The following is a 49896-nucleotide window of genomic DNA, read 5'->3' as shown; positions in this document are numbered from 1 at the left end:
GGGCTTGGGGCGGGACATCACACACCTCCCGATCGGCACGAACTCGCACCAGTGCACCCAGAATAATGCAAACACCCTATTTTGTTAGGGGCTCTTAGCCAGGTCACCGGGGCCCCGGGTCGCGCCGATCAAGGCGACCAGAGCCAGTAGGAGGGGAAGGAGAGCAGGTCCAGGGCGTGGAGGGGGGAACCGCGGCGGCCGCGCTCGCCGGATCGGCGGTCCAGGGAACGGCCCGCGGGCCGATCCGGTCCACCAAGGAGCCGGTGAGCGTCTTGACCGCCGCGTAGGGGCCATCTCGAAGAAGGCGACCAGCCCGGTCCGGGTGGCGCTGCCCGCCGTCGCCGCACGGTGTCCTCTGTTCCGGAGGTGCCGGTGAGTGGCCCGGCTCACATGGCGTAGCGGGCGTGGCACCGACACCATGGTCTTCGTCACCCGGCAGGCTGAAGGGATCAAGAATGTTCCGCAAGGTGCTGGTAGCCAACCGTGGTGAGATCGCGATTCGGGCATTTCGCGCGGGCTACGAGCTGGGCGCCCGAACCGTCGCGGTCTTTCCGCATGAGGACCGCAACTCGCTGCACCGGCTCAAGGCGGACGAGGCGTACGAGATCGGGCGGCCGGGGCATCCGGTGCGCGCCTACCTCTCCGTCGAGGAGATCATCGGCGCGGCGCGCCGAGCGGGAGCCGACGCCGTCTACCCGGGGTACGGATTCCTGTCCGAGAATCCCGAGCTGGCCCTCGCCTGCGAGAACGCGGGCATCACGTTCGTCGGACCGGACGCCCGGATCCTGGAACTCACCGGGAACAAGGCCCGCGCGGTGGCCGCGGCCCGTGAGGCGGGCGTGCCGGTGCTCGGGTCCTCGGAGCCCTCCACCGACGTGGAGGAACTCGTCCGTGCCGCCGACGACATCGGCTTCCCCGTGTTCGTCAAGGCGGTCGCCGGTGGCGGCGGACGCGGAATGCGCCGCGTGGAGGGCCCCGCCCAGCTGCGGGAGGCCGTCGAGGCCGCCTCCCGGGAGGCCGAGTCCGCGTTCGGCGACCCCACGGTCTTCCTGGAGAAGGCCGTCGTGGAGCCCCGCCACATCGAGGTGCAGATCCTCGCCGACGGCGAGGGCAACGTCATTCACCTGTTCGAGCGCGACTGCTCACTGCAGCGCCGCCACCAGAAGGTGATCGAACTCGCGCCCGCGCCGAACCTCGACCCGGAGCTGCGGGACCGGATCTGCGCCGACGCCGTGCGCTTCGCCCGCCGGATCGGCTACCGCAACGCCGGGACCGTGGAATTCCTCGTCGACCGCGACGGGAACCACGTCTTCATCGAGATGAACCCGCGCATCCAGGTCGAACACACCGTGACCGAAGAGGTCACCGACGTCGACCTCGTGCAGGCGCAACTGCGCATCGCCGCCGGGGAGACGCTGGCCGACCTCGGCCTCGCCCAGGAGAACATCACCCTGCGGGGCGCCGCGCTGCAGTGCCGCATCACCACCGAGGACCCGGCCAACGGCTTCCGCCCCGACACCGGACGGATCAGCGCCTACCGCTCACCCGGCGGCTCCGGCATCCGCCTGGACGGCGGCACCACCCACGCCGGTACGGAGATCAGCGCCCACTTCGACTCGATGCTGGTGAAACTGACCTGCCGGGGCCGGGACTTCACCACCGCGGCCAACCGGGCCCGGCGCGCCGTGGCCGAGTTCCGCATCCGCGGCGTCGCCACGAACATCCCCTTCCTGCAGGCCGTGCTGGACGATCCGGAGTTCCAGGCCGGACAGGTCACCACGTCGTTCATCGAGCAGCGTCCGCACCTGCTCACCGCACGCCACTCCGCCGACCGCGGCACGAAGCTGCTGACCTACCTCGCCGACGTCACGGTGAACAAGCCGCACGGCGAACGGCCCGAACTGATCGACCCGATGACCAAGCTGCCCCGGCTGCCCGCCGGAGAGCCTCCGGCCGGGTCCCGGCAGCGGCTCACCGAACTCGGCCCCGAGGGCTTCGCCCGCTGGCTGCGCGCGTCACCGACCGTCGGCGTCACCGACACCACCTTCCGCGACGCCCACCAGTCGCTGCTCGCCACCCGGGTCCGCACCAAGGACCTGCTCGCCGTCGCCCCGGTGGTGGCGCGCACCCTGCCCGAACTGCTCTCCCTGGAGTGCTGGGGCGGTGCCACCTACGACGTCGCCCTGCGCTTCCTCGCCGAGGACCCGTGGGAGCGCCTGGCCGCCCTGCGGGAAGCCGTACCGAACATCTGCCTGCAGATGCTGCTGCGCGGCCGCAACACCGTGGGCTACACGCCGTACCCGACCGAGGTGACCGACGCCTTCGTCCAGGAGGCGGCGGCCACCGGCATCGACGTCTTCCGCATCTTCGACGCGCTGAACGACGTCGCCCAGATGCGGCCCGCCATCGACGCGGTGCGCGAGACCGGGACGGCCGTCGCGGAGGTCGCCCTGTGCTACACCGCCGACCTGTCCGACCCGTCCGAGCGGCTCTACACCCTGGACTACTACCTGCGCCTGGCCGAGCAGATCGTCGAGGCGGGTGCGCACGTCCTGGCCGTCAAGGACATGGCCGGCCTGCTCCGGGCGCCCGCCGCGGCGACCCTGGTGTCGGCCCTGCGTCGGGAGTTCGACCTGCCGGTCCACCTGCACACCCACGACACCTCCGGCGGTCAGCTCGCCACCTACCTCGCCGCGATCCAGGCCGGAGCGGACGCGGTCGACGGGGCGGTGGCGTCCATGGCCGGCACCACCTCGCAGCCGTCCCTGTCGGCGATCGTCGCGGCGACCGACCACTCGGAGCGGCCCACCGGCCTCGATCTCCAGGCCGTCGGCGATCTCGAGCCGTACTGGGAGAGCGTCCGCAAGGTCTACGCCCCCTTCGAGGCGGGCCTGGCCTCACCCACCGGCCGGGTCTACCACCACGAGATCCCCGGCGGGCAGCTCTCCAACCTGCGCACCCAGGCCATCGCCCTGGGCCTGGGCGACCGCTTCGAGGACATCGAGGCGATGTACGCCGCCGCCGACCGGATGCTCGGCCGCCTGGTGAAGGTCACCCCCTCGTCGAAGGTGGTCGGTGACCTGGCACTGCACCTGGTGGGCGCCGGGGTCTCCCCGCAGGACTTCGAACAGGATCCGGACCGGTTCGACATCCCCGACTCCGTCATCGGCTTCCTGCGCGGCGAACTGGGCACCCCGCCCGGCGGCTGGCCGGAGCCCTTCCGGACCAAGGCACTGCGCGGCCGCGCCGACGCCAAGCCCGTGCGGGAACTGACCGCCGACGACCGTGCCGGACTGGCGAAGGACCGTCGGGCCACGCTCAACCGGCTGCTGTTCTCCGGTCCGGCCCGCGAGTTCGAGACCCACCGCCAGACCTTCGGCGACACCAGCGTCCTGGACAGCAAGGACTTCTTCTACGGGCTGCGCCCCGGCAAGGAGTACACCGTCGACCTCGACCCCGGGGTGCGGCTGCTCATCGAGCTCCAGGCCGTGGGTGACGCCGACGAGCGCGGCATGCGCACGGTGATGTCCACCCTGAACGGTCAACTGCGGCCGATCCAGGTCCGCGACCGAGCGGCGGCCTCCGACGCCCCGGTCACCGAGAAGGCCGACCGGACCGACCCCGGCCATGTCGCGGCGCCGTTCGCCGGAGTGGTGACCCTCGCGGTCGCCGAGGGCGACGAGGTGGAGGCGGGGGCCACGGTGGCCACCATCGAGGCGATGAAGATGGAAGCCGCGATCACCGCCCCGAAGTCCGGCACGGTGAGCCGGCTGGCCATCAACCGCATCCAACAGGTGGAAGGCGGCGACCTCCTCGTGGAACTCGCCTGACCCGACCGCAGACCGTGGAGGCCCTCCTGCGTGTACTGGGCCGCGGTGAGCCCGCCCCCGCGCTGGACGGCGGTCTCGTCCAGCCGTACACCAGGAGGGCCGGCCGGGCAACCGGAACTCATCCAAGGCCCGGAGGCTCGCTCAGGTCGACGGCGCGCAGGGCCGCCGCCAGAGCCGGTTCGTCGCCGACGTCGAGGGCGGTGTCGGCCAGTTTGATGACGTGTTCGTCGCCGTGCGCCAGCGCCCGTTCGAAGACCTCGTCGGGGGTGAGGGACCCCGGCGGGGTGTACGCGACGGGGGAGCGCGGCGCGTACATCGCGGTCACCGCCGCGGACGCCGTCCAGGCGGCCCGCAGACTCGGTACCCACAGGGCCCGCGGCAGGGCGGGCATGCTGCGCAGCACGGCGTTGGGGGCCGTGGCCGCGTGGACCAGCATGGTCTCCTCGCCGTGGCCGTGGGTGGCGTAGCGGTGGGTGGCGGCCCGCACCAGTTCGCCGAGTCGGCGGCGGGCTTCGTCCGGGTCCGTGACCGTGGCCGCCCACACCGGCAGGCCCGTGACCCGGGGGAGCCGGTCGGCGAAGCCGCCGTCCTGTGCGGCGAGCGGCCTCACCGCGTCCAGGGCGGCGGCCGCGCTGCCGGAGCCGGGCAGCGGTGCCGGGTCCGCGATGGGGCGGTGGCGGGCGGCCCAGTAGCCGAGGCCGTGCCCGAGTTCGGCCAGGCGCGGCCCGGTGGCCTCGCCGGCCAGGAGCGTCCGCACGGCGTGTCCCACCCGGATGACCGGATGGGTGGAACCGCCATACAGGCCGGGCAGGAGCCGGGGCCACCACTCGGTGAGCACCTCACGCCAGGGACGTTCGGCCAGATCACGGCCGAAGTAGCCGATCCAGTCGGCGGCGCGGCGGGAGTCGCCGAGCGCCGAGGGCCAGTTGACGGCCGTGACCGGCTCGCTCCCGGCCGGGAAGTCCTCGAGCTTGCGCGCGTACAGGTCGAGCCACCGGTGGACCGCACTGGCCCGCCCGTGCGTGGTCAGGGCTTCCACGGCCATCGGCGCGTGATTGGTGAGCCGGCCGAGCCGCTCCGGTCCGAAGGTGTGCAGTCGCTGGAGAGCCTCGTCGAGTGTGCCTGTCGTGTCCATGGACGGGACGTTAGGCGCGGCGCCACGGCGGGGTAACGGGCCGCAGACCTAGGACCGATGAGACCGGCCCCGACTGACTACGTTTCCGGTGTCGCGGTGCGGCTGCGCACCGGGTGCTTGCTCAGGACGGAGACCCGGTTGAAGGCGTTCATGGTGATCGCCACCCAGATCACGGCGGAGATCTCGTCCTCCGACAGCACGGAGCGCGCGAGCGCGTACGCGGTGCTCTGCGCGTCGGCGTCCGTGGGCAGGGTGGTGACCTCGGCGAGTGCCAGCGCGGCGCGCTCGCGCGGATGGAACAGTTCGGTGTCGCGCCAGGCGGCCAGCACGCCCAGGCGCTGTGTGGTCTCGCCGGCGCGCAGCGCCCGCGTGGTGTGCAGACTGAGGCAGAACGCGCAGGCGTTGAGCTGGGAGACCCGGATGTTGATCAGCTCGACGAGGACGCGGTCCAGACCGGCGTCGGCCGCGACCTCGCGCACCGCCCCGGCCGTGGCCGCCAGCGCGCGATAGGCGGCCGGGCTCTGCTTGTCGACGAACACCCGCTGGTCCGTGCTCTCCGCTGCCGTCCGGATCACGTGAACTCCTTCATCGCGCTGTGTCTGAACCTCTGTTCCCATCATCCATGATTGTTGAAAAGTGTAGTTTCATCGGCCGGCCGGACGCGGTCCCTCGCCCATCGCCGTGAGCTGCAGCCGCAGCGCCAGCCGCACCCGGGGCGAGGACAGGTCCACCGGGGCCACTTCGTCGAGCTTGCGCAGCCGGTAGCGCAGCGTGTTGGGATGGATCCGCAACAGCCGCGCGGCGCTCTGCGGGTCACCGAAGTGGTCCAGCCAGGCCGCGAGCGTCGCGCGATACGGCGTGCCGTGCTCCTCGTCGTGCGCGCGCAGCGCGGCGAGCGGCCCGCCGAGCAGGCCCGTGTCGATCCCGACGGCCGCCGTGGCACGCTCCACGACGACGGCGTCCCAGGCGTCCTCCATCAGGACGATCCCCGTCCGGTCGGGGATCGGGAGCCGGCCGGTGCGGATCAGCCGGTGGAGTTCGCCGGCCTCCGCGGTGGCACGGGGCAACTGGTCGGGGGAGCGGGCGGGGCAGCCCGCCGCGGCATACAGATCCGGGTCATGGGTGTGGACCTCACGCAGCACATGCCGAAGCCAGTCCAGGGTGCCCGCACCGGCATCGGCCATACCCCCGGCGGTGACGGGGCGTCTGCCCCGCGGCCGTTCGGCGACCAGGCCGAACAGCAACCCGTCGAGGTCGGTCAGCAGGGGCTGGTGCCAGCCGAAGCGGAGGGCGACCGATTCCCACAGGTCCAGTTGCCTGCGTATGTCGGTCCCGTCGGGGGATCCGAAGGCCACCACCCGCCAGGGACCCGCCGGCAGCGCGGGCGCGGCGCCCGGTCCGGGAACGACCGGTCCGGGTGCGGCGCCCGGACCGGTGCCGGAAGCGGCACCCTCGCGCAGGGCCACCCGCAGCTGACCCGTCGAGACCCGCCGTGCGATACCGGCCTCGGCGCGCAGCCGCAGCAGATGCAGGGCCAGGACCGAGGCCACGTCGCTGAGCTCCCGGATGCGTTCCGGGGGGACCTGGGAGCGGACCACCGCCCAGATCGAACCGAGCCACTCACCGCCGGCCCGTACCGGGATGATCAGCCGGGGCAGGGTGCCGTCGGGGCCGGCGGGGGTCCAGATGGGCTCGCTGGAGCGGGCGAGCCTGCGGAAGACGCCGCCGGCCCGGAAATGGGTGAGGGTTTCCGGGGGCACACGCCGACCCACGATGGTGGAGACGCGCGCCGGATCGGTCGTGTCCTGCCGCGCGGAGTAGGCGAGGACCCGGGACTGCGCGTCCTCCACCGTCACCGGCGCGTCGATGATCTCGGCTGCCGCGTCGGCCAGCGCGAACAGGTCGGCGTGCGGTCCGGGACTGCCGAGGCGACTGGTGTCGGGCGCGGAGGCCCGGTCGATGACGCCGCGCAGCAGCCAGACGACATGCGCCCACGACGTGTGCGGCTGCAGCTCGACCAGCGCGGGGCCCGCCAGCTCGCGGGCGGCACGGGCCACCTGCGGATCACCGGCGAAGGGGCCTTTGAGCACGACGCCCCCGGCCGCCGCCCGGGCGGCCCGTTCCAGCAGGGCGACGGCCCCGTCCCGGTCGGCCACGCCCACCCCCAGGACGAGCTCTCCCGGCTGCCCCACGGCATCCCCGGGCTCGGCCAGGGCGACGTCGTGCACTTCGGCGTCCCGGGCCGCCACGACGGTACGGAGGAATCCGGCGCCCAGGGAATCCACCAGATCGGTGACCGTGATCACCATCGGCCTCCCGCGGTGCGACGGCAGCAGCTCATGAGCGGGGTCATGCCCCCATTGTGACCCGGAGGCATGGTTCCCGGTGCACCACGTGTACGGCTCCGATTGGCCGTACAGCACAAAGACAACGGCACGGCCCGGGCTCACCATCGAAGACACCACCGCCTTGGAGAAGAGGTTTCGCATGACCCGCCCCGCCTCGCCCGCGCACTCCGGCCCCCGCTCCGTCGCCGTCGTCGGTGCCGGCATGGTCGGACTGTCCACCGCCTGGTTCCTTCAGGAGCGAGGCGTTGACGTCACCGTGTACGACCGCGACGGGGTGGCCGCCGGCTCCTCCTGGGGCAACGCCGGATGGCTGACCCCCGGCCTGGCGACGCCGCTGCCCGAGCCCGCGGTCCTCAGCTACGGCGTACGCGCGGTCCTCAGCCCGTCCTCCCCGGTCTACGTCCCGCCCAGCGCCAACCCCGGCCTGCTCAGGTTCCTCGCGGGATTCGCCCGGAACAGCACCGCGACACGGTGGCTGCGGGCGATGCGCGCGCTCGTCCCCATCAACAGCCTGTCGTTGTCCAGCTTCGACGCGCTGGCCGAAGGCGGCGTCGAGGCGCGGACCCTCGACGCCAAGTCCTTCCTCGCGGCCTACCGCACGGCAGGGGAACGTCGGGTCCTGCTGGAGGAGCTCGAACAGATCCACGCCGCCGGACAGCGCATGGAGTTCGACGTCCTCGATGGCGACGAGGCCCGGGGGGTCGAGCCGTCCCTCTCGAACGAGATCGGCGCGGCGATCCGTCTGCACGGCCAGCGCTACATCGACCCCGGACACTTCGTGCACGCCCTGGGCGACGCGGTCCGTGCCCGGGGCGGCGAGATCCTGGAGAGGACGGAGGTCACCGATGTGCGGGACGCGGCCACCGGTGTCATCGTCCGGACCGGTGACGGCCGGGACCGGCGCTTCGACGCGGTGGTCCTGGCCACCGGAGCCTGGCTCGGTCGCCATGCCAGGAAGTTCGGGGTCCGCTCCCTCGTACAGGCCGGGCGGGGGTACAGCTTCAGCGTCCCGATCGAGCACGTGCCGTCCGGCCCCGTCTACTTCCCCGGCCAGCGCGTCGCCTGCACACCGCTCGGCGACCGGCTGCGCGTCGCCGGAATGATGGAGTTCCGCAAGCCGGAAGCACCCCTGGACGCGCGCCGGATCAACGCCATCGCCGAGGCGGCCCGCCCGCTGCTGCGCGGCGCCGACCTGGACGCCCGCAAGGACGAGTGGGTCGGCTCGCGCCCCTGCACGACCGACGGACTGCCCCTGATCGGGGCCACCCGCTCCCCCCGGGTCTTCGCCGCCGGCGGACACGGCATGTGGGGCATCACCCTCGGCCCGGCCACCGGACAGCTGCTCGCCGAGACGATGGTCACCGGCGCACGCCCCGCGCAGCTCGCGCCGTTCGACCCGCTGCGCTGACCGGCCACCGGCCGGCGGGGCGGGAACACCCGCCCCGCCGGACCTAGTTGGGCGGGGTCGGTGTGTCGTGGGTCCGGTACATGGCCTGTACGTCGAGCGCCAGCTGGACCGTCGGCCCGACGACGGCGATGCCGCGGGCGAGCATGGAACGCCAGTTGAGGGTGAAGTCCTCGCGATGCAGTTCGGCCTTCGCGAGGGCGGCGCAGCGCAGTTCCTGCTCGTAGCCGCCGTTCACGGCGCCGAGATACTCGGTGTCGAGGCCCACCGAGCGACTGGTGCCGTGCATCGTGAGGGTGCCGTGCACGGTCCACTTGGAGCCGCCGTGGTAGGCGAACCGAGTGCTGGTGAAGTCGATGTACGGGTAGTTCTCGACGTCGAGGAAGTCGGCCGACCGCAGGTGGTTGTCGCGGGTCTGGTTGCCAGTGGTGATGCTGGAGGCGTCGATGCGCACCGAGACCTGGGAGTCGCCCATGTTCTCCGCGACCCGGATGCCGCCCTCGAACCGGGTGAAGCGGCCGTGGACATGAGCCATGCCCACGTGCTTGGCGATGAACCGGATCGCGGTGTGCGGAGGGTCGAACACCCAGGTGCCGGCGGGCGGCAGCTCCAGCTGGCGTCCGGGCTGCAGCACGACGCGTGCGGGGGCGAGAGCCACCCCGGCGACTATGTCGACGGTCTCGCGGGCGGGTGACAGGCCCTCCGCCGCCAGCATCACGCTGTACCTGCCCGGAGGCAGGACCGCCATGTAGTAGCCGTACGGGTCGGTGGTGCCGCGGGCCGCGACGCGGTGGCTGTCCAGCGCGGTCACCGTGACCTCGGCCGCGCCCAGCGGCTGCCCCAGGGCGTCGACGGCCTCGCAGCCGAACGCCCCCGCGCCGGCCGGCAGGGGGACCGAGAGGCCTGGCGCAGCGCCGGAGGCGCCCTGCGGGCGCAGGCGCCGCAGCAGTCCGAGGACCATGGTGTTCACCTTTCTTCACGCATGTTTCCGCCTGGCCCGTACGGCACGCCGTGTTCGCGGCTGCCAAGAGCCAGGGGTTCAGGACATCAGTACGAGGGGGATGGCCTGTCATCGATCCTAAAGCCGTCGGAAGAGGAGAGTGACTGCTCCCGACGTCAGAGCGGGTGCCGGACGGCGCCGGATGAGTCACCGGGGAAGCGGTGTCATGAGGGCAATGTGCTGATTTGCAGGGGAGCTTCTTTGCAGTGCCGCTCCGGCAAATGGTGGGAACGTGTAGGGGCGTCCATGCGTCACTCGCGATTTCGGTGCACATTGCACACGATCCGCGCACGCGCCGTCGGAGTCGCCCGGGCCGATGAGTTCTCGCGCGTCCCGTGGTCCAAGCAGAAGGCGAGGGAAAGGCGTTTTCCCCGCCCGGGAGAGGAGCGCGGACGATGAAGCTCACGCTGACGCAGTTTCTGACACTGGACGGCGTCTACCAGGGCCCGGGATCCCCGGACGAGGACACCAGTGGCGGATTCACCCGGGGCGGCTGGTTCGTGCCGTATCTGGACGAGGCGTTCGAACGGATGGCCGCCGCCTGGCTCGGCCAGGCGGACGCGTTGCTGCTGGGCCGCCGTACCTATGTGGGTTTCGCGCGGGACTGGCCGAAGATGACCGAGCCCCCCTTCGGCCCGCTCATGAACGGCCTGCCGAAGTACGTGGCGTCCCACAGCCTGACCGAGGCCGGGTGGAACCCGACCACGATCCTCTCCGGTGACGTCCCCGCCCAGGTCGCCGACCTGAAACGACAACCCGGCCGCGAGCTCCAACTCCACGGCAGCGCCCGGCTGGCCCGGTCCCTCCTGGCCGCCGGCCTGATCGACGAACTGCGCCTGGTCGTCGCCCCCGTGGTGCTGGGCGCCGGCCGCCGCCTCTTCCCGGACCGCGGCGCCCCGGCCGGCCTGAGCCTCGTCCACCACGAGGCGACACCACACGGACTGGCGGTCCACGTCTACGAATCGACCGGACGACCCGAGTACGGAACCTACGGAGCCGGCGCATAGGGGACCGCCGGGCGCACGGCACGGCGAAGGTCCTCGCCCCGGGCCCGGCCTGTGAGGGGGTGTGACCGGGCGGGGCGAGGACGGCTGCGTGCTGCGGGGCTCACCGGGCAGGTCGGGGGACGCCGGTTCAGTCCTGCAGGCGGTACTCGATGATCGCGCCCGGGTTCTCCAGGGGGTCGGACACCGGACTGCCCTGCGCGTCACGGACGGGGCCCGCGGAGTCGGTCGCGACGAAGAGGGACCTGCCGTCGGCGCTGAACTCCGTGTCACGGAAGCGGTTGTGCTCCATGAAGAGCTCGGTTACCTTGCTGACGCCCTGGCCTCCCGGTGTGAGGTCGACGCGGTAGACGGTGCCGTCCTTGAGGGTGGTCATCACCAGGGAGTTGTTCCAGCCCGGGATGCCCTTGCCGGTGGCTTCGGCGGACTTCCTGGACATCCCGTAGTGCTCGAAGCTGGAGGGCGCGATGGTGGGCCAGCACAGGGACCATTCCTCGCCCCGTGCGCACCTGGGGTTCTGGAAGTTGAAGTCCGAGCCCACGGTGCCGAAGGTGTGGATCGGCTGGACGAAGGGCTGCTTGAAGTCGGTCTCCTGCTGGACGGGGACCGTCTTGGGGATCTCGAAGTTGCTGAAGGTCAGCTCGTCGCACGGCGTCGGCCACGAGGCGGACCAGTTGGCGTAGACGTAGGCCTTGTCGTCGCGGTAGCCCGAGACGTTCGGCCAGCCGTAGTTGCCGCCCTTCTTCAGGATGTTGATCTCGTCGTCGGTCTTCGGGCCCTGCTCGTTCGAGTAGAGCGTGCCGTCGGGGCCGAAGGCCAGGCCCTGCGCGTTGCGGTGCCCGTAGGTGTAGACGTGGCTGCGCACGCCGCCCAGGACCGGGTTGTCCGAGGGGACCGAGCCGTCGGTGTTCAGCCGCAGGGTCTTCCCCTGGTAGGCGATCCAGTCCCTGCCCTGGACTTCGTGGGCGGTGGGCAGCCGCATGGCGTAGCTGGGCTTGCAGGTGTTCCCGAACTGGTTCACCCCCTGGTCACCGATGGTGTAGTACAGCTTGCCGTCGGGACCCAGGCGCAGCCGCGCCGACTGGTGGTCGTTGCTGGCCGGCATGCCGGCGATGACGGCCTTCGGGCTGTGCAGCCGCTTTTGGACGGGGTCGTAGGTGTAGCGCTCGATCTTGGTGCGGGCCTGCACGGCCGGGGTGGGGTCGATGTCGTTGGTGTAGGAGATGTACGCGTACACCTCGCCGGTCCCGCGCCGTTGCTCGATGGCGAGACCGAGCACACCGTCCTGCCCGCCCTCGCTGTGGACGGCCTGCGGCAGGCTGAGCAAGGTGGTCTTGGCACCGGTCTTCGGGTCGACCCGGGTGACCTTCTTGCCGGTCTTCTCGGTGACCCACAGGGATCCGTCGGGAGCCCGCACGACCTCGTAGGGGTCTTGCAGGCCGGTGGCCACGACACGCTTGGCGAACATGCCCGAGGCGGGCGGTGTGCCGGTGCGGGCGGGAGGGGAGACGGCGTCGGAGTCCGAGGTGCCGGAGGGGTCTCCGCCGGTGACGGCGGCGCCGGTGAGGGAGGTGCCGAGGGCCAGGGCGAGTGCGGTCGCCACCGGCCCGCGCAGTATGTGGTGCATGCGGTTCCTTCCAGTGAGGTTGCCCCTGCCCGAGCATCGCCTGGAGTAATCGATTCAGCACTCCGGGTGTCGCGGCGTTCCGCCGTTCAGGTGGCGGGGCGTCGTGGCCGGGAGGCGGGACATGCGCGAGAACCCGCCCGGTCGACGTCCGGGCAGGCATGAAGGACCGCCCCACCCGGACGAGTTGAGGGCCGGAGTGCCGGGGTGTCGCTGTGCGTGGTGGCCGGCCCGGCGGTAAACCCAGGTTTCGGTGGCGCCCGAGGGGCGCCACCGGTGTTCACCCGATCCGAGTGCGAGGAGCACCCCCGCATCGTGGTTCGCCCGGATGGCTAGACTGCACCGGCAGTGCCGTACCGCCGCGCCGACCGCCCAGGAGTGTCCCGTGACCCACCGCTTCTCCTCGTGAGTCAGGGGTTCCGCATGGCAACGAACCGTACGGCCAAGAGCATCGCCACCCGTCAGCGATTCGTCGACGAGGCCCTGCGCCTCTTCAAGGAACAGGGCTACGAGCGCACGTCCATGGCCCAGATCGCGGCCGCGGCCGGCAGCAGCCGGGCCAATCTGTACCTGTACTTCAACAGCAAGTCCCAGATCATCAGGGCCCGCATGACCGAGATCGAGGCCGAGGTGGCCGAGCTCTACGCCGTACTGGACGGGATGCCGAGGCACACGCCCGAGGCCATGCGGGAGTGGGTGGGCACCGCCCGTGAGATGTGGCTGCGCTACGCCACCGAGTTCGAGGCCGTCAACCAGGCCATGGCCATCGACCCGGACGTACTCGAGGAATGGCTGGGCCTGATCAGGCGCGTCTCGTCGGCCCACGCGTCGCTCCACCTGGACGGTGCGACGGAGGACGAACGGATGGAACGCGAAGTGCACATGGCCACGCTGATGATGAGCCTGGAACGCAACTTCTACTTCCTGTACATCCGCGGCCACAAGGAGCGGGAGGAGCTGATCCTCACCTCACTGGCCCGGCAGTGGGCCCGGTTGTTCGGCGACTGACCGGACACAGCACTCCGTCGGGAAACCCGGCGAACGGACTTCCCGACGGAGTGGGGAGCGGGTGAACGGCCCGGCTCAGCCGCCCAGCACCAGTCGTGGGCAGTCGGCCGCGGCCCGGGACACGCAGATCAGCATGGTCCTGCCGGCCTCCTGCTCCGACGGGGTGAGGATCGAGTCCCGGTGGTCGGCCCGGCCGGAGACGATGGGCGTCTCGCAGGTGCCGCACGTACCGGTCTTGCACGAGGAGACCACCGGGAGCCCGGCCTTCTGGGCGGCCTCCAGGATCGTCTCGTCCGCGCCGACCTCGACGACCGTCCCGGACTCGGCGAACTCCACCTGGAACGGTGTGTCGGGAACGGTCCGCACCACGGGCTTCGGGGCGAACCGCTCCATGCGCAGCGAGTTCTTCGGCCAGTGGGCGGTGTTCTCCTCCACGGCCCGCAGCAGCGGCTCGGGACCGCACGCGTAGACGAGCGTCCCCTCGCGCACCTCACCGAGCAGACCGGGCAGGTCGATCAGCCCGAGCTCGTCCTGGGGGACCACCGTGACGCGGTCGCCGTGGACGGCCAGCTCGTCGCGGAAGGCCATCGACGCGTGCGTGCGCCCACCGTAGACGAGGTCCCACTCGGCGCCGGCCCGCTCGGCCTCCCGGATCATGGGCAGGATCGGGGTGACACCGATGCCGCCCGCGATGAACAGGTAGCGGGGCGAGGGCAGGAGCCGGAAGTTGTTGCGCGGCCAGGACACGGTGACCCGGGATCCGACCGTCAGCGCGTCGTGCACCGCCGCCGACCCGCCCCGGCCGGCCTGCTCCCGCAGCACGCCGATGCGGTAGGAGGTACGGTCCTGCGGGTCGGAGGACAGCGAGTACTGACGTACCCACGGCTCACCGTCCCTGCCCGGCACATGGACGTCGACATGGGCCCCGGCCTTCCACGGCGGCAGTTCCCCGCCGTCCGGATGGCTCAGGGTCAGGGCGACGACGCCGTCCGAGGCCTCGGTGCGCTCCGTCACCTCCAGGCTGAGCGTGCGCACGGTCCGCGTCCGGGAACGCTCGACGTCCGCGACGTCCCAGCGCACCTGCAGCGAGCGGCGCACCGGGAGCAGGGCCATGCGCAGGAAGTCGAGCTCGTCCGTGTCGTCCGGGCGCAGCGACGGCAGCCGCTCGAAGAGCACCCGCAGTCCCGTGGCGCCCTGGACACGGGCCAGGGGGTTGCCCAGGCAGGTGTGCCGTCCGGCCGTGAAGGCCAGGTGACCGGTGGGGTCGGGGCGGTGGATGTCGAACTCGAAGGGCCGCTCGACGTGCTCGGGATCGGTGTTGGCCGAGGCCAGCGCGACCCACACCATGTCACCGGCCGAGATGCGCACACCGGACAGTTCCACGTCCCGTGTCACCCGGCGCGAGGTGAACGTCGAGGACGGGCGCCGCCGCAACGTCTCCTCGAAGACCCGGGGCCAGAGCTCCGGTTCGGCGAGCGCGTCCTCGAGCGCCTGCGGGTTCTGGGACAGGAAGAGCACCGCGTTGGTCATGGCCTGGGCCGTGGTGTCCGTGCCGGCCGCGGCGAACTCGGAGACGTGCAGGGCGATCTGGGGCGTGGGCAGCGCGTACGAGCCGTCCTTCGCCCGGGCCGACGCCATCACGGAGATGATGTCGTCGGCGTCGGAGTCGCGCCGCGCGTCGACGATGGCACGCAGCTTCAGGTTGGCCTCGACGAAGCGGTCCCACACCTGGGACCGCGCCGGCTCGGGCAGCGGCTCGTGCGCGGACGACAGCACGGCGAACAGGTCGTCGCGCAACTGCCGCAGCATCGCCTCGTGTTCGTAGCCGAGACCCAGCAGCGCCATGATGGTCTGGGTGGTCAGCTCCAGCGAGTACTCCTCGAGCAGGTTCGCGCAGCCGTTGTTCTCGAACCGGTCGATGATGCGGTGCGCCCTGGCCTCGATCTCGGGCTGCAGCCGGTCCATGCGCTCCTTGACGAAGCCCCGCTGCGCCACGGACCGCGTCTCGGTGTGCCCGGGCGGATCCTGCCCCACGATCATCTTCGACACGAGATCCGGCGGGTAGACCTCCCGGTGCTTCGCCGGCACGTCCGCGGCCGAGTTGGCGGCCGAGGAGTAGGTCTGCCAGTCCGACAGGACGGTGAGGCAGTCCTCCCGCCGCGTGACGATCCACGCGTTCAGGTGCGGGTACCAGAACACCGGCGAGGTGTCCCGGACCGCGGCCAGATGAGCGGCCGGGTCCCGGTAGTAGTCGTCACCCATCGCGTCGAAACCGTGGGCGACGGGGCAGCGGCCCACGGGACGGGCCTCTTCCTGCAGTGACGTCATGGCCTGGTCCTTTCGCGGGTCAGACGCTGGTCGCCGCGGAGGCGGCGATCGAGGAGAGCTTCTGGAAGCGGGCGACGTTGTCGCCCTCGTCCATCACCCCGGAGGAGAGGAAACAGAAGGACATGCCCGAGACCGGGTCCACCCACAGCAGGGACGAACCGGCGCCGTAGGAGCCGAAGGTGCGCGGCGAGACGAACGGTCCGAAGAAACGGGCGTGCGTCCCCGTGCCGGCGAGGGCCATGCCCAGGCCCATGTTGCCCGGCGGGAGGTCCCACTTGCGGGCGGCGGCGACCATGCCGTAGAGGTCGTTGATCTGGTCGCCGGTCTGGTTGGTCGTGGCGAAGTCCAGCACCGACTCACCGATGAGCTGCTCCCCGGAGCCGGTGCGCCCCTTGTTCCGCAGCATCTCGGTGAACGCGAAGACGTCGTCGATGGTGGACACCGCGCCGACCCAGGGCATCTCGGCGTCCTCGCGGTCGATGACCTCGTTGAGGCACTCGATGTCCTCGGGCTTGAGCCAGGAGTCGTTGGCGACGATGACCTTCAGCGGAACGCCCAGGTCACGCCATTCGGCGGGCATCCCGAACCTGGTGTGCGTCATGCCGACGGGGCCGAAGACCTTCTCCTGCATGAGCTCCCGGAACGATCCGGCACCGTAGGCGCGGCGGGCCATCTCGCCCATCAGCGCGTGGTTGATGGCCGCCGAGTAGTTCAGGTTCGTGCCCGGTTCGTGCACGACGTCGACGCCGGCCAGCGCCTCGATGACGTCGGCGAGTACGGCGAAACCCTCCGGGCCCAGCCCCGGGTTGGGCGTCGCGGGCATGCCGGCGCGATGGGTGAGCAGGTGGGCGAGGTTGATCCGGTCCTTGCGCGCCGCGCGGAACGGCTCGGTGCCGAAGAACTCGGGAATGAGGTCGACGACGCGGGTCGACAGCATCAGCCTGCCCTCGCTGAGGGCCCGGAAGACCAGGGCGTTGGTGAAGCCCTTGGACATGGACAGGATGCGGTAGACGTCCTCGCGCCGGGTCGGGCGGCCGGTCAGGACGTCGGCCAGTCCGTAGCTGCCGCGCAGGGCGATCTCGCCGTGGCGGGCCACGATGACGTTCGCCCCGTGGTACGCGCCGCTCTCGATGTCCGCGCGGATGGTGTCGTCCAGGACCTCGAGGAAGCGGCGCTCGACGCCGGGTGTCTCGGTGAGGGCGACCGTGGGCTCCGGGGCCTCGGTGTGCTGCACTGGATCTTCTCCGTCCGGTTGTCGATGGGGGGTCAGAGCATGAGGGCGCCGCCGGAGGGCGCCAGCGTCTGACCGGTGTAGTGGCCCGCCGCGTCGGAGGCGAGGAAGAGGACCGTCCGGCCGATCTCCTCGGGCTCGGCCAGACGCTTCAGCGGCTGGAGGGAGAGCAGTGCCTGGACGTGGTCGTCGCCGGATGCCGTGAGCATGGCCGTCCTGATGCCGGCCGGTGCCAGCGCGTTGACCCGGATGTCGAAGGGGGCGAGCTCCGCCGCCACCGCCTTGGTGAGGCCCACGACCGCGGCCTTGGACGCCGGGTAGTAGGCGGGCATCGGCAGGCCGATGAGCCCCGCGACGGAGGCGAAGTTGATGATCGAGCCGCTGCCGCTCTCCTTCATCAGCGGTACGGCGGCACGGATCGTGTAGAAGGTGCCGTTGAGATTGATCGCGACGACGCGGTCGAAGTCCTCGTCCGAGATGCCGTCCAGGAACTCGGGGTGGTAGGACTCGCCGCTCTTGAAGGACTCGGTCATCTTCTGGTTGATGCCGTCCACCCACGCCTGCTTGGCCTTGTTCGGTGTGGCGACACCGGCGGCGTTCACCAGGACGTGCAGACGGCCGTGGTCCTCCCGGACCCGGTCGAAGACGCGGTTCACGGCGGCGGAGTCGGAGACGTCCGTGGCATGACCTCGGACCCGCTCCAGACCGGCGAACTCGCGGTCGAGGTCCTCCTGCCGCAGGTCCATGCCGTAGACCGTGGCACCGGCTCCCGCCAGGGCCTTCACGGCGGCCAGGCCCATGCCCGAAGCCGCACCGGTGACGACCGCGATCCTGCCGTCGAGTTCCATAGTCGATCCCCTCGTCGTTGAGGTGTGACCTGCCGCTTTTCGGACAAGTCGTGCCTGTCGGCGGTGAAGTCCGGCCAACCTAACCAAGAATTTGACACCTGTCTAGGTTTGGTTTCCGTGGATGTCCGGGCGCCGGAATCCGGCAGTTCGCGCCGGGGAGGTGTCCTGGTCCGGTTCCACTGGACGGAAGAGAGTCCTGGCCGGGTGGCTCGCACGGACGCAGAATGTCGCCCATGTCCTCCTCGCGCATTCACAGCCGTACGCAGATCGGCATCGTCGGGGCCGGCCCCGCCGGCCTGATGCTCTCCCACCTGCTCGCCCGGGCCGGGATCGATTCCGTCGCGATCGACCTGCGCAGCCGCCGGGAGATCGAGGAGACCCACCGCGCCGGGATCCTCGAGCAGGACTCGGTCGACCTGTTGGTCGGCACCGGCGTCTCCGACCGGGTGCACCGCGACGGTTACCGCCACGACGGCATCGAGCTGGCGTTCGGCGGGGGCGGCCACCGCATCGACTTCCAGGGGCTGGTCGGCGCCTCGACCCAGCTCTACCCCCAGACCGACGTCTTCATCGATCTCGCCGACGCCCGCGAACGCGACGGCGGCGACGTCCGGTTCGGCGTCACCGACGTCGCGGTCGACGGCCTCACCTCCGACTCCCCGGTCATGCGGTTCACCGACGCCGACGGCACCCTTCACGAGGTGCGCGCCGACTTCCTCGTGGGCGCCGACGGATCACGCAGCCTGTGCCGCCGCGAGGTGCCGGAGGCACGGCGCACGCAGTACTTCCGCGAGTATCCCTTCGCCTGGTTCGGCATCCTGACCGAGGCGGCGCCCAGCGCGCCGGAGCTGATCTACAACCACTCGCCGCGGGGGTTCGCGCTGATCAGCCAGCGCACCGAGACCCTCCAGCGGATGTACTTCCAGTGCGACCCCGCGGAGGACGCCGCCACCTGGTCCGACGACCGGATCTGGGAAGAGCTCCAGTCACGCGTCGGGGCCAACGGCCACACGCTCAAGGAGGGACCCATCACCTCCAGAACCGTGCTGCCGTTCCGCAGCTTCGTCCAGGAGCCGATGCACCACGGTCGGCTGGTGCTCGCCGGCGACGCCGCGCACACCGTGCCGCCGACCGGCGCCAAGGGCCTCAACCTGGCTCTGGCCGACGTGCGGGTACTGGCCGAGGAGCTCGAGCGGGCGGTCGCGAGCGGTGACACCGTCCCGCTGGCGACCTACAGCGAGCGGGCCCTCGGCCGGGTCTGGAAGGCCCAGCACTTCTCCTACTGGATGACCACGATGCTGCACACGCTGCCGGGGGCCAGTCCGTTCGACGTCCGGCGCCAGGAGGGCGAACTGTCCGCGGTGACCGGCTCGACCGCGGGCTCGACCTACCTCGCCGAGGCCTACACCGGCTGGCCGGAAGGACGATGAACATGGCACCGCCCCGTCAGAACCCGACCGCCAACCAGCTCGGCACGGACGTCACCGGCCACCTGCCCGACCGCGCCGGCGTGCCCGGCACCGCGGGCTTCCGGCCCGAGGACGACGCCGTGTGGCGCCTGGCCGTCGACCACCTCCACGTGCGGAGCAACGACGGCCACACCGCCTACTCCTACGGCCTCGCCGCAGCCCTGTGCGACCTGCATCCCGAGGCCGACCGCGATGTGGTGCTGCCCGCGATCATCCTCCACGACACCGGCTGGTCGAGGGTGCCCGAGGACGAGGTGCTCGAGGCCATCCGCCCCGGCGGGGGCCGCCGCGACCTCGTCCTGCGCCACGAGAAGGAGGGCGCCGCGATCGCCGCGGACATCCTCGCCCGGCTCGGCCACGACCCCGAGCGGGCGGCCGAGATCGTCGAGATCATCGACGGTCACGACACCCGGCTCACCGCGCTCTCCCTCAACGACTCGCTGGTCAAGGACGCCGACAAGCTCTGGCGGCTCACCCCGCACGGCGTGGACACCGTCATGGACTGGTTCGGGCTGACCCGCGAGCAGGCGCACACGCTGATCGGCAGCCGGGTCCACGACCACCTGTTCACCGACGCCGCCCGCACCATGGCCCGCGCCCTCGCCGCGGTCGCGGCGATCGACAGCACGCCCCAGCGGATCGCGCTCGGCTGAGACGGGCAGGCGCCTTCGGCCGGGCCGGGACACATTCCTGCGGCCGACGCGCCGCGCCCCGCACGAGGCGCGGCCCGTCGGCCCGCGCGCCCCACGCGCCCCACGCGCCCCACGCGCTCGACGGGCCGCCCACCGTGCGCGACGATGGCACCCCGACGATCTCTGGAGGCTCCATGCGCGGTGATGGCCGCACGGTGACCTCGAAGGCGTTCGCGCTGCTCAGCGCCTTCGAGAGCGGTCCCAACGCGCAGTCCCTGAGCGTCCTCGCCGAGCACGCCGGCCTGCCCCTGCCCACCGCGCACCGTCTCGCGAAGGAACTCGTCGAGTGGGGCGCGCTGGAACGTGACGAACAGGGCCGCTACACCGTGGGCCTGCGGCTGTGGGAGGTCGCCCAGAACGCGGGCCGTCATCTGCGCGACACCGCGCGGCCCTATCTCCAGGACCTGTTCTCCCTCACCCACGAGACCGCGCACATCGCGATCAGGGACGGCGACGAGGCCCTCTACATCGACCGGATCTACGGCTCCACCCGGGTTCCACGCGCCTCCCGCGTCGGCGGGCGTCTGCCGCTGCACGCCACCGCGGTCGGCAAGGTGCTGCTGGCCCACGAGGAGGAGTGGGTGCGCGACGCGTACCTCGCCCACCGGCTCGAGGCGGCCACCCGGCACACCCATGTCAATCCCGGACGGCTGGCCGCGGAGCTGCGCAGGGTCCGCGACGAGGGCTACGCGACCACCCAGGAGGAGGTGCGCGCCGGGTCGTGCTCGATCGCCGTCCCGGTCCGTCTCGAACCCCACCCGGCCGCCATCGGCCTGGTCATGCTGTCGAGCGACGGGACCACGATGACCCGCCACCTGCCGGCCCTGCGAGGCATCGCGCGCCGCATCGAGGCGGCCGCCGCCCGCCCCCAGCCCAGCCTCGCCCGCATCCCGCGGCGGTCGGGCCGCGGACGCTCCTGACCCCGCGCGAGCCGCTTCCCGGAGCGGGAACCACTTCCGTCCAACGGAAGTCGCGCGTGGACCTCCCGAGGTCCCCGGGCCACGATGAGGTGGTCGTCACACGGCGACGTGATGAACAGGAGGCGGGATGACGTCGACCCAGACCCCGGCCGGCACGGCTCCGGGCTGTCCGATCCATCACGGCTACGAGCCGTTCGCCCAGGACGACCCGTTCCCGTCGTACGCAGCCCTCCGCGCGGAGAAGCCGGTGATGTACGACGAGCGGATCGGCTGCTGGGTGGTGAGCCGGTACGACGACATCAAGGCCGTTTTCGAGGACTGGGGGACCTTCTCCTCCGAGAACGCCCAGGCGCCGGTGCGCGAGCGCGGTCCGCAGGCGAAGCAGATCATGGAGGAGGGCGGCTTCACCGCCTACTCCGGCCTCTCCGCCCGGGTCCCCCCGGAGCACACCCGGATCCGCAAGGTCGCCGCCAAGGCGTTCACCCCGCGCCGGTTCAAGGTGCTCGAACCCGACATCCGCGCCAACGTCGTACGGCTGCTCGAAGCGATGCTGGCCCGCCCCGAGCGCCACGGCGACCTGGTGCGGGACCTGGCCTACGACGTACCGACGATCACGATCCTCACCCTGATCGGCGCCGACGTCTCGCAGATCGACACCTTCAAGCGATGGTCGGACTCCCGCTCGGCCATGACGTGGGGAGACCTCTCCGACGAGGAGCAGGTGCCGCACGCCCGCAACCTCGTCGAGTACTGGGCGGAATGCCGCCGGCTGGTCGCCGAGGCCCACGAGACCGAGCGGGACAGCCTGGTCGGCGACATGGTCCGGATGCAGGCCGAGGGCGACCCGATCAGCGACCACGAGATCGCCTCGGTCTGCTACTCACTGCTCTTCGCCGGACACGAGACCACCACCACACTGGTCTCCAACGCCCTGCGGGTGCTGCTCTCCCACCCCGACCAGTGGCGTCATGTCGTCGAGGACCCCCGTCGCATCCCCGGCGCGGTCGACGAGGTGCTGCGCTACAGCCCCTCCATCGTCGGCTGGCGCCGAAAGGCCCTGCGCGACGCCGAGATCGGCGGTGTGGCGGTCCCGAAGGGCGCCGACATCCTGCTGCTGATGGGTTCGGCCAACCGCGACGCGTCCCGCTTCGAGGACGGCGAGTCCTTCGACATCGGCCGGGCCAACGCCCGGGAGCACCTGTCCTTCGGATTCGGCATCCACTACTGCCTCGGCAACATGCTGGCCAAGCTCCAGGCGAAGATCACGCTCGAGGAGACCGCCCGCCTCGCGCCCGGCCTCCGCCTCGCCGACGACTCCGACATCCACTTCGGTGACAACCTCTCCTTCCGCGCGCCCGCCGCGGTCAGGGTGACTTGGGAGGACTGACCCGTGAACGACTCCATCGTCTTCTTCGACAGCGGCCACGCGCCGGCACTCGAACTGCTCGGCGGCAAGTGCGCCTCACTGGTCTCCATGACTGCCGCCGGCATGCCCGTACCGCCCGGATTCGCCGTGACCACGGCCGCCTTCGACCGCTTCGTCGACGGCAGCGGCCTGCGCGAGGAGATCCGGGCCGCCCTCGCCGAGATCGACCCCGACGACGTCGCGTGTGTCGACCGGGTGTCGGCGAGGATCCGGGCCGCGATCGAGTCCCGGGACGTCCCCGAGGAGATGCACGGCATGCTGCGGGACGCCTACGGCACCCTGATGTCGCGGTTCCCCGACGAGGTGCCGGTCGCGGTCCGCTCGTCCGCGACCGCCGAGGACCTCCCCGACGCCAGCTTCGCCGGCCAGCAGGACACCTACCTCTGGCTCACCGGCTACCCCGCCGTGCGGGAACACGTACGACGGTGCTGGGCCTCGCTCTACACCAGCAGGGCGATCACCTACCGGCTGCGCAACAACATCCCCGAGCAGGACCTGTCGATGGCCGTCGCGGTGCAGAAGATGGTCAACGCCCGCTCCTCGGGCGTCGCGATGACCCTCGATCCCGCCAACGGCGACCGCTCCAAGATCGTGATCGACGCCTCGTGGGGGGTCGGCGAGATGGTGGTCTCCGGACAGGTCACCCCCGACAACATCCTGCTCGACAAGGTCATGCTCACCGTGGTCGGCGAGCACCTCGGCGACAAGCACGCCGAACTCGTCCCCGACCCGCGGACCGGCTCGCTCGTCGAACGCGAGGTCGAGCCGGCCCGCCGCGCGGTGCGCTGCCTGACCGACGACGAACTGCTCGCCGTCGCGGCCCTGGCCAAGCGGGCCGAGAAGCACTACGGCTGCCCCCAGGACGTCGAGTGGGCACTCGACGCCGACCTGCCCGGCGGCGAGAACCTCCTGCTCCTGCAGTCCCGCCCGGAGACGGTGCACTCCGCAGCTCCGGCCGCTCCGGCCGCCCCCAGGGCCTCGGGCCCGGCCGGCTTCTCCATGACTGGTCTCACCTCCTCCCTCATTGGCCGCTGAGCCCGAACCGCAGAGGAACCCGCATGACCATCGAACAGACCATGAAGTCCTTCCCGAAGCCCTCGGAGATCGAGGTGCCCGCCGGTGCCGAGGGGTGGGAGGAGCTCTACCCCTACCACCTCGTCTTCGACAACGCCCCCGGCGGCGACGAGAAGTTCTGGTTCTGCGACAGCCAGCACTGGCCCACGGTGTTCAAGCCGTTCGAGACCATCGGCGGCGAGTTCGCGGTCAAGTGCCTCGGCCAGTACAACACCCGCCACCTGCTGATCCCGCCGGCGAACGGCATCGAGTTCAAGATCCATCTCGGCTATCTGTACATGAGCCCGGTGCCGGTGCCGGAAGGCGAGATCGCCGCCCGAATACCGGAGTTCGAACGCCGCGCCGGCCACTACTTCCAGAACTGGGACAGCCTGCTGGAGGCCTGGCACTCCAAGGTCCGCGCCACGATCGACGAGATGGAGGAACTCGAGTTCACGGCGCTGCCCGACGCCGTGCCGTTCGACGACATCGTCTCCGGCAAGGCCATGGACGGTTCCCAGGTGCTGATGGAGAACTACGACCGCCTGATCGCCCTGCTCTACCGCAACTGGCAGTACCACTTCGAGTTCCTCAACCTCGGATACCTCGCCTACCTCGACTTCTTCGGCTACTGCAAGGAGGTGTTCCCGGGCATCCCCGACCAGGCCATCGCGAAGATGGTGCAGGGCGTCGACATGGAACTGTTCCGGCCCGACGACGAGTTGAAGAAGCTCGCCGTCAAGGCCGTGGAGATGAAGCTCCAGGCAGCGTTCGCCGACCCCGACGACGTCGAGGGCACCCTGCTGGCGGTCCGCGACGCGGGTGGCGAGGAGTGGCTCGCGGCGTACGAGGCCGCGCAGGACCCGTGGTTCAACTTCACCGTCGGCAACGGCTTCTACGGCCACGACAAGTACTGGATGGAGCACCAGGAGATCCCGCTCGGCTACATCAAGGACTACATCCGGCGCGTCGACGAGGGGCAGGACATCATGCGGCCCGTCGACGCGCTGATCGCCGAGAAGGAGCGGATCGTCGGAGAGTACCGCGACCTGCTCCAGGGCGACGCACAGGAGCAGTTCGACGCCAAGCGCGGCCTCGCCGCCACCGCCTACCCCTACGTCGAGAACCACAACTTCTACATCGAGCACTGGACCATGGGCGTCTTCTGGCGCAAGGTCCGCGAGCTGGCCCGCGTGTTCACCGACGCCGGCTTCTGGGCAGAGCCCGCCGACATGCTCTACCTCAACCGCAACGAGGTGCGCGACGCGCTCTTCGACCTCGTCACCGGCTGGGCGGTCGGCGCCGAGCCGGCCGGACCGCACTACTGGCCGGCCGAGATCGAGCGGCGCCGCGGCATCATCGACGCGCTCTCGACCCGCCGTCCGCAGCCGGCGCTCAACACCCCGCCCGCCCAGATCACCGAGCCCTTCACGATGATGCTCTACGGCATCACCACCGACCAGGTCCAGCAGTGGCTGGCCGGGGACGAGGGCGGTGACGACGGTGCCATCACCGGCATGGCCGCCTCGCCGGGCGTGGTCGAGGGCGTCGCCCGCCTGATCACCTCCGCCGACCAGCTCGGCGAGGTACAGGACGGCGAGATCCTCGTGGCCACGATCACCGCTCCGTCCTGGGGCCCGATCTTCGGCAAGATCAAGGCGACCGTCACCGACATCGGCGGCATGATGAGCCACGCCGCCATCGTCTGCCGCGAGTACGGCCTGCCCGCCGTGACCGGCACCGGCTCGGCCTCGACCACCATCCGCACCGGCCAGCGCATCCGCGTCGACGGCACCGCCGGCCGTGTCGAGATCCTGGAGAGCTGAGCCACCATGTCGCTCCCCCACCCTCAGGCGCCCGCCCGCACCGTCCTCGTGACCGGTGCCGCGGGCGGCCTGGGCCGGGCCTTCGCCCTCGGCTTCGCCGGCCGTGGCTACCGCGTCGCCGTCGCCGACCTCGACACCGACGGCGTCAAGGAGACGGCCCGCCAGGTCCAGAACGCCGGGGCCGACGCCTGGCACGGACGCGTCGACGTCACGGACACCGACTCCACCGAGGAACTCGCCACGCGGGTCGCGGACTTCGGTGGCGGCCGGATCGACGTCCTCGTCAACAACGCGGCCGTGTACGGCACCGTCACCCGCTCGCCGCTCGAGGACATCGACCCCGCGGAATGGGACCTCGTGATGGCGGTCAACCTCAAGGGGCCGTGGCTGATGACCCGCGCCGTCAGCCCGTACCTGCCCGAAGGCGGCCGGGTCGTCAACCTCTCCTCGGCCACCGTCTACAGCGGCTCGGAGAACTGGGCGCACTACGTCGCCTCCAAGGGCGGTGTCATCGCGCTCACCCGGGTGATGGCCAAGGAACTCGGCCGCCGCTCGATCACGGTCAACGCGATCGCGCCGGGCTTCACACTCACCGAGGCGAGCCGCGGCCTGCTCGAGGACGCCGAGTCCTACGGCGTCGACCGCGGCTCCCTGCGGCGGGCCAGCCGGCCCGAGGACATCGTCGGTGCCGCGCTCTACCTCGCCGGCCCCGACAGCGACTTCGTCACCGGCCAGACCCTGGTCGTCGACGGCGGCCGTCAGTTCATCTGACCTCGATCCAGGAGGAAAGTCATGCCCCAGGTCACCTATACCGACCACACCGGTGCGTCCCGCACGGTGGCGGCCAACGTCGGCGACTCGGTCATGGAGACCGCGGTCCGCAACGGCGTACCCGGCATCGTCGCCGAGTGCGGCGGCTCCCTGTCCTGCGCCACCTGCCACGTGTACGTCGACCAGGACGGCCTCGCCTCGCTCCCGCCGATGGAGGAGATGGAGGACGAGATGCTCTGGGGTGCCGCCGAGGACCGGCAGGACAACTCCCGCCTCTCCTGCCAGCTCAAGGTCACCGACGGCTGCGACCTGCACGTGACCACCCCGACCACCCAGGTGTGAACGACCATGGCTGACGGACTGCTGATCATCGGCTCCTCGCAGGCCGGTGTATCGCTCGCCACCTCCCTGCGCGCGCTCGGGTACGCCGAGCCGATCACCCTGCTCGGCGACGAGAACCACCGCCCCTACCAGCGGCCCGCCCTGTCGAAGGAATGGCTGCAGGGCGAGATCACCGACGAGTCGCTGATGTTCCGCACCCAGGAGTACTGGGCCGAACACCGCATCGACGTGGTGAAGAACGAGCGCATCATCCGCATCGACAAGAACGACGACGGTTCGGGCGTCGCCCACTCCATGTCGGGCGCCGACTTCCCCTTCGACCGGCTGGCGCTGGCCGTCGGCGCGCGGGCCCGGCGGCTGCTGCTCGACGGCGTCGACCTGCCCGGCGTCCTCTACCTCCGCAGCGCCGACGACGCCCTCGAACTCAAGGCCCGGGTACCCGGAGTGCGCGACGTGGTCGTGATCGGCGGCGGCTTCATCGGCATCGAGGCGGCCGCGTCCCTGACCAGGATGGGCCGCTCGGTCACCCTGATCGAGGCGGCGCCCCGGCTGGTCCCGCGGGCCGTCGGCGAGGAGACCTCGGCACACCTCCTCGACCACCACCGGGCCGCCGGCATGGACATCGTGCTCGGCGCCTCGGTCCGCCGCATCGTGCCCCGCGGCGACCGGGTCGGCGGCGTCGAGCTCGCCGACGGCCGGACGGTCCCCGCCGACCTGGTGCTGGTCGGCGTCGGCGTCATCCCCAACACCGAACTGGCCGAATCGATCGGCCTGGTGTGCGACAACGGTGTTCGGGTCGACGAGTCCGCCCTCGCCTCCGACGGGGTCACCGTCGCCGTCGGAGACTGCGCGAACCTGCCCAACCCCGTCCCCGGCGCCCCCGCCGGCGACCGGGTGCGCTTCGAGAGCGTCAACAACGCCATCGAACAGGCCAAGGTGGCGGCCTACGCCATCACCGGCCGCCGCGAGGAGTACGCGGGCATCCCGTGGTTCTGGTCCAACCAGGGCGACATCAAGCTCCAGATCGCGGGGCTGTCCACCGGGCACGATCGCACGCTGGTCCGCGCCGACCCGGAGCGGGGAAAGCACTCGGTCCTCTACTACCGCGGTGATCGGATCCTGGCCGCCGACTGCGTCAACCACCCGCTGGACTTCATGGCGGTCCGCAACGCGCTGGCCAAGGGCCTGTCCATCCCCCACGACGCCGCCGCAGACCCGTCCGTCCAGCTCAAGTCCGTGACCGTCGACCCGGCCGCCCTGGTCGCGGCCGACTGAGAAGGGGAACCCCATGCCCACCGCGCTGCCCACCGAGCGCCCCATACCGGCGCCCGGACCGGTCGACACCTCACCCATCTCGTTGACCCCGGCCCCCGGCGACGATCTCAACCCCATATGGAAGGCGGTCGTCCCCGAGACCCGCACGCGCGGCAACGACATCCACCTGCCGATCTCGCTGGCCTACGCCGAGCGGCTGTGCGACTCCTTCCCCCACGCCGACCGGTTGCTGGTGCGCGTGGCGATCCAGCTGCACGACACCGGGTGGGGGAGGGTCGACGAGGAGCGCATCCTTTCCGAGGGATTCTCCGGTGACTGGCGCAGGGCCGAGATCCGGTTCGAGCACGAGAGACAGGGCTGCGCGATCGCCCGCGAGGTGCTGCCTCCTCTCGGCTACGAGGACGCGTTCGTCCAGCAGGTCTGCGACATCATCGACGGGCACGACACCCGGAAGGAGGCGTACTCGCTGGAGGACGCGCTGGTCCGCGACGCCGACCGGCTGTGGCGCTTCGACCACGCCGGGATCGCGCTGGCGTCCGGCTGGTTCCGCATGGACCCCGCGGTCTACAGCGACCGGCTCGAGACGGAGATCGTTCCCGAACTGCTCACCGCCCCGGCCGTCGCCATGGCCACCGCCACCCTCAACCGCTCGCGTGCCCTGCTCAAGACGGCCGTGATCCGATGAACGCCACCGACGCCCGGCCGGCGACCGGACGGACGGCGTCCACCCGGCCGGAGCCCCGCTGGACCCATGTGGACGATCTCTACGCCGACGGCGCCTGGACCCGCTCGACCGCTGCCGCCCGGCTGCCGCTGGTCGATCCGGCCACCGGCCAGGAGTGGGGATCGGTCCCGGACTGCTCGGCCGACGACGTCGACGCCGCGCTGTCCGCCGCCGACCGGGCCTTTCGCACCGGCCCATGGCCGCGGACCACGCCGTCGCAGCGGGCCGCACTGCTGCTGCGGATCGCCGACGAGGTCGAGGCCCGCGCCGCCGACACGGCGCTGGCCAACACCCTCGAGAACGGCTCACCGATCAGCGAGACCCGCGGCGCCGCCGCGAACGCGGCGGGCATCCTGCGGCACGTCGCCGGGCTGGCGTCCTGGCTCGAGGACGAGGACGTACGGCCGTTCCCGGCGGGGGGCGCCGAGACCGTCGTGCGCAGGGACCCGGTGGGCCCGTGCGTGCTGATCGCACCCTGGAACTTCCCGATCAACCTCATGGTGGTCAAACTGGCGCCGGCCCTGCTCGCCGGCTGCACGGTCGTCATGAAACCCGCGCCCGGCACATCGCTGTCGATCCGGTTCGTGGTCGAGGCGTGCGAGGCCGCCGGCGTCCCGCCCGGGGTGGTCAACCTGGTCACCGGCGGCGGTGAGGTCGGCGACCGGCTGGTGCGCCACCCGCTCACGGCCAAGGTCGCCTTCACCGGGTCGACCCCGGTCGGCCGCCGGATCGCGTCCGCTTGCGGCGAACTGCTGCGACCGGTCACCCTCGAGCTCGGCGGGAAGTCCTCGGCGATCGTGCTCCCCGACGCGGACCTCGAGCAGATGTCCGCGGCGCTGATCCGCACCTGCCTGCGCAACACCGGGCAGACCTGCTACGTCTCCACCCGCATCCTGGCCCCCTCGGAGCGCTACGAGGAAGTGGTCGACGTGGTCACCCGCACGGTCGAGGCCGCCCCGCAGGGCGACCCCTTCGACGAGCGCACCGTGTTCGGGCCCATGGCCTCGCGGGCGCAGTACGAAGTGGTGCGCGACTACCTCGACTCGGCCCACGAGGAGGGGGCGCGAGCGACCGTCGGCGGACGCCCCGCCGACACGGAGCGGGGCTGGTTCATCGAGCCGACGGTTTTCGCCGACGTCACCCCCGACATGCGGATCGCGCGCGAGGAGATCTTCGGGCCGGTGGTGAGCGTCCTGCGCTACGACGACATCGACGAGGCCGTCGCCCTCGCCAACGACACGTCGTTCGGGCTGGGCGGCGTGGTGTTCTCCGCCGACCGCGAGGCCGCGCAGGCGGTCGCCGAACGCATGGACACCGGATCCGTCGGCGTGAACTTCTTCGGCTCCAACCACAACGCCCCCTTCGGCGGGCGGCACGACTCGGGGCTGGGCGTCGAGTACGGAATCGAAGGCCTGTCCCAGTACGTCACCTTCAAGTCGATCCACCGTCGTGCCGGCTGACCCATCCGCCGACACGGCACGTGACGATCGGCAGCCGCGACGGCCTTTCGCCGGAGAGGAGGCGGTGAAGCAGGTGCTCAAATCAACTGGCTTTCCTTGAAAATTAGTTGATGGGCGTTCAGCCGGAATCCGACATCCGCGACGCGTTCTCCTCCGTCCTCGGGCGATGACCCCCGGGCGCCCTTGATGCCGACCGCCGTGCGGCGCCCGGCTGTCAGTGCCGGGTGGGAGACTGCGGGGCATGACGAAACCGGATCCGAAAGCGGACCTGACCCGATACCTGCAGGACGCCAGGGAAGCCCTGGTGTGGAAGCTCGAAGGGCTCTCGGAGTACGACGTCCGCCGCCCGCTGACACCCACCGGCACCAATCTGCTGGGGCTGGTCAAGCACGCCGCCGGAGTGGAACTGGGATACTTCGGCGACGTGTTCGGCCGGCCCTTCTTCCGGCAGGATCCGCCGTCCTGGTGGTACACGCAGGACGCCGAACCCAACGCGGACATGTGGGCCACCGCGGACGAGTCGCGCGAGCAGATCGTCGGGCTCTACCACCGGGCCTGGGAGCACGCGGGCCGTACGTTCGCCGCGCTCCCGCTCGACACCGTCGGTCATGTGCCGTGGTGGCCGGAGGAGCGGAGGGAGACCACGCTGCACCACCTCCTGGTGCGGGTGATCGCCGACACCCACCGGCACGCCGGCCACGCGGACATCGTGCGGGAGCTCATCGACGGGGCCGTCGGCTGGGGGAAGAGGGCGAGCGATCTGCCGTCCGGTGACGCGGCCTGGTGGGAGGCCCACCGAGGCCGGCTGGAGCACGCGGCGAGGGAGGCGGGCAGCCGCCGGCCGGCCGGGGCGTAGGGAGCCCCCCCCTCGCGTCGGCTCTCTCCTCCACCTCGATCCGCCGGACAGAAGACCCCTGGTCGAAGTCGCAGGCGGCGAAGACGAGGCCCCCCACGGTCCCGTGGGGGGCGCTCCCGCACGGCACATCGGAGGACCGCACGGCTTGCCTCCAAAACGACGCGAGGGAGCCGGGAAATCCTCGCGTTAGCACGGCTCCTGACGGGCAGCCAGCTGTGCGTGAGGTCTGGACAGCCGTCGACCGACGTGTTGTCATTCCGCTGCACAGTGAATTTCCAACGTTGAAATAGCCCCTGGCCGTCGCGGCGCCGGTGCCGCGCCGTACCGGCGGGTCCGCTTGGGCCGCCGGTGAACACCCCCCGTCGGCCCGGCCGTTCACCTGACGCGGTCCCGTTTCGTCCTGTCCCCATGCCCCCTGCGCGAGGAAAGGTTCGATGACAAGACAACACACCCGCCCGAGAGCCCGGTGGTGGGCTCTGCTGACCGTCGCGGCCCTGCTCCTGCCCACGAGCGCGGCAGTTCCCGCCGCGGCGGCCGCGGAGCCCGTGAGCGGCAGCACGTCCGCACGTACCGCCGGTGCGGCAGCCGATGCCGCCATCGAACAGCACGGCCTGAAGGGCGAGTACTTCAGCATGTCGGCGCCGGGAGCCCGGGACTTCGCCGTGCTCGGCGGCACCCTCCTGGAACCGCAGATCAACTTCTCCGGCCTGACGAGCACGTTCGAGGAACTGACCGGGAAGACGGAGCACACGACCGCCCGCTGGACGGGACAGATCGAGGCGCCGAGGACCGACGACTACACGTTCCACGCCATCGGCGACAACGGATTCCGCCTCTTCGTCGACGACAAGCCTGTCATCGACCACTGGGAGCCGGACTGGGACAGGGAACAGACCAGCGAGCCGATCAGGCTCACCGCCGGTGAACGGCTCACCTTCCGGCTGGAGATGTTCCAGGACTTCGGCGGATCGAACATGTTCCTGCGCTGGTCGAGCCCGACGACACCCAAGCATTTCGTCCCCGAGTCGGCGTTCACGCCGCCCGCCGGTTTCGAGGTCTTTCCGGTGGACCTGTCGGTCGCCGAGGACGGGAAGCGGCTGCGCGCCCGGTTCGAGAATCGGGTCGGCGGCCTCGACGGGGTCACGAGGCACCTGAAGATCGAGGCCGACACCACCGCCATGCCGGTCACGTCGGTGAAGGCGGCACCCGGCGACCGCAGTTCCCTCCTCGTCACGCTCGCGAAGCCGATCCAGAAGAACCAGCAGGTCCGGTTCACCTACGACGGCGAGGGCGGCCTGACGGCCGGCGGCAAGACCGTGCCCCGGATCGTCCGCTACGCGACGAACACCTCCGACCACCGTCTCACCACGGAGTGGGGCGACGAACTGGACAGGAAGAACCCGCTGCCGGAGTACCCCCGTCCGCAGCAGGTGCGGTCCCAGTGGAAGAACCTCAACGGAACCTGGCAGTTCAGCGGTGCCGAGGCGGGCGAGCAGCCGGTCTTCGGCAAGAACCTGGACGAGCGGATCACCGTGCCGTTCCCCGTCGAGTCCCAGCTGTCCGGGCTCGAACGGCACGAGGACCACATGTTCTACCGCAAGCTCGTCGAGGTGCCGAAGAACTGGAAGATCGGTGAGGGAAAGCGGCTGAAGCTCCACTTCGGCGCCGTGGACTACCGGGCCCGCGTCTGGGTCAACGGCCGGAAGGTCGCCGAACACACCGGCGGCTACACCGCGTTCAGCGCCGACATCACCGACGCGCTCAAGGGCAGGGGGGCGCAGGAGGTCGTGGTCGCGGTCACCGACACCGGCGGTGCCGACCAGCCGACGGGCAAGCAGCACACCCGTCCCAGCGGCATCTTCTACACCCAGTCGTCCGGCATCTGGCAGACGGTCTGGATGGAGCCCGTCGCCGAGGCGGCCATCGACAACGTCGTCACCACGCCGGACATCGACACCAGCAGCCTGGCGGTGACCGTCGAGTCCGAGGGCGCCTCCTCGAAGGCGCGCGTGGAGGCCGTCGCCCGCGACGCCCGCGGCGAGGTCGTCGGCAGGGTCAGCGGGCCGGCCAACCGTGAGCTCCGGCTCCCCGTGGCGAAGCAGCACCTGTGGAGCCCCGACGACCCCTACCTCTACGACCTCGACGTCAGGCTGACCGACGGCCGGTCGGCGGACAAGGTCGGCAGTTACTTCGGCATGCGCGAGATCGGGATCGAGGAGGTCGGCGGCTACCGGAAGCTGGTGCTCAACGGAGAGCCCGTCTTCTCCCTCGCCACCCTCGACCAGGGCTTCTGGCCCGACGGCCTCCACACCGCCCCCAGCGACAAGGCGCTGGCCTTCGACCTCGAAGCGCACAAGAAGCTCGGCTTCAACGCCGTCCGCAAGCACATCAAGGTGGAGCCGGCGCGCTGGTTCCACCACGCGGACAAGCTCGGCCTGCTGGTCTGGCAGGACTTCGTCTCCGGGAACATCACCACCGAGACCGGGCAGAAGGCCTTCGTCGACCAGGGCCGCGAGATGATGCGCCAGCACCACAACTCGCCCTCGGTCATCGGCTGGATCGTCTTCAACGAGGGCTGGGGCGAGTGGGACCGCGAGGAGAGCGGTCGCATCGCGGAGTCGGTCAAGGCCGCCGACCCCTCCCGCGTCGTCAATGCCCACAGCGGCGTCAACTGCTGCAACTCCAAGGGCGACTCGGGCAAGGGCGACATCATCGACCACCACGACTACAACAACGAGGACCCGCCCTTCCCCGACCACCGGGCGGCCATGGACGGGGAGCACGGCGGCTTCACCCTGCGCACCCCGGGCCACATGTGGCCGGGCACGCCGACGGTGATCTACAGCGGCGTCGCCGACAAGGAGGCCCTGACCCGCAAGTACGTGGAGAACACAGAGCGGTTCTACCTCGACCAGGCCGCCGCCGAACTCTCCGGCTCGGTGTACACGCAGATCACCGACCTGGAGAACGAACTGAACGGCCTCTACACCTACGACCGCCGGGAGATCAAGGTCGACCCGGTCAGGGTGCGCGAGGTCAACCGCAAGGTCATCGCGGCCGGCGCCGCCGCGGGTGAGCGGGAGCAGTTGGAGGGCGGCGGCCACTGGAACCTCGACGAGGGCACCGGCACGACCGCGAAGGACGACGGCCCGAACGGCAAGTCCCTGACACTCACCGGCGGCACCACCTGGACCCCCGGCGTCAGCGGCAGCGCGCTGGAGTTCGACGGACAGGGGCAGCACGCGCGAACCGACGGCCCCGTGCTCGACACGACCGGCAGCTACTCGGTCTCCGCCTGGGTCAGGCTCGACTCGCTGCCCGGCAACTACGCCACTGCGGTGAGCCAGGACGGGCGGCGCCAGACGAGTCCCTTCTACCTGCAGTACGGGCAGGGCGCCTTCGCCTTCAGCACACCCGGCGGAAAGCGCGCACGGCTGGAGACGAAGCCGGACACGGGCCGCTGGTACCACCTCGTCGGTGTGCGTGACGACGCGCGGGGCGAGATCGACCTCTACGTCGACGGCGTTCTGGCGGCGACCGCCACCGCCGGCCCCGCCTACGTCGGCTCGGGACCGCTCGCCGTGGGCCGTGCCCAGTGGAACGGCACCGACACGGACTTCTGGGACGGCGCGGTGGACGAGGTCCACGCGTTCGACAGGGCGCTCACCACCGAGGAGGTGAGCGCCCTGCATGACCGGGAGAAGCCGTGACCGGGCGGCCGGTGGGCACGATCCGTGCCCACCGGCCGTCGGCTTCACAGCAGTTGGCGTCTGCGGCCCAGCCAGGTCTGGGCGACGACCACGACGGCCAGGAAGGCACCGCTGACGACCTGCTGGTAGGAGGAGTCCAGGGAGCCGATCTGGTTGATGACGTTCTGGATCACCTTGAGCAGAAGGACACCGACCAGCGAGCCGCTGACATGACCGAGGCCGCCGGTGAGCAGCGTGCCGCCGATCACGACGGCGGAAATGGCCTCCAGCTCCATGCCGTTGCCGAGGATGGTCACACCGGACGCGAGCCAGGCCGCGTTGAGCGCGCCGGCCAGCCCGGCCAGCACCCCGGACAACGTGTAGACGAGGATCTTGGTCCGGGCCACCGGAGCCCCCATCAGGGCCGCCGCGTCCTCGTTGCCGCCGACCGCGTACACATGCTGTCCGAAGCGGGTGCGGCGCAGGACGACCGCTCCGGCGACGAACAGCGCCAGGGTGACCCACACGGGGTTGCCGATGCCGAGAGTGGTGCCCTGGCCGAGTTCGGAGAGGAAGGAGCCCTTGCCGATCAGGTAGGTCTCGGCGCCCTCGTCGGTGAGGGCCAGCATCAGACCGCGCGCCCCCAGCATGGCCGCCAGGGTGACGATGAACGGCGCCAGCCGGGAACGTGCCACCAGCAGGCCGTTGACGACACCGATCGCGCCGCACACCACGAGGGGCAACAGCAGCGCCACCAGGGTCCCGTACCGGGACCCCCAGGCCGCCAGGACACCGCCCAGGGCGAACAGGGAACCGACCGACAGATCGATGCCCCCGGTGATGATGACGAAGGTCATCCCGAGGGCGACGATCGCCAGGAACGCCGAACTCGTCGCCATGTTGCCGACGTTGTCCCCGGTGGCGAAGGAGTCGAAGCTGAACGACGCCACCAGCGAGACGATCACCAGCACGGCCAGCGCCCCGTGCTGCTGGACCAGGGCACTGAGACGCTCCGAGCGCACGGCGCCCTCGGAGCCCGTGGCCTTCGGCGGTCGCCCGTCCGCGGTGGTCACGGGCACGTCCGTCCTCGTGGCGGTCATCGCTTCCCCCGTCCCCGTGCCGCGTAGACCGCGCACACGATCACTATGGCCTGCGCGATCTGGGTCCACGACGGCGGCAGATCGTGCTTGATGAGGGTGGCGGTGAGCAACTGGATGAGGACCGCTCCCGCCACGGTGCCGGCGATGTTGACGCGGCCGCCGGTCAGCGGGGTCCCGCCGACCACGACGGCGGTGATGGCGGACAGCTCCATCAGATTGCCCAGCGAGGTCGGGTCGCTGGCCTGGAGCCGGGCGGTGGCCAGCACGCCCGCCACGGCCGCCAGCAGCGCGCACAGCACGTACACGACGACCAGCACGCGCCGCACCGGCAGGCCCGCCAGCTGTGCCGCGGGACGGCTGTCACCGATCGCCAGCAGCTGGCGCCCGAAGGTGGTGCGGCGGACCACGAACGCGGCCAGCAGCGCCAGGACGGCGGCGATGAGGATCAGATACGGGACGCCCAGGACGTCGCCGGATCCCAGGGAGGCGAGCGCGGGGTTGCGCAGATCCTCCAGCTGCGGCAGCAGGACCAGGGCGAGGCCCCGGCCGCCGACCATGAGCGCCAGGGTGGCCACGATCGGCTGCACCCCGACGAAGGCGACGAGCACGCCGCCCGCCAGCCCGACCGCGGCGGCGAACACCGCCACCACCAGCAGTGCCGGCAGCAGACCGTAGCCGAGGTACAGGGCGGTCACGGAGGCTGCCAGGGCCATCACGGCGCCGACCGACAGATCGATGCCCTCGGTGCCGATGACCAGGGCCATGCCGAGCGCGACGATGATGACGGGGGCGACCTGCACGGCCTGGGTGCGGAAGTTCTCCGCGGACAGGAAGTGCGGGGTGATGACGGTGTTGACGACCAGCAGCAGTGCCACGCCGGCGTAGACACCGTACGTCTGCAGCCACTGCAGGACGCGGGCCCGGTCCAGCGGCGCGGTGCGCAGAGCGGCTTCAGCCATCGCCGGCCCCCTCCGCGGCCGTGGCGCCGGCCGTGTTCCCGGCCGGGGCGTGCCCGGCGATGGTCCGCATCAGTGTGTCCTCGGTGACCTCCTCGCCGGCCAGTTCGCCGACGACCGCACCGTCCTTCAGCACGACCACGCGGTCGGACCCTTCGATGAGTTCCTCCAGATCGGAGGAGATGAGCAGGACGGCCAGGCCGTCCGCGGCCAGTTCGTCCACGAGGCTTTGCACCTCGGCCTTGGCCCCGACATCGATGCCCCGGGTGGGCTCGTCCAGCAGCAGCACCTTGGGGTTCATCGCGAGCCAGCGGGCGAGCAGCACCTTCTGCTGGTTGCCGCCGGACAGTTCACCGACCTTCTGGTGGGGCGAGGACGCCTTGATGCGCAGCCGTTCGACGAAGGTGTCCACGACGCTGTCGACGCGTGCCTCGGAGACCAGACCGAAACGGGAGAGCCGGGGCAGCACGGCCAGTGAGATGTTGTCGCGGACCGAGAGTCCGGGAACGATGCCCTCGCTCTTGCGGTCCTCGGGCAGCAGACTGACGCCCGCCCGGATGGCGGCGGGGGTGGAGCCGCCGCGCAACGGGGCACCGGCCACCAGGACCTGCCCGGAACTCGTCGCCAGCGCACCGGAGATGGCCTTGGCCGTCTCGGTCCGCCCGGACCCGAGCAGTCCGCCGAGTCCCACGACCTCGCCGGGCCGGATCGCCACGGACACGTCGTGCAGCTTGTGCGGGACCGTCAGTTCCCGTGCCTCCAGCACGGGTCGGGTGCCGACGGCATGGTGGTCGCCGGTGAACCTGGTCAGGCCCTCCGTACGGACCTCGCCCAGCTCCCGGCCCAGCATGGTCGACACCAGGGACAGACGGTCGAGGTCGGCGAGGCGGCCGTGATGGACGCGCCGTCCGTCGCGCAGCACGGTGACCGTGTCGCACACGGCGTACAGCTCGTCCAGTCGGTGACTGACGTAGACGACCGCGATGCCCTCGTCACGCAGCCGCCGGATCACCGAGAACAGTGTCTCGACCTCCCGCGGCTCGAGCGAGGAGGTCGGTTCGTCCATGATGACGACGCGCGCCTCGGTCGCCACCGCGCGGGCCAGGGCGACCATCTGCTGAGCGCCGACACCGAGGGCGCGCAGCGGCAGACGGACGTCCACCCGGACGCCGTGGGCGCGCAGGGTCTCCTCGGCCTCCTTGTGCATACGGGCGAAGTCCAGCAGGCCGAAACGGGTGCGCGGCTCGCGGCCCAGGAAGAGATTGCGGGCCACGCTCAGCAGCGGGATGAGGTTGACCTCTTGGTAGATGGTCGAGATGCCGGCCTTCTGCGCCTCCAGCGGTGTGGCGAAGGCGACCTCACGGCCCTGGAAAACGATGTCACCCGCGTCGGGCCGGTGGACACCGGTGAGGAGCTTGATGAGGGTCGACTTGCCGGCGCCGTTCTCGCCGATCAGGGCGTGGACCTCGCCCGGATGCAGGGTCAGGTCCACGTCGTCCAGGGCCCGGACGCCCGGGAAGGTCTTGCTCAGTCCGCGGACGGCGAGGACTGCGGTGGGGGAAGCCACCTGTGCCTCCAGGAAGTGAGTGGTGACAAGACCGCGGGGCCCGGAGGGAACGGGCCTCGCGGGGATCAGTAGGCCTTGCCGAGGTCCTGCTCGGCGTTGTCGGTGTCGTAGGCGCTGTCCTGGATGACGATGTCCTGGGGCACTTCCTTGCCCTGGGCGAAGGTGTCCAGCGTCTCGAACGCCAGCGGACCGAACCGCGGGTTGGACTCGATGACGCCGGTGATCCAGCCGTCGACGATGCCCTGTACGGCGTTGCGCGTGCCGTCGACCGTGACGATCTCGACGTCACCGGCCTTCTTGCCCGCGCCCTTGAGCGCGGCCACCGCGCCCAGGCCCATCTCGTCGTTCTCCGCGTAGATGCCCTTGATGCCCGGCTTGGACTGGATGAGCTGCTCGGTGACCTGCTGCCCCTTCTCCCGGGTGAAGTCACCGGTCTGCTCGAAGACGACCTTCAGTCCTGGTGCCTTCTCCGCGACCCGCTCCTTGAATCCCTTGGTGCGTTCGGTGGTGACGTTGTTCCCGGCCGCGCCCAGCAGGATCGCGACCTCTCCCTCGCCGCCCGTGGCCTCGATCATCTGGTCGGCGGCCCGCCGGCCCTGCTCGACGAAGTCCGAGGCGATGAAGGAGACGTAGTCCTTGCAGGCGGTGGCGTTGATCTTGCGGTCGATCGTGACGATCGGGACCTTCTTGGCGGCGGCGGCCTGCAGCACCGGGTCCCAGCCGTCGGAGTTGAGCGGCGCGATGACCAGCAGGTCGACGCCCTTGGCGAGCAGGTCCTGGACGTCGCTGATCTGCTTGGAGAACTGCGACTGGGCGTTGGCCGTCAGCAGTCTGACGCCCCGCTTCGCCGCCTCGTCCTTGATGGACTGCGTTTCGGCGATGCGGAACGGGTTGGCCTCCTTCTCCGACTGCGAGAAACCGACGGTGGCGCCCTTCAGGGCGAGCTCCTTGCCGCCGTACGCGTCGATGGTGCAGGTCTTGCTGCCCGGCTTCGGCGTGACGACCTTCTGGCCGGCGTCGGCCGCGGCGGACGGGGACTTCTTGCCGTCCGACGCGTCGTCCTCCGACTTCGCGCAGGAGGTGGCGGTCAGGGCCACCGTGGCGGCCAGGGCCACGAGCACGGGACGGGCGAGGAAGTGAGGGCGATGAGTGGTGCGCTGCATGGTGACCCCGATCCGGGTGACGCTGAAAGGGAACTGGGGAGCTGGAGAGCGCGGAACAGGTGCTGCTCCCGGTGTGCGACACGGCGTCCGGTGCGCCGCCAACAGGTTTTTACATCGTTGGAAGAACGCTGTAAACCCCCTGTGCGCAAGGCGCGAGCGGAGCGTGGCGGGGGAGGGGCGAACGGGGGGAGCAGGCTCTGCCCTCGGCGGTGACGGCGCGCGAACGCGGGGCAGGCCCGGCAAGCGCTTGCCGGACGGGTCCGGTTCAGGGCCCGGAGAAGTGTCCGCGCGGCCGATGAGCCGGGAGCCGAAAACCTCGGTCAGGTGTCCGCGGCACCGGCGCCGGCCGGCCGGCCCAGGGTGCTCTCCCGTTCGACCAGGCGGTAGTCGGCCCGGATGCGACGCGGCTCGGGATCCGCGTCGTGCAGCCGGGCCAGCACCGACTCCACCGCGAGTCTGCCGATGGCGGCCTTGTCCGGTGAAACGGAGGTGAGGGTCACCGCGCCGAACCGCCCTTCGAGCACGTCGTCGAACCCGACGACGGCGATGTCGTCGGGGATCCGCAGGCCGCGCTGGTGCAGGACCCGCATCGCCCCGATGGCCATCGGGTCGTTGTAGGCGAACACCGCGTCGGGCCGCTGCCCGCTGTCCAGGATGTGGGCCATCGCCGCCGCACCGTCCGCGTGCCCCCAGCCGTCGGTGGCGGCGACGAGGCCCTCGTCGGCGGGGAGCCCGACGGCGGTGAGCTCCTCGCGCCAGCCCCGTACGCGCAGTTGGGCGGGTTCGCTGCGGGCGCGCCGGGCCCCGATGAACGCCACCTTGCGGCGTCCCAGTGAGACCAGGTGCCGGACGGCGGCGCGGGCCGCGGCGACGTTGTCGATGGCGATGTGGTCGTACGGCAGGTCGTATTCCCGCTCACCGAGCAGCACCAGCGGCACCTGCTCCGTGCGCTCGCGGAAGTCCTTGGCCTCCAGCTCGATGGGGCTGAGGATGAGCCCGTCGATGACCCTGGCCCGGAACCCCTGGCTGACCAGGATCTCCTGCTCGCGACGGCCCCCGGTGTGGTCCAGCAGCACGATGTAGTCGTGCTCGGCCGCGGTGTCGATGACGGCGGCGGCGAGTTCGGCGAAGTAGGGGTTGCCGAGTTCGGGCAGGGCGAGCGCGATGATGCCGGTGCGTCCTTTGCGCAGGTGCCGGGCGGTCAGGTTGGGCCGGTAGCCGAGAGCGTCGATGGATCTCTGGACGCGCTCGCGCATGGCGGGGGTGACGTGCTGATAGTTGTTCACCACGTTGGAGACGGTCTTGATGGAGACCCCCGCGTGCGCGGCGACGTCCTTGAGGCTGACCCGCACGGCAATCCCTTCGTGGACGGCCCGACCGGGGACCGGTGCCGAGACGGGTGCCGTCACCGTGAGCCGGGCGCCGAGCCGCCGGATGAGAGTTTTACAACGTTATACACGCGCTTCCGCGACACTGACAAGGCCAGGAGCAGGACGAGGAGGGCGGACCCGGACCGGACGCGCCGGTCGCCCCTGCCGCCCCGCCAGGACCGGGCCGCCCCGGGTTCAGGCACCTGTCGTGGAGGTGGCGATGTGCAGGGGGCAGATCACCGGGGTGCCGTGGACCGGGTCGGTGAGGATGGCGCTCTCGACGCCGTAGAGCTCTCGGACGAGGGCGGGGGAGACGATGGCGGACGGGGCGCCCTGGGCGACGACCGCTCCGTCCTTGAGGGCGATCATGTGGTCGGCGTAGCGGCACGCGGTGGTCAGGTCGTGGAGGACCAGGACCGGGGTGCGGCCCTGTGCGGCCAGCGAGCGGACCAGTTCGAGCACTTCGAGGGCGTGGCCCATGTCGAGGGCCGAGGTGGGCTCGTCGAGGAGGAGGATCTCGGTCTCCTGGGCGACGGCCATGGCGATCCAGGCACGCTGGCGCTGACCGCCGGAGAGCGTCTCGAGCGGACGGTCGGCGAGGCTGTGCAGGTCGGCGGCGGTGAGTGCCTCCTCGACCGCGTGGGCGTCGGCGGCGGACCACTGGCGCAGCAGGCCCTGGTGGGGCTGGCGGCCGTAGCGGACGAGGTCGCGGACGGTGAGGCCGTCGGGGGCGATCGCGGACTGGGGGAGCATGCCGATGGTGCGGGCGATCTCCCGGGTGGGGATCCTGGTGAGCTCCCGGCCGTCGAGGAGGACGGCGCCGCCCCGCGCGCGCAGCGTGCGGGCCAGCCCGCCGAGGAGGGTGGACTTGCCGCACCCGTTGGGGCCGACGATGACAGTGACCCGGCGTTCCGGCAGGGCGAGGTCCAGACCGTCGATGACGAGGTCGGAGCCGTGCCCCAGGGACAGGGCCCGGGTGCGCAGGCGGCTGTCGGTGTCGACCGGGTTCACAGGGACCTCCTGGTACGGGTGGTGAGCAGCAGCCAGATCAGGTACGGACCGCCGACGACGGCGGTGACGAGGCCGACAGGGACCTCCAGCGGAGCGAGCACGGTGCGGCCCACCAGGTCGGCGAGGAGGGTGAAGAGCGCGCCGGCGAGGGCGGAGAGCAGGACGGGGACGGAGCGGGGCCCGGCGACGCGGCGGGCGGCCTCGGGGGCGGCGAGCGCGATCATGCCCAGCGGTCCGGCGACGGCGACGGCGAGGCCGCCGAGGACGACCGCGACGGCGATGACGGCCAGGCGCAGGGCCTTGACACGGACGCCGAGGCCGAGGGCGACGGAGTCGGACAGGCGCAGCAGGAGCAGCCGGCGGCCGAGGACCATGGCGAGCGGCAGGGCGAGGAGCAGGGCGACGGCGAGCAGGGACACGGCTTCCTGGTCGCGGCCGTTGAGGGTGCCGACGGTCCAGCCGTAGGCGGCGTTGGCCGAGTCGGCGGCCGAACGGGCCAGGACGAGACCGGTGACCGCGCCGAAGACCGCGCCGACGCCGAGGCCCACGACGAGGAACCGGTAGCCCCCGCGTCCGGCGCCGCCGCTGAGGGCGAGGGTGAGGGCGGCGGCGGTGGCGGCACCGGTGAGGGCGGCGGCGCTGGGCAGCAGGCTGGTGCTGATTCCGGTGACCGAGGCGACGGCGAAGGCCGTGGCGCCGTCGTTGAGGCCGACGGTGTCAGGGGTGGCCAGCCGGTTCTGGGCGAGGGTCTGCATCAGGCAGCCGGCCGCGCCGAGGGCGGCGCCGACGGCCAGGCCGGCCTGCAGGCGCGGCAGCCGCAGGCGTTCGACGACCAGGATGTCGCGGGGGGTGCCCTCACCCGCCAGAGCGCGCAGCGCGTCCAGCGGGTGGACGAAGATCTCGCCGACGGCGAGGTGCACCCCGCTCGCGGCGATCAGCACGACCAGGACGGCGACGGTGCCCAGCAGCGGCTTGCGGGGGATCAGGACGGCGTAGGGGCCGGCGGCCAGGCGCCAGGTGCCGGGGACGCCGCGCGGTGCGCGGCGGGCCTGCGCCGCGGTCCCGGTCGCCGGTCCGGACGGGGCGGGGAGAGTTTTCACAGCGAGGGCAACCTGTGGGATCGGACGACGGCGACCAGGACGGGCGCGCCGAGGAGCGCGGTCATGACGCCGAGGGGCATCTCGTAGGGGCGGGCGACGATCCGGGAGACGACGTCGGCGGTGAGCACGGTGGCCGGGCCGATGAGGACGGAGACGGCCAGCAGCCGGCGCAGGTCCGGACCGACCAGGGCGCGGGCGGCGAACGGCACGACGAGTCCGACGAAGGCCACGGGGCCCGCCAGGGCGGTGGCCCCGCCGACCAGCAGGGCCACCGCCGTCACCGCCAGGGTCCGGACCCGGCCGGGCTTGTGACCGAGGCCGGTGGCCACGTCGTCGCCGAGACTCAGCGCGGTCAGGGAGGGAGCCACGAGGACGGCGAGGAGAAGCCCGAGACCGACGACGGGAACGATGGCCCACAGGTCCGCCAGTTCCCGTCCGGCGACCGACCCGATGGTCCAGAAGCGGATCTCGTCGGCGGCGCGGGCGTCGACGAGCAGCAGCACCGAGGAGCCCGCGGCCATCAGCCCGCTGAAGGCCGCACCGGCGAGCACGAGGCGCACGGGATCGTCCCCGGCCCCGCGCAGCCGGGCCGCGGCCAGCGCCAGCAGACACCCCGCGCCCGCCCCCAGAACTGCCACATACGGGCCGAGGGTGGCTGCCGAAGCACCGAGGACCAGGGCGACGACCACTGCGAAGGAGGCCCCCGCGCTCACGCCCAGCAGGCCCGGCTCGGCCAGGGGGTTGCGTGCGGCTGCCTGGAGCAGGGCTCCCGCGACACCCAGGGCCAAGCCGACGGCGACCGCGACCAGGGTGCGCGGCAGCCGCAGTTCCAGCACGGTGAAACGGGCATCGCCGTCCGCCCCGCCGAGCAGGGCGGACAAGGCGCGCAGCGGTCCGACGTCCCCCGCCCCCAGGAGCAGGCTTGCGATCACGGCCGCCACCAGCAGCCCGGCGCCGGGCAGCAAGCCACGCAGGATGAGTGAACGCAGCGTCACGACCGTCCCTCCTTTCACATTCAACAAAGGTGAGGTTAACCTAATTTTGCTTGCGCCATACATCCGCCTTTCCTGGAGACACCCATGCCCAGAAGCCGCTCCCCGCTGTGCTCCGCCGCTCTCGCTTTGGTGGCCGCCCCGCTGGTCATGACGCTCGCCGCCTGCTCGGGCTCCGACTCCGGCACCCCGGGCGACAGCACGGAGAAGGCGGCGGTCGGGACCGGGCGGACCGTGCAGACGGCCTTCGGCGAAGTGAAGATCGACGGCACGCCGAAGAAGGTCGTCACCCTCAATGACGCCTCTCTGGACACCGCCCTCTCCCTCGGCATCACCCCGGTGGGCACCAGCGCCGCCAGGGGCGCCGAAGGTGCTCCCGCCTATCTGGGCGAACGGGCCGAGGGCATCCCGCTGGTCGCCACGGTCAGGGAGCCCAACACCGAGGCGATCCTCAAGGCCGAGCCGGACATCATCCTCACCGGCGCCGATCTGGAGAAGTCGCAGTACGAGACGCTCTCCGCCATCGCGCCGACCATCGTCCCGGCCGCCGGTGACTGGCGCTCCGGCCTCGACACCTACGGCGAGGCGCTCGGCAAGGCCGACGAACTCGACAAGAAGATCGACGCCCTGCTCGACCGCGCGCGGAAGGCGGGCGACGGCGCCGAGGGCACGGGCGTCGTGATGCGGTGGATGCCGGGCGGACCGATCGTGATGAATGCCGCCAACATGCCCACCGCGATGCTGCGGGAGGCCGGTCTGGCGCCGATGCCCATCGCCGAGGACCTCGGCGCGCAGCCGCACTCGGACCCGCTGTCCCTGGAGAACCTCACCAAGGCCGACGCCGACCACGTCTTCATCGCCACGCTCAACGCCGAAGGCGACAAGGCGCTGGAGGCCGCACGCTCGGAGAAGGCCTTCACCCGGATGAACGCGGTCCGGGCAGGACAGGACCACGGGGTCGACGGCCAGGTCTGGAGCAGCAGCAACGGCCCGAACGCCATGGAACAGGTCATCACCGACATCGAGAAGGCACTCACCAAGTGACCTGAGCCGCCTCCGCCCTCACCCTCCCGGGGCACGACGGTGTCGGCCCGCTCGGACCGGCCCGGGCCCGGGGGCATCGCTTGCGTGCCACTCCGCCGTACACGGCTGCCTCCTCGCCGAGGGCCACGTCGCCGGGCGGGGGTGCCAGTGGTTGCAGGGCACCCCTCCGGGTCCGAGGAGCTGGAGCCCGTCGAAGAATCCGGCCACCGCTCCGGGGGCCGCCGGGTCGGCTTCAAGGTGCCGTGTCCTTTCCGGAAGGCGACGGCCGCGTCGGCATCGGGCTCGTCCGGCCGCGTGACGGTGTGCGACAGAAGCAGGCGACTGCCCGTCGGCAGGGCGCCCATGAGACGCCGCACGATTCCGTGGGCCTCCGCGTCGTCCTCGATGAGGATGACGACGCCCAGCAGGGTCAGTGCCACGGGCCGGTCGGGATCCCGCAGCCGTCCGGCTCACGCCAGGAGGGTGCCGGTGTCGCGCAGGTCCTCGTCGAGGTAGGACGTGCGGCCCTCGGACGTACTGGTCGGCAAGGTCGCGGCATGGGCCAGAACGATCGGGTCGTTGTCGACGTGGACGACGCGGGATTCGGGGGCGGTCCGCTGGGCGGCCTCGTGGGTGTTGCCGGCGGTGGGCAGTCCGGTGCCGATGTCGAGGAGCTGCCGGCCCGCGCGGGCGTACTCGCCGATGCCGGGGTGGAGTTCGCGGATCTGCTCTCCCACCTCCTGGTCGACCGCGTGGTTGTCCCCGCCGCCCAGCCAGTGGTTCCAGATCCGTGCCGTGTGCGGCTGATCGGTCCTGATCCTGTCGCCCGGTTCACCAGCGGCGGGGGTCTCGGGCACGCGGACGCTCCAGTTCCGACGGCCGGCCGGAAAGCAGCAACCTACCCACAGGAGTCGGGCCGAGCGAGAGAGAATGACGCGGTCGTGACACGGTTCCTGACCCCTGCTCAGTTCGGAGAAGGCATGCAGCACAGCTCCCGGCGCCCCGTCCGCGGTGCCCGTACGGCCGCCCTGCTGACCGCCGTCGTACTCGCCACGGTGACACCGGCCACAGCCGCGGAGGCCGGGCCCTCCGGGGCACGGGCCCCGGCCGTACCGCTGCGGGTGGCGACCTACAACATCCACGCCGGAGCCGGTCAGGACGGGGCCTTCGACCTCGAACGCACCGCGGAGGCCATACGTGATCTGGACGCCGACGTGGTCGGTCTCCAGGAGGTCGACGTGCACTGGGGCGCCCGGAGCGACTTCGTCGACGAGGCCCGCGCACTCGCCGAAACGCTGGACATGCGGGTGTTCTTCGCGCCGATCTACGATCTGGACCCGGCCACCGCGGACGGGGAGCGCCGGCAGTACGGTGTCGCCGTGCTGAGCCGCTACCCGGTGCTCGAGGCCGAGAACCACGAGATCACCCGGCTCTCCACCCAGACGCCCGATCCGGTGCCCGCCCCGGCGCCAGGCTTCGCCGAGGTGACGGTCGACGTCAAGGGTGCGTTCGTACACGTCTACAGCACGCACCTGGACTACCGGGCCGACCCGTCGATCCGTTCGGCCCAGGTGGCGGACATGCTCGAGGTGCTGGCCGCCGACCGCGGACCGAAGATCCTGGTCGGCGACTTCAACGCCGAGGCGACGGCCCCGGAGTTGGCACCGCTGTGGCAGCGGTTGCGGGACGCCGCCCCGGACGGCGGCGGGACGTACCCGGCGGTCGACCCCGTCAAGCGGATCGACCTGGTGACGGTCTCCCCCGACATCACCGTGACCGGTGCCCGCGAAGTCGCGACGGACGCGTCGGACCACCGCCCCGTGGTCACGGACCTGAGGCTGCACCGGCGCGGCCGCTGAGCAAGCCAGGACCGGGGACGACACCTCACGGGAGTCGTCCCCGGACACCCGCCTCGAAGCAGCGAGGTGACGGGGTGTCAGTCCTGCCCGGGGACGCTCATCTCGCCCAGCAGCGACCAGTCGTCCTGCGGCACCGTCGCGTTCACGATCCGCGGGGTCTCGACGAGGTGCGGCGGCAGGGTCCGCTGCGCGGCCCTGAAGTGCTCGGACTGCACGTGGGCCGCCCCCGCTTCGTCGTCGCGGAAGGCCTCGACCAGGACGTACTCCGTCGGGTCATCGATGCTGCGGGACCAGTCGAACCACAGGCAGCCCGGCTCACCGCGGGTCGCCGCGGTGAAGTCGGCGGCGATGTCAGGCCACTGGTCCGCGTACTCGGGACGGATACGGAATTTGGCGGTGATGAAGATCATCGGTCGGTCTCCCTCATCGGTTCTCTGCGTGCCGTCGCACCGCCCGGAGTGTCGTCCGGCGGGCGAACACCGGCCCGGGGAGTGCCCGCTCCGTCGGCCGGGACGGTCACCGGCCCGATGGATCCGGCAGCGCACGGTCGTGGCCGTGACACAGGTCGAACACGGCCGACTGCGAAGATCGTAGCCGACACGGGGCGGGCGGGCCTCGGCGGTGACCTCCCCGCACAGGGACGTCAGACCGGTGCCGTGCGCAGACGCAGGGGGGTGGTCGTGGCGGGTTCCGGCAGGCGCAGCCCCCGGCTGCCGGGCGTGATCGAGCCCAGGACGCTGGGACGGCGGGCGCCGGTGCAGGCCGGGACCGTGCCGGCCAGTCCGTGCGCGGTCAGGTATCCGAGGACGGCGAAGGCGTAGGCCTCCTTGGCCGCCGAGGGCAGCCCGAGGTCGTCGGAGGTCAGCAGCGGGATGCCGTGCAGCGCGGTGCTCAGCATGGACATCAGGGTGGGGTTGCGGGTTCCGCCACCCGAGGCGATGACCTCGCTCGCCCCGACCGCGCGGACCGCGTCGGCGACCGTGCGGGCGGTGAGGTGGGTGACGGTGGCGACCACGTCCTCGGCCTGGATCCGGTCGCGGCCGGCCAGGGCGGCTTGCAGGTAGGGCCAGTGGAACAGCTCCTTGCCGGTCGTCTTGGGCGGCGGTTTCGCGTAGTACGGCTCGTCGAGGAGACGCTGCAGCAGAGCGGGGTCGACCCTGCCCCGGGCGGCCAGCATTCCGTCCCGGTCGTATTCCAGCCGGCCGTCGGTGAGGGCGTGCACCGCCGCGTCGACGAGGGCGTTGGCGGGGCCGGAGTCGAAGGCGACCGGGTCACCGGCCGCGCCGGCCACCGTGAGGTTGGCGATCCCTCCGAGGTTCAGGGCGGCGGGCACGCCGGGCCGCCCGCGCAGCCACATCACGTCGACGACGCTCACCAGGGGCGCGCCCTGGCCGCCGGCGGCGACGTCGCGAGTGCGCAGGTCGGAGACCACCGGGCGGCCGGTGGCCTCGGCGATCCAGGAGGGTGAGCCGATCTGCAGTGTGCCGTGCACCCGGCCCCGCTCGACCCAGTGGTAGACGGTCTGACCGTGGGAGACGACGAGGTCGGCGCGTCCGTCGCACAGTTCCCGGTCGGCGCGAGTGGCCACGGCGGCGAACGCCTGGCCGATTCGGGTGTCGAGCCGGCACACGTCCCTCATCGTGGTCGACGCCGGCGGCAGCGCGGCCGTCAGGGCGGCCCGCACCTCCTGCGGGTAGGGGTCGCTCACCATGCCCAGGGGGGTCAGCAGCAGACTGTCCCCTTCAAGGGTCAGGTCGGCCGCGGCGGCGTCGACCGCGTCGTGGGACGTCCCCGACATCAGCCCGATGACCCGCATCGTCATCCTCACACCTCTTCCCCGGTCCGTACGGCGGTCAGTCGCGCAACGCGCGACGGTGGTCGTCGCCGCGCAGGGTGAGCAGGGCGAGCGTGCTGACGGCACAGGTCACGACCACGTAGTGGGCGGGAATGTCGATGTTGCCGGTCCGTTCGATCGCTTCGGTGATGATCAGGCCGGCGCATCCGGAGAAGACGGCGTTGGACAGCGAGTACGCCAGACCGAGGCCGGTGTAGCGGACGCTGGTGGGGAACATCTCCGAGAGCATCGCGGGCCCGGGACCCGCCATCAGCCCGACGGCGGCACCGGCGGCGAACACCGCGAGGCTCTTGGTGGCCGTCGAGGTGCCGGAACCCTGCAACAGGTGCATCAGGGGGAACGCGAGGACGGCCACGAGCACCGCTCCGGCCACCATCACCGCGCGGCGGCCGATCCGGTCGCTCAGCGCGCCCGCCGGGATGATGGAGGCCGCGAAGCCCAGGTTGGCGAGGACCGTGGCGATCAGGGCCTGCTGGAACGAGGCGTTGAGCGTGCTCTGGAGGTAGGACGGCATGACGACGAGGAAGGTGTAGCCGGCCGCCGACCATCCCATGAGCCGCCCGGCACCGAGTGCGATGGCCTTGGCCACCTCACGTGCGGGGGCAGGTGCCGGCGTCACCGCCTGCGGGCGGTCCCCCGCGCCCGGGGACTGTGTCCGAGTCCGAATGCGCGTCCGCGTTCGCGTTCGCTGGAAGGACGGGGTCTCCTCCAGCTTCAGCCGCAGCCACAGGGCGGCGAGCCCCAGGGGCAGTGTCAGCAGGAACGGCAGTCGCCAGCCCCACTCGTTGAGTTCCGGCTCGGTCAGCACGGTGGCCAGCAGCGCGGCCATGCCCGCTCCGGCGAGCAGGCCGAGGGCCACCGTGAAGGACTGCCAGGACCCGTACAGCCCGCGCCGCCCCGGCGGGGCGAACTCCGTCATGATCGAGACGGCACCGCCGAACTCCCCTCCCGCGGACAGACCCTGGACGATGCGCAGCAGCGTGAGCAGCCAGGGGGCCGCGACACCCAGCGTGGCGTACGTCGGAAGCAGACCGATCAAGGTGGTGGCACCGGTCATCAGCAGGATGACGAGGATCAGCGTGGGGCGGCGCCCCATCCGGTCGCCCAAGCGGCCGAAGACGGCCGCGCCGACCGGGCGGAAGAAGAAGGCGAGCGCGAAGGACGCATAGGTCTTGACCAACGCCTCGACGTCGCTTCCGCCCTCGGGTGTGAAGAAGTTGGCGGCGATGACGGTGGCGAAATATCCGTAGACGCCGAACTCGTACCATTCGATGAAGTTGCCCACCGACCCCGCCACCAGAGCCCTGCGCGATCGCGGCGGTTTGGCGGTTCCCTCGACCGGGCCGTGCACGGGAATGGTCATACGGCGCCCTCTCGACGTCATGGATGCCAAGCGGACGGAAGCTTTCCTTGATTGGAAGTTAGTTTCAATGGTCCATCCATCACCTGCCGATAACTTTCACCAACAGCGCCGGCCGCGTCGACCGGGCCGAGCCGAAGCCTCCGCCGCTGCGGACCGGCGCAGGGCGGAGGCCGAGGCTCCGTCAGTCCTTGATCTCGCAGATCACCGCGCCGGAGGTGACCGACGCGCCCACCTCGGCGTTCAGCCCCTTGACCGTGCCCGAGCGGTGCGCGT

General features: G+C 71.2%; 38 protein-coding genes and 2 pseudogenes. 19 read left to right on the top strand and 21 right to left on the bottom strand.

Annotated features, from left to right (window positions below):
- Positions 1 to 93 precede the first annotated feature (93 nt).
- A pseudogene (locus AB0I73_RS28700) lies at positions 94 to 339 on the bottom strand (MFS transporter); the annotation flags it as partial.
- A gap of 116 nt (positions 340 to 455) precedes the next feature.
- Here AB0I73_RS28700 and AB0I73_RS28695 point away from each other — a divergent pair.
- Positions 456 to 3830 (top strand): pyruvate carboxylase, encoded by a 3375-nt coding sequence (locus AB0I73_RS28695; RefSeq protein WP_363042097.1) that lies wholly within the window; start codon positions 456 to 458, stop codon positions 3828 to 3830.
- 118 nt (positions 3831 to 3948) lie between these two features.
- Here the strand turns inward: AB0I73_RS28695 and AB0I73_RS28690 are convergent, their stop codons facing one another.
- The 3 genes from AB0I73_RS28690 to AB0I73_RS28680 form a co-directional block, all read right to left on the bottom strand.
- Complete coding sequence (locus AB0I73_RS28690; protein WP_363042095.1) at positions 3949 to 4965, bottom strand: questin oxidase family protein; 1017 nt, start codon at positions 4963 to 4965, stop codon at positions 3949 to 3951.
- Positions 4966 to 5042: 77 nt separating this feature from the next.
- Complete coding sequence (locus tag AB0I73_RS28685) at positions 5043 to 5540, bottom strand: carboxymuconolactone decarboxylase family protein (RefSeq protein WP_363042093.1); 498 nt, start codon at positions 5538 to 5540, stop codon at positions 5043 to 5045.
- 69 nt (positions 5541 to 5609) lie between these two features.
- A complete protein-coding gene (locus AB0I73_RS28680; protein WP_363042091.1) occupies positions 5610 to 7274 on the bottom strand; it encodes a helix-turn-helix domain-containing protein in 1665 nt (554 codons plus the stop codon).
- A 178-nt stretch (positions 7275 to 7452) separates the two neighbouring features.
- Between AB0I73_RS28680 and AB0I73_RS28675 the strand changes: the two genes are divergently transcribed.
- Entirely contained in the window at positions 7453 to 8721 is a 1269-nt protein-coding gene (locus tag AB0I73_RS28675) for an FAD-dependent oxidoreductase (protein ID WP_363042089.1), read from the top strand.
- Positions 8722 to 8764: 43 nt separating this feature from the next.
- Here AB0I73_RS28675 and AB0I73_RS28670 read toward each other — a convergent pair whose 3' ends face one another.
- Entirely contained in the window at positions 8765 to 9679 is a 915-nt protein-coding gene (locus AB0I73_RS28670; protein ID WP_363042087.1) for a YceI family protein, read from the bottom strand.
- 434 nt (positions 9680 to 10113) lie between these two features.
- On the opposite strand from AB0I73_RS28670, the gene AB0I73_RS28665 reads away from it, so the two are divergent.
- The gene (locus AB0I73_RS28665; RefSeq protein WP_363042085.1) at positions 10114 to 10725 is read left to right on the top strand and encodes a dihydrofolate reductase family protein; all 612 of its coding nucleotides are present in this window, start codon (positions 10114 to 10116) and stop codon (positions 10723 to 10725) included.
- Positions 10726 to 10852: 127 nt separating this feature from the next.
- Here the strand turns inward: AB0I73_RS28665 and AB0I73_RS28660 are convergent, their stop codons facing one another.
- A complete protein-coding gene (locus AB0I73_RS28660) occupies positions 10853 to 12349 on the bottom strand; it encodes a glucose/sorbosone family PQQ-dependent dehydrogenase (RefSeq protein ID WP_363042083.1) in 1497 nt (498 codons plus the stop codon).
- 420 nt (positions 12350 to 12769) lie between these two features.
- On the opposite strand from AB0I73_RS28660, the gene AB0I73_RS28655 reads away from it, so the two are divergent.
- The gene (locus AB0I73_RS28655) at positions 12770 to 13354 is read left to right on the top strand and encodes a helix-turn-helix domain-containing protein (RefSeq protein ID WP_363042081.1); all 585 of its coding nucleotides are present in this window, start codon (positions 12770 to 12772) and stop codon (positions 13352 to 13354) included.
- A 75-nt stretch (positions 13355 to 13429) separates the two neighbouring features.
- On the opposite strand, the gene AB0I73_RS28650 is transcribed toward AB0I73_RS28655, so the two are convergent.
- From AB0I73_RS28650 to AB0I73_RS28640, 3 genes are read right to left on the bottom strand one after another with little or no spacing between them, the layout of a single operon-like run.
- Positions 13430 to 15682 carry a cytochrome P450 gene (locus tag AB0I73_RS28650; RefSeq protein WP_363042079.1) on the bottom strand — a complete coding sequence of 751 codons (2253 nt, stop codon included), beginning with the start codon at positions 15680 to 15682 and terminating at the stop codon, positions 13430 to 13432.
- A gap of 19 nt (positions 15683 to 15701) precedes the next feature.
- Positions 15702 to 16916, bottom strand: a complete 1215-nt coding sequence (locus tag AB0I73_RS28645; protein ID WP_363042077.1) for a serine hydrolase domain-containing protein — start codon at positions 16914 to 16916, stop codon at positions 15702 to 15704.
- 32 nt (positions 16917 to 16948) lie between these two features.
- Positions 16949 to 17761, bottom strand: a complete 813-nt coding sequence (locus AB0I73_RS28640) for an SDR family NAD(P)-dependent oxidoreductase (protein WP_363042075.1) — start codon at positions 17759 to 17761, stop codon at positions 16949 to 16951.
- A 233-nt stretch (positions 17762 to 17994) separates the two neighbouring features.
- On the opposite strand from AB0I73_RS28640, the gene AB0I73_RS28635 reads away from it, so the two are divergent.
- From AB0I73_RS28635 to AB0I73_RS28575, 13 genes are all read left to right on the top strand, one after another.
- Positions 17995 to 19191 carry a 4-hydroxybenzoate 3-monooxygenase gene (locus tag AB0I73_RS28635; protein ID WP_363042073.1) on the top strand — a complete coding sequence of 399 codons (1197 nt, stop codon included), beginning with the start codon at positions 17995 to 17997 and terminating at the stop codon, positions 19189 to 19191.
- A 2-nt stretch (positions 19192 to 19193) separates the two neighbouring features.
- The gene (locus tag AB0I73_RS28630; protein ID WP_363042071.1) at positions 19194 to 19883 is read left to right on the top strand and encodes an HD domain-containing protein; all 690 of its coding nucleotides are present in this window, start codon (positions 19194 to 19196) and stop codon (positions 19881 to 19883) included.
- A 173-nt stretch (positions 19884 to 20056) separates the two neighbouring features.
- Positions 20057 to 20842, top strand: coding sequence for an IclR family transcriptional regulator (locus AB0I73_RS28625; RefSeq protein WP_363042069.1), 786 nt, complete (start codon positions 20057 to 20059; stop codon positions 20840 to 20842).
- 127 nt (positions 20843 to 20969) lie between these two features.
- A complete protein-coding gene (locus AB0I73_RS28620) occupies positions 20970 to 22229 on the top strand; it encodes a cytochrome P450 (protein WP_363042067.1) in 1260 nt (419 codons plus the stop codon).
- Between the two features lie 3 nt (positions 22230 to 22232).
- Positions 22233 to 23303 (top strand): PEP/pyruvate-binding domain-containing protein, encoded by a 1071-nt coding sequence (locus tag AB0I73_RS28615; RefSeq protein ID WP_363042065.1) that lies wholly within the window; start codon positions 22233 to 22235, stop codon positions 23301 to 23303.
- A 23-nt stretch (positions 23304 to 23326) separates the two neighbouring features.
- A complete protein-coding gene (locus AB0I73_RS28610; protein WP_363042063.1) occupies positions 23327 to 25147 on the top strand; it encodes a PEP-utilizing enzyme in 1821 nt (606 codons plus the stop codon).
- Positions 25148 to 25153: 6 nt separating this feature from the next.
- Complete coding sequence (locus tag AB0I73_RS28605) at positions 25154 to 25918, top strand: SDR family oxidoreductase (RefSeq protein WP_363042061.1); 765 nt, start codon at positions 25154 to 25156, stop codon at positions 25916 to 25918.
- Between the two features lie 21 nt (positions 25919 to 25939).
- Entirely contained in the window at positions 25940 to 26260 is a 321-nt protein-coding gene (locus AB0I73_RS28600; RefSeq protein WP_109381130.1) for a 2Fe-2S iron-sulfur cluster-binding protein, read from the top strand.
- A 6-nt stretch (positions 26261 to 26266) separates the two neighbouring features.
- Entirely contained in the window at positions 26267 to 27535 is a 1269-nt protein-coding gene (locus AB0I73_RS28595; protein WP_363042058.1) for an FAD-dependent oxidoreductase, read from the top strand.
- A 13-nt stretch (positions 27536 to 27548) separates the two neighbouring features.
- Positions 27549 to 28220: an HD domain-containing protein gene (locus AB0I73_RS28590; RefSeq protein ID WP_363042056.1), complete on the top strand. Its 672-nt coding sequence runs from the start codon at positions 27549 to 27551 to the stop codon at positions 28218 to 28220.
- Positions 28217 to 29719: an aldehyde dehydrogenase family protein gene (locus tag AB0I73_RS28585; protein WP_363042054.1), complete on the top strand. Its 1503-nt coding sequence runs from the start codon at positions 28217 to 28219 to the stop codon at positions 29717 to 29719. Before AB0I73_RS28590 ends, AB0I73_RS28585 begins: the two co-directional genes overlap by 4 nt.
- 241 nt (positions 29720 to 29960) lie before the next feature.
- Entirely contained in the window at positions 29961 to 30575 is a 615-nt protein-coding gene (locus AB0I73_RS28580) for a DinB family protein (RefSeq protein ID WP_363042052.1), read from the top strand.
- Between the two features lie 434 nt (positions 30576 to 31009).
- Positions 31010 to 34285: a LamG-like jellyroll fold domain-containing protein gene (locus AB0I73_RS28575; RefSeq protein WP_363042050.1), complete on the top strand. Its 3276-nt coding sequence runs from the start codon at positions 31010 to 31012 to the stop codon at positions 34283 to 34285.
- A gap of 44 nt (positions 34286 to 34329) precedes the next feature.
- Here the strand turns inward: AB0I73_RS28575 and AB0I73_RS28570 are convergent, their stop codons facing one another.
- The 8 genes from AB0I73_RS28570 to AB0I73_RS28535 all read right to left on the bottom strand — a co-directional run bounded on the left by AB0I73_RS28570 (position 34330) and on the right by AB0I73_RS28535 (position 43526).
- Complete coding sequence (locus tag AB0I73_RS28570; protein ID WP_363042048.1) at positions 34330 to 35364, bottom strand: ABC transporter permease; 1035 nt, start codon at positions 35362 to 35364, stop codon at positions 34330 to 34332.
- A complete protein-coding gene (locus tag AB0I73_RS28565; RefSeq protein WP_363042046.1) occupies positions 35361 to 36323 on the bottom strand; it encodes an ABC transporter permease in 963 nt (320 codons plus the stop codon). The genes AB0I73_RS28570 and AB0I73_RS28565 overlap by 4 nt, the downstream gene beginning before the upstream one ends.
- Positions 36316 to 37887 carry a sugar ABC transporter ATP-binding protein gene (locus tag AB0I73_RS28560; RefSeq protein WP_363042044.1) on the bottom strand — a complete coding sequence of 524 codons (1572 nt, stop codon included), beginning with the start codon at positions 37885 to 37887 and terminating at the stop codon, positions 36316 to 36318. The genes AB0I73_RS28565 and AB0I73_RS28560 overlap by 8 nt, the downstream gene beginning before the upstream one ends.
- Before the next feature lie 65 nt (positions 37888 to 37952).
- Positions 37953 to 39050, bottom strand: a complete 1098-nt coding sequence (locus AB0I73_RS28555; RefSeq protein ID WP_363042042.1) for an ABC transporter substrate-binding protein — start codon at positions 39048 to 39050, stop codon at positions 37953 to 37955.
- A gap of 320 nt (positions 39051 to 39370) precedes the next feature.
- On the bottom strand, positions 39371 to 40402 hold the full coding sequence (locus AB0I73_RS28550; RefSeq protein WP_363042040.1) for a LacI family DNA-binding transcriptional regulator: 1032 nt from the start codon (positions 40400 to 40402) through the stop codon (positions 39371 to 39373).
- 213 nt (positions 40403 to 40615) lie between these two features.
- Positions 40616 to 41431 carry an ABC transporter ATP-binding protein gene (locus AB0I73_RS28545; RefSeq protein ID WP_363042038.1) on the bottom strand — a complete coding sequence of 272 codons (816 nt, stop codon included), beginning with the start codon at positions 41429 to 41431 and terminating at the stop codon, positions 40616 to 40618.
- Entirely contained in the window at positions 41428 to 42531 is a 1104-nt protein-coding gene (locus AB0I73_RS28540; RefSeq protein WP_363042036.1) for an iron ABC transporter permease, read from the bottom strand. The genes AB0I73_RS28545 and AB0I73_RS28540 overlap by 4 nt, the downstream gene beginning before the upstream one ends.
- Positions 42528 to 43526 (bottom strand): iron ABC transporter permease, encoded by a 999-nt coding sequence (locus AB0I73_RS28535; RefSeq protein ID WP_363042034.1) that lies wholly within the window; start codon positions 43524 to 43526, stop codon positions 42528 to 42530. Before AB0I73_RS28535 ends, AB0I73_RS28540 begins: the two co-directional genes overlap by 4 nt.
- A gap of 84 nt (positions 43527 to 43610) precedes the next feature.
- On the opposite strand from AB0I73_RS28535, the gene AB0I73_RS28530 reads away from it, so the two are divergent.
- Positions 43611 to 44567, top strand: coding sequence for an iron-siderophore ABC transporter substrate-binding protein (locus AB0I73_RS28530; RefSeq protein ID WP_363042032.1), 957 nt, complete (start codon positions 43611 to 43613; stop codon positions 44565 to 44567).
- 114 nt (positions 44568 to 44681) lie between these two features.
- On the opposite strand, the pseudogene AB0I73_RS28525 reads toward AB0I73_RS28530, so the two are convergent.
- Positions 44682 to 45403, bottom strand: a pseudogene (locus tag AB0I73_RS28525) (SAM-dependent methyltransferase); the annotation flags it as partial.
- Positions 45404 to 45526: 123 nt separating this feature from the next.
- Here AB0I73_RS28525 and AB0I73_RS28520 point away from each other — a divergent pair.
- A complete protein-coding gene (locus AB0I73_RS28520) occupies positions 45527 to 46405 on the top strand; it encodes an endonuclease/exonuclease/phosphatase family protein (protein ID WP_363042030.1) in 879 nt (292 codons plus the stop codon).
- Positions 46406 to 46482: 77 nt separating this feature from the next.
- On the opposite strand, the gene AB0I73_RS28515 is transcribed toward AB0I73_RS28520, so the two are convergent.
- The 3 genes from AB0I73_RS28515 to AB0I73_RS28505 all read right to left on the bottom strand — a co-directional run bounded on the left by AB0I73_RS28515 (position 46483) and on the right by AB0I73_RS28505 (position 49623).
- A complete protein-coding gene (locus AB0I73_RS28515; RefSeq protein ID WP_363042028.1) occupies positions 46483 to 46815 on the bottom strand; it encodes a putative quinol monooxygenase in 333 nt (110 codons plus the stop codon).
- Positions 46816 to 47048: 233 nt separating this feature from the next.
- The gene (locus AB0I73_RS28510) at positions 47049 to 48221 is read right to left on the bottom strand and encodes an anhydro-N-acetylmuramic acid kinase (protein ID WP_363042099.1); all 1173 of its coding nucleotides are present in this window, start codon (positions 48219 to 48221) and stop codon (positions 47049 to 47051) included.
- A 37-nt stretch (positions 48222 to 48258) separates the two neighbouring features.
- Entirely contained in the window at positions 48259 to 49623 is a 1365-nt protein-coding gene (locus tag AB0I73_RS28505; protein ID WP_363042026.1) for an MFS transporter, read from the bottom strand.
- Positions 49624 to 49896: the final 273 nt, after the last annotated feature.

It is taken from the genome of Streptomyces sp. NPDC050388 (assembly GCF_040655635.1).
Lineage (GTDB): Bacteria > Actinomycetota > Actinomycetes > Streptomycetales > Streptomycetaceae > Streptomyces.
Note: the sequence above shows the minus strand (reverse complement) of the source record. Positions and strands in the feature narration are given on the sequence as shown.

What these genes read in the sequence shown, in the direction of transcription:
- AB0I73_RS28515 (WP_363042028.1), bottom strand. Translation starts at nt 46,815, where the DNA reads ATGATCTTCATCACCGCCAAATTCCGTATCCGTCCCGAGTACGCGGAC.
- AB0I73_RS28520 (WP_363042030.1), top strand. Translation starts at nt 45,527, where the DNA reads ATGCAGCACAGCTCCCGGCGCCCCGTCCGCGGTGCCCGTACGGCCGCC.
- AB0I73_RS28680 (WP_363042091.1), bottom strand. Translation starts at nt 7,274, where the DNA reads ATGGTGATCACGGTCACCGATCTGGTGGATTCCCTGGGCGCCGGATTC.
- AB0I73_RS28695 (WP_363042097.1), top strand. Translation starts at nt 456, where the DNA reads ATGTTCCGCAAGGTGCTGGTAGCCAACCGTGGTGAGATCGCGATTCGG.
- AB0I73_RS28675 (WP_363042089.1), top strand. Translation starts at nt 7,453, where the DNA reads ATGACCCGCCCCGCCTCGCCCGCGCACTCCGGCCCCCGCTCCGTCGCC.
- AB0I73_RS28625 (WP_363042069.1), top strand. Translation starts at nt 20,057, where the DNA reads ATGCGCGGTGATGGCCGCACGGTGACCTCGAAGGCGTTCGCGCTGCTC.
- AB0I73_RS28630 (WP_363042071.1), top strand. Translation starts at nt 19,194, where the DNA reads ATGGCACCGCCCCGTCAGAACCCGACCGCCAACCAGCTCGGCACGGAC.
- AB0I73_RS28595 (WP_363042058.1), top strand. Translation starts at nt 26,267, where the DNA reads ATGGCTGACGGACTGCTGATCATCGGCTCCTCGCAGGCCGGTGTATCG.
- AB0I73_RS28585 (WP_363042054.1), top strand. Translation starts at nt 28,217, where the DNA reads ATGAACGCCACCGACGCCCGGCCGGCGACCGGACGGACGGCGTCCACC.
- AB0I73_RS28690 (WP_363042095.1), bottom strand. Translation starts at nt 4,965, where the DNA reads ATGGACACGACAGGCACACTCGACGAGGCTCTCCAGCGACTGCACACC.
- AB0I73_RS28670 (WP_363042087.1), bottom strand. Translation starts at nt 9,679, where the DNA reads ATGGTCCTCGGACTGCTGCGGCGCCTGCGCCCGCAGGGCGCCTCCGGC.
- AB0I73_RS28640 (WP_363042075.1), bottom strand. Translation starts at nt 17,761, where the DNA reads ATGGAACTCGACGGCAGGATCGCGGTCGTCACCGGTGCGGCTTCGGGC.
- AB0I73_RS28555 (WP_363042042.1), bottom strand. Translation starts at nt 39,050, where the DNA reads ATGCAGCGCACCACTCATCGCCCTCACTTCCTCGCCCGTCCCGTGCTC.
- AB0I73_RS28505 (WP_363042026.1), bottom strand. Translation starts at nt 49,623, where the DNA reads ATGACCATTCCCGTGCACGGCCCGGTCGAGGGAACCGCCAAACCGCCG.
- AB0I73_RS28565 (WP_363042046.1), bottom strand. Translation starts at nt 36,323, where the DNA reads ATGGCTGAAGCCGCTCTGCGCACCGCGCCGCTGGACCGGGCCCGCGTC.
- AB0I73_RS28655 (WP_363042081.1), top strand. Translation starts at nt 12,770, where the DNA reads ATGGCAACGAACCGTACGGCCAAGAGCATCGCCACCCGTCAGCGATTC.
- AB0I73_RS28575 (WP_363042050.1), top strand. Translation starts at nt 31,010, where the DNA reads ATGACAAGACAACACACCCGCCCGAGAGCCCGGTGGTGGGCTCTGCTG.
- AB0I73_RS28570 (WP_363042048.1), bottom strand. Translation starts at nt 35,364, where the DNA reads ATGACCGCCACGAGGACGGACGTGCCCGTGACCACCGCGGACGGGCGA.
- AB0I73_RS28510 (WP_363042099.1), bottom strand. Translation starts at nt 48,221, where the DNA reads ATGCGGGTCATCGGGCTGATGTCGGGGACGTCCCACGACGCGGTCGAC.
- AB0I73_RS28660 (WP_363042083.1), bottom strand. Translation starts at nt 12,349, where the DNA reads ATGCACCACATACTGCGCGGGCCGGTGGCGACCGCACTCGCCCTGGCC.
- AB0I73_RS28650 (WP_363042079.1), bottom strand. Translation starts at nt 15,682, where the DNA reads ATGACGTCACTGCAGGAAGAGGCCCGTCCCGTGGGCCGCTGCCCCGTC.
- AB0I73_RS28605 (WP_363042061.1), top strand. Translation starts at nt 25,154, where the DNA reads ATGTCGCTCCCCCACCCTCAGGCGCCCGCCCGCACCGTCCTCGTGACC.
- AB0I73_RS28580 (WP_363042052.1), top strand. Translation starts at nt 29,961, where the DNA reads ATGACGAAACCGGATCCGAAAGCGGACCTGACCCGATACCTGCAGGAC.
- AB0I73_RS28600 (WP_109381130.1), top strand. Translation starts at nt 25,940, where the DNA reads ATGCCCCAGGTCACCTATACCGACCACACCGGTGCGTCCCGCACGGTG.
- AB0I73_RS28635 (WP_363042073.1), top strand. Translation starts at nt 17,995, where the DNA reads ATGTCCTCCTCGCGCATTCACAGCCGTACGCAGATCGGCATCGTCGGG.
- AB0I73_RS28620 (WP_363042067.1), top strand. Translation starts at nt 20,970, where the DNA reads ATGACGTCGACCCAGACCCCGGCCGGCACGGCTCCGGGCTGTCCGATC.
- AB0I73_RS28590 (WP_363042056.1), top strand. Translation starts at nt 27,549, where the DNA reads ATGCCCACCGCGCTGCCCACCGAGCGCCCCATACCGGCGCCCGGACCG.
- AB0I73_RS28665 (WP_363042085.1), top strand. Translation starts at nt 10,114, where the DNA reads ATGAAGCTCACGCTGACGCAGTTTCTGACACTGGACGGCGTCTACCAG.
- AB0I73_RS28610 (WP_363042063.1), top strand. Translation starts at nt 23,327, where the DNA reads ATGACCATCGAACAGACCATGAAGTCCTTCCCGAAGCCCTCGGAGATC.
- AB0I73_RS28530 (WP_363042032.1), top strand. Translation starts at nt 43,611, where the DNA reads ATGCCCAGAAGCCGCTCCCCGCTGTGCTCCGCCGCTCTCGCTTTGGTG.